This window comes from Mycobacterium lentiflavum (genome assembly GCF_022374895.2).
Classification (GTDB): domain Bacteria; phylum Actinomycetota; class Actinomycetes; order Mycobacteriales; family Mycobacteriaceae; genus Mycobacterium; species Mycobacterium lentiflavum.
Genome location: NZ_CP092423.2, coordinates 1646786 through 1704456 on the forward strand (window position 1 = coordinate 1646786; position 57671 = coordinate 1704456).

At 63.6% G+C, this 57671-nt stretch carries 55 protein-coding genes and 3 pseudogenes (2 of these 58 running past the window's edge); 32 read left to right on the forward strand and 26 right to left on the reverse strand.

The genetic code is table 11. The annotated features are described in order from the left end of the window. A protein-coding gene (locus MJO58_RS08015) for a phytoene desaturase family protein (RefSeq protein WP_239722541.1) crosses the window boundary here: on the reverse strand, positions 1–312 show its 5' end (the start). Its footprint begins 1266 nt before the window's first position; the window shows 312 of its 1578 coding nt (coding positions 1–312); its start codon is at positions 310–312; its stop codon lies off the left edge, out of view. Positions 313–404: 92 nt separating this feature from the next. Here MJO58_RS08015 and MJO58_RS08020 point away from each other — a divergent pair, with 92 nt between their 5' ends. The 5 genes from MJO58_RS08020 (at position 405) to MJO58_RS08040 (ending at position 4757) form a co-directional block, all read left to right on the forward strand. Further along, the gene (locus MJO58_RS08020) at positions 405–1016 is read left to right on the forward strand and encodes a TetR/AcrR family transcriptional regulator (RefSeq protein WP_259608750.1); all 612 of its coding nucleotides are present in this window, start codon (positions 405–407) and stop codon (positions 1014–1016) included. An 84-nt stretch (positions 1017–1100) separates the two neighbouring features. Next, the gene (locus MJO58_RS08025; RefSeq protein ID WP_239722543.1) at positions 1101–2186 is read left to right on the forward strand and encodes a YncE family protein; all 1086 of its coding nucleotides are present in this window, start codon (positions 1101–1103) and stop codon (positions 2184–2186) included. 210 nt (positions 2187–2396) lie between these two features. After that, on the forward strand, positions 2397–3371 hold the full coding sequence (nrdF, locus tag MJO58_RS08030) for a class 1b ribonucleoside-diphosphate reductase subunit beta (RefSeq protein WP_175364380.1): 975 nt from the start codon (positions 2397–2399) through the stop codon (positions 3369–3371). 42 nt (positions 3372–3413) lie between these two features. Next, the gene (locus MJO58_RS08035) at positions 3414–3911 is read left to right on the forward strand and encodes a hypothetical protein (protein ID WP_239722544.1); all 498 of its coding nucleotides are present in this window, start codon (positions 3414–3416) and stop codon (positions 3909–3911) included. A gap of 63 nt (positions 3912–3974) precedes the next feature. Continuing rightward, a complete protein-coding gene (locus tag MJO58_RS08040) occupies positions 3975–4757 on the forward strand; it encodes a pentapeptide repeat-containing protein (protein ID WP_239722545.1) in 783 nt (260 codons plus the stop codon). Positions 4758–4926: 169 nt separating this feature from the next. On the opposite strand, the gene MJO58_RS08045 is transcribed toward MJO58_RS08040, so the two are convergent. Beyond that, entirely contained in the window at positions 4927–5061 is a 135-nt protein-coding gene (locus tag MJO58_RS08045) for a hypothetical protein (RefSeq protein WP_259608751.1), read from the reverse strand. 29 nt (positions 5062–5090) lie between these two features. Here MJO58_RS08045 and MJO58_RS08050 point away from each other — a divergent pair, with 29 nt between their 5' ends. Continuing rightward, a complete protein-coding gene (locus MJO58_RS08050) occupies positions 5091–5507 on the forward strand; it encodes a DUF3349 domain-containing protein (protein WP_239722546.1) in 417 nt (138 codons plus the stop codon). Here MJO58_RS08050 and MJO58_RS08055 read toward each other — a convergent pair. Next, positions 5496–6536, reverse strand: coding sequence for an NAD(P)-dependent alcohol dehydrogenase (locus tag MJO58_RS08055; RefSeq protein WP_239722547.1), 1041 nt, complete (start codon positions 6534–6536; stop codon positions 5496–5498). The genes MJO58_RS08050 and MJO58_RS08055 overlap by 12 nt on opposite strands. Before the next feature lie 116 nt (positions 6537–6652). Further along, a complete protein-coding gene (locus MJO58_RS08060) occupies positions 6653–7765 on the reverse strand; it encodes an iron-siderophore ABC transporter substrate-binding protein (RefSeq protein ID WP_434086362.1) in 1113 nt (370 codons plus the stop codon). A gap of 192 nt (positions 7766–7957) precedes the next feature. On the opposite strand from MJO58_RS08060, the gene ctaD reads away from it, so the two are divergent. The 7 genes and pseudogenes from ctaD (at position 7958) to MJO58_RS08095 (ending at position 16005) form a co-directional block, all read left to right on the forward strand. Next, positions 7958–9700 carry an aa3-type cytochrome oxidase subunit I gene (ctaD, locus tag MJO58_RS08065; RefSeq protein WP_239722548.1) on the forward strand — a complete coding sequence of 581 codons (1743 nt, stop codon included), beginning with the start codon at positions 7958–7960 and terminating at the stop codon, positions 9698–9700. 13 nt (positions 9701–9713) lie between these two features. Continuing rightward, positions 9714–10943, forward strand: a complete 1230-nt coding sequence (gene serB / locus MJO58_RS08070; protein ID WP_239722549.1) for a phosphoserine phosphatase SerB — start codon at positions 9714–9716, stop codon at positions 10941–10943. A 23-nt stretch (positions 10944–10966) separates the two neighbouring features. Then, on the forward strand, positions 10967–11932 hold the full coding sequence (locus MJO58_RS08075) for an ABC transporter ATP-binding protein (protein ID WP_434086363.1): 966 nt from the start codon (positions 10967–10969) through the stop codon (positions 11930–11932). After that, positions 11929–12756 carry an NUDIX hydrolase gene (locus tag MJO58_RS08080; protein WP_239722550.1) on the forward strand — a complete coding sequence of 276 codons (828 nt, stop codon included), beginning with the start codon at positions 11929–11931 and terminating at the stop codon, positions 12754–12756. The genes MJO58_RS08075 and MJO58_RS08080 overlap by 4 nt, the downstream gene beginning before the upstream one ends. Next, positions 12753–13409: pseudogene (locus MJO58_RS08085) on the forward strand (enoyl-CoA hydratase); the annotation flags it as partial. The gene MJO58_RS08080 and the pseudogene MJO58_RS08085, both read left to right, overlap by 4 nt. A 127-nt stretch (positions 13410–13536) precedes the next feature. Continuing rightward, a pseudogene (locus tag MJO58_RS08090) lies at positions 13537–14544 on the forward strand (HNH endonuclease signature motif containing protein); the annotation flags it as partial. Between the two features lie 21 nt (positions 14545–14565). Continuing rightward, a complete protein-coding gene (locus tag MJO58_RS08095) occupies positions 14566–16005 on the forward strand; it encodes a recombinase family protein (protein ID WP_023870415.1) in 1440 nt (479 codons plus the stop codon). A gap of 238 nt (positions 16006–16243) precedes the next feature. Here MJO58_RS08095 and MJO58_RS08100 read toward each other — a convergent pair whose 3' ends face one another. From MJO58_RS08100 to MJO58_RS08115, 4 genes are all read right to left on the reverse strand, one after another. Next, a complete protein-coding gene (locus tag MJO58_RS08100) occupies positions 16244–16738 on the reverse strand; it encodes a PIN domain-containing protein (protein ID WP_023870416.1) in 495 nt (164 codons plus the stop codon). A 19-nt stretch (positions 16739–16757) separates the two neighbouring features. Continuing rightward, a complete protein-coding gene (locus MJO58_RS08105; RefSeq protein WP_023870417.1) occupies positions 16758–17858 on the reverse strand; it encodes a helix-turn-helix domain-containing protein in 1101 nt (366 codons plus the stop codon). Positions 17859–18005: 147 nt separating this feature from the next. Then, complete coding sequence (locus tag MJO58_RS08110; protein ID WP_033720768.1) at positions 18006–19595, reverse strand: SIR2 family protein; 1590 nt, start codon at positions 19593–19595, stop codon at positions 18006–18008. Between the two features lie 145 nt (positions 19596–19740). Then, a complete protein-coding gene (locus MJO58_RS08115) occupies positions 19741–19944 on the reverse strand; it encodes a three-helix bundle dimerization domain-containing protein (RefSeq protein ID WP_082273186.1) in 204 nt (67 codons plus the stop codon). Between the two features lie 131 nt (positions 19945–20075). Between MJO58_RS08115 and MJO58_RS08120 the strand changes: the two genes are divergently transcribed. Then, positions 20076–20438 (forward strand): hypothetical protein, encoded by a 363-nt coding sequence (locus tag MJO58_RS08120; RefSeq protein WP_023870420.1) that lies wholly within the window; start codon positions 20076–20078, stop codon positions 20436–20438. Positions 20439–20988: 550 nt separating this feature from the next. Here MJO58_RS08120 and MJO58_RS08125 read toward each other — a convergent pair. The 3 genes from MJO58_RS08125 to MJO58_RS08135 form a co-directional block, all read right to left on the reverse strand. Further along, complete coding sequence (locus MJO58_RS08125) at positions 20989–22530, reverse strand: replication initiator (RefSeq protein WP_074243904.1); 1542 nt, start codon at positions 22528–22530, stop codon at positions 20989–20991. Then, a complete protein-coding gene (locus tag MJO58_RS08130) occupies positions 22487–23941 on the reverse strand; it encodes an FtsK/SpoIIIE domain-containing protein (protein WP_033720764.1) in 1455 nt (484 codons plus the stop codon). The genes MJO58_RS08125 and MJO58_RS08130 overlap by 44 nt, the downstream gene beginning before the upstream one ends. 94 nt (positions 23942–24035) lie before the next feature. Next, positions 24036–24380, reverse strand: coding sequence for a hypothetical protein (locus MJO58_RS08135; protein WP_023870424.1), 345 nt, complete (start codon positions 24378–24380; stop codon positions 24036–24038). A 255-nt stretch (positions 24381–24635) separates the two neighbouring features. Between MJO58_RS08135 and MJO58_RS08140 the strand changes: the two genes are divergently transcribed. Further along, positions 24636–25436, forward strand: a complete 801-nt coding sequence (locus tag MJO58_RS08140) for an XRE family transcriptional regulator (protein ID WP_033720763.1) — start codon at positions 24636–24638, stop codon at positions 25434–25436. A gap of 8 nt (positions 25437–25444) precedes the next feature. Then, positions 25445–25912 (forward strand): NUDIX hydrolase, encoded by a 468-nt coding sequence (locus tag MJO58_RS08145; RefSeq protein WP_023870426.1) that lies wholly within the window; start codon positions 25445–25447, stop codon positions 25910–25912. Between the two features lie 20 nt (positions 25913–25932). Here MJO58_RS08145 and MJO58_RS08150 read toward each other — a convergent pair whose 3' ends face one another. Next, a complete protein-coding gene (locus MJO58_RS08150) occupies positions 25933–26466 on the reverse strand; it encodes an HD domain-containing protein (protein WP_031354460.1) in 534 nt (177 codons plus the stop codon). A 634-nt stretch (positions 26467–27100) separates the two neighbouring features. On the opposite strand from MJO58_RS08150, the gene MJO58_RS08155 reads away from it, so the two are divergent. The 3 genes from MJO58_RS08155 to MJO58_RS08165 all read left to right on the forward strand — a co-directional run bounded on the left by MJO58_RS08155 (position 27101) and on the right by MJO58_RS08165 (position 29265). Then, a complete protein-coding gene (locus MJO58_RS08155) occupies positions 27101–28174 on the forward strand; it encodes an IS110 family RNA-guided transposase (RefSeq protein WP_033711099.1) in 1074 nt (357 codons plus the stop codon). Between the two features lie 219 nt (positions 28175–28393). Next, the gene (locus tag MJO58_RS08160) at positions 28394–29035 is read left to right on the forward strand and encodes an RNA polymerase sigma factor (RefSeq protein ID WP_031354461.1); all 642 of its coding nucleotides are present in this window, start codon (positions 28394–28396) and stop codon (positions 29033–29035) included. Continuing rightward, positions 29032–29265, forward strand: coding sequence for a zf-HC2 domain-containing protein (locus tag MJO58_RS08165; protein WP_023870429.1), 234 nt, complete (start codon positions 29032–29034; stop codon positions 29263–29265). The genes MJO58_RS08160 and MJO58_RS08165 overlap by 4 nt, the downstream gene beginning before the upstream one ends. Positions 29266–30087: 822 nt before the next feature. Here MJO58_RS08165 and MJO58_RS08170 read toward each other — a convergent pair. Further along, on the reverse strand, positions 30088–31371 hold the full coding sequence (locus tag MJO58_RS08170; protein ID WP_043079263.1) for a bifunctional alpha/beta hydrolase/OsmC family protein: 1284 nt from the start codon (positions 31369–31371) through the stop codon (positions 30088–30090). Between the two features lie 317 nt (positions 31372–31688). On the opposite strand from MJO58_RS08170, the gene MJO58_RS08175 reads away from it, so the two are divergent. Together MJO58_RS08175 and MJO58_RS08180 are read left to right on the forward strand one after the other, a co-directional pair. Next, the gene (locus MJO58_RS08175; protein ID WP_023870431.1) at positions 31689–32435 is read left to right on the forward strand and encodes an SDR family NAD(P)-dependent oxidoreductase; all 747 of its coding nucleotides are present in this window, start codon (positions 31689–31691) and stop codon (positions 32433–32435) included. Between the two features lie 103 nt (positions 32436–32538). After that, positions 32539–33381 carry an LLM class F420-dependent oxidoreductase gene (locus tag MJO58_RS08180; RefSeq protein WP_225341763.1) on the forward strand — a complete coding sequence of 281 codons (843 nt, stop codon included), beginning with the start codon at positions 32539–32541 and terminating at the stop codon, positions 33379–33381. 1475 nt (positions 33382–34856) lie between these two features. On the opposite strand, the gene MJO58_RS08185 is transcribed toward MJO58_RS08180, so the two are convergent. The 5 genes from MJO58_RS08185 to MJO58_RS08205 form a co-directional block, all read right to left on the reverse strand. Then, positions 34857–35645, reverse strand: a complete 789-nt coding sequence (locus MJO58_RS08185) for an HAD-IIA family hydrolase (RefSeq protein ID WP_031354504.1) — start codon at positions 35643–35645, stop codon at positions 34857–34859. Between the two features lie 313 nt (positions 35646–35958). Then, on the reverse strand, positions 35959–36306 hold the full coding sequence (locus tag MJO58_RS08190; RefSeq protein WP_196760141.1) for an ArsR/SmtB family transcription factor: 348 nt from the start codon (positions 36304–36306) through the stop codon (positions 35959–35961). 389 nt (positions 36307–36695) lie between these two features. Further along, entirely contained in the window at positions 36696–37820 is a 1125-nt protein-coding gene (locus MJO58_RS08195) for an alkene reductase (RefSeq protein ID WP_016343720.1), read from the reverse strand. 61 nt (positions 37821–37881) lie between these two features. Next, complete coding sequence (locus MJO58_RS08200) at positions 37882–39366, reverse strand: aldehyde dehydrogenase family protein (protein ID WP_016343721.1); 1485 nt, start codon at positions 39364–39366, stop codon at positions 37882–37884. A gap of 600 nt (positions 39367–39966) precedes the next feature. After that, entirely contained in the window at positions 39967–41220 is a 1254-nt protein-coding gene (locus MJO58_RS08205) for an IS30 family transposase (RefSeq protein WP_210742995.1), read from the reverse strand. Between the two features lie 693 nt (positions 41221–41913). Here MJO58_RS08205 and MJO58_RS08210 point away from each other — a divergent pair. Beyond that, the gene (locus MJO58_RS08210; RefSeq protein WP_031354506.1) at positions 41914–42396 is read left to right on the forward strand and encodes a YkgB family protein; all 483 of its coding nucleotides are present in this window, start codon (positions 41914–41916) and stop codon (positions 42394–42396) included. Positions 42397–42762: 366 nt separating this feature from the next. Next, on the forward strand, positions 42763–42990 hold the full coding sequence (locus tag MJO58_RS08215; protein WP_033710422.1) for an anti-sigma factor family protein: 228 nt from the start codon (positions 42763–42765) through the stop codon (positions 42988–42990). Positions 42991–43065: 75 nt separating this feature from the next. Here MJO58_RS08215 and MJO58_RS08220 read toward each other — a convergent pair whose 3' ends face one another. Further along, positions 43066–43761: a cysteine hydrolase family protein gene (locus tag MJO58_RS08220; RefSeq protein ID WP_225332317.1), complete on the reverse strand. Its 696-nt coding sequence runs from the start codon at positions 43759–43761 to the stop codon at positions 43066–43068. Positions 43762–44023: 262 nt separating this feature from the next. Then, positions 44024–44485: a TetR/AcrR family transcriptional regulator gene (locus MJO58_RS08225; protein WP_239722551.1), complete on the reverse strand. Its 462-nt coding sequence runs from the start codon at positions 44483–44485 to the stop codon at positions 44024–44026. Positions 44486–44667: 182 nt separating this feature from the next. Between MJO58_RS08225 and acuR the strand changes: the two genes are divergently transcribed. The 4 genes and pseudogenes from acuR to MJO58_RS08245 all read left to right on the forward strand — a co-directional run. Next, the gene (gene acuR / locus MJO58_RS08230; protein WP_239722552.1) at positions 44668–45300 is read left to right on the forward strand and encodes an acrylate utilization transcriptional regulator AcuR; all 633 of its coding nucleotides are present in this window, start codon (positions 44668–44670) and stop codon (positions 45298–45300) included. A 14-nt stretch (positions 45301–45314) separates the two neighbouring features. Next, positions 45315–46298, forward strand: coding sequence for an acrylyl-CoA reductase (NADPH) (gene acuI / locus MJO58_RS08235; protein WP_031354507.1), 984 nt, complete (start codon positions 45315–45317; stop codon positions 46296–46298). A gap of 206 nt (positions 46299–46504) precedes the next feature. After that, positions 46505–47146: an SDR family oxidoreductase gene (locus tag MJO58_RS08240; protein WP_036391071.1), complete on the forward strand. Its 642-nt coding sequence runs from the start codon at positions 46505–46507 to the stop codon at positions 47144–47146. A 298-nt stretch (positions 47147–47444) separates the two neighbouring features. Next, a pseudogene (locus MJO58_RS08245) lies at positions 47445–47738 on the forward strand (hypothetical protein); the annotation flags it as partial. Between the two features lie 750 nt (positions 47739–48488). On the opposite strand, the gene MJO58_RS08250 reads toward MJO58_RS08245, so the two are convergent. Together MJO58_RS08250 and MJO58_RS08255 are read right to left on the reverse strand one after the other, a co-directional pair. After that, positions 48489–49559 carry a WXG100 family type VII secretion target gene (locus MJO58_RS08250; protein ID WP_239722553.1) on the reverse strand — a complete coding sequence of 357 codons (1071 nt, stop codon included), beginning with the start codon at positions 49557–49559 and terminating at the stop codon, positions 48489–48491. Between the two features lie 21 nt (positions 49560–49580). Beyond that, positions 49581–49880: a hypothetical protein gene (locus MJO58_RS08255; RefSeq protein WP_090601048.1), complete on the reverse strand. Its 300-nt coding sequence runs from the start codon at positions 49878–49880 to the stop codon at positions 49581–49583. 91 nt (positions 49881–49971) lie between these two features. On the opposite strand from MJO58_RS08255, the gene MJO58_RS08260 reads away from it, so the two are divergent. From MJO58_RS08260 to MJO58_RS08270, 3 genes are all read left to right on the forward strand, one after another. Beyond that, positions 49972–50934 (forward strand): class I SAM-dependent methyltransferase, encoded by a 963-nt coding sequence (locus MJO58_RS08260; RefSeq protein ID WP_090601049.1) that lies wholly within the window; start codon positions 49972–49974, stop codon positions 50932–50934. Then, the gene (locus MJO58_RS08265) at positions 50892–52118 is read left to right on the forward strand and encodes a class I SAM-dependent methyltransferase (protein ID WP_239722554.1); all 1227 of its coding nucleotides are present in this window, start codon (positions 50892–50894) and stop codon (positions 52116–52118) included. The genes MJO58_RS08260 and MJO58_RS08265 overlap by 43 nt, the downstream gene beginning before the upstream one ends. 72 nt (positions 52119–52190) lie before the next feature. Beyond that, positions 52191–52874: an esterase gene (locus tag MJO58_RS08270; protein WP_090601050.1), complete on the forward strand. Its 684-nt coding sequence runs from the start codon at positions 52191–52193 to the stop codon at positions 52872–52874. Between the two features lie 19 nt (positions 52875–52893). On the opposite strand, the gene MJO58_RS08275 is transcribed toward MJO58_RS08270, so the two are convergent. Further along, positions 52894–54168, reverse strand: coding sequence for an outer membrane protein assembly factor BamB family protein (locus tag MJO58_RS08275; protein ID WP_239722555.1), 1275 nt, complete (start codon positions 54166–54168; stop codon positions 52894–52896). A gap of 151 nt (positions 54169–54319) precedes the next feature. On the opposite strand from MJO58_RS08275, the gene MJO58_RS08280 reads away from it, so the two are divergent. Together MJO58_RS08280 and MJO58_RS08285 are read left to right on the forward strand one after the other, a co-directional pair. Further along, a complete protein-coding gene (locus MJO58_RS08280; RefSeq protein ID WP_090601052.1) occupies positions 54320–55057 on the forward strand; it encodes an acyltransferase in 738 nt (245 codons plus the stop codon). A gap of 47 nt (positions 55058–55104) precedes the next feature. Continuing rightward, on the forward strand, positions 55105–55413 hold the full coding sequence (locus MJO58_RS08285) for a hypothetical protein (protein WP_239722556.1): 309 nt from the start codon (positions 55105–55107) through the stop codon (positions 55411–55413). A gap of 3 nt (positions 55414–55416) precedes the next feature. Here the strand turns inward: MJO58_RS08285 and MJO58_RS08290 are convergent, their stop codons facing one another. From MJO58_RS08290 to MJO58_RS08300, 3 genes are all read right to left on the reverse strand, one after another. Beyond that, a complete protein-coding gene (locus MJO58_RS08290; RefSeq protein WP_090601054.1) occupies positions 55417–55971 on the reverse strand; it encodes an anti-apoptotic protein in 555 nt (184 codons plus the stop codon). A 136-nt stretch (positions 55972–56107) separates the two neighbouring features. Continuing rightward, positions 56108–57439, reverse strand: coding sequence for a cryptochrome/photolyase family protein (locus tag MJO58_RS08295; protein WP_239722557.1), 1332 nt, complete (start codon positions 57437–57439; stop codon positions 56108–56110). After that, positions 57439–57671, reverse strand: partial view of a TspO/MBR family protein gene (locus MJO58_RS08300; protein WP_239722558.1) — the final stretch only. Its footprint extends 247 nt past the window's final position; 233 of the gene's 480 nt are visible here — the last part of the coding sequence; its start codon lies off the right edge, out of view; its stop codon occupies positions 57439–57441. Before MJO58_RS08300 ends, MJO58_RS08295 begins: the two co-directional genes overlap by 1 nt.

Sequence of the window (57671 nt, forward strand, 5' to 3'; positions counted from 1 at the left end):
CAGGTCGTTGTACATCACGAACGGGGTGTCTGCGGCGTCTCCGAACGTGCACGTCGACGTCCACTGATCCATCAGTTCGAAGCCCCACTTGGTGAGCTCGAGCCGGTCGGTCATCTCCTGGCGCCAAATCAGCACGGCCCAGGCGCCGACGCTGTGCTTGTACCCGTCGAAGAGTTCGCGGGTCGCGGCCATGCCGCCGAGGAAGTGGGCGCGTTCGAGGACCAGCACTTTCGCGCCGTTCTTGGCCAGCACGTTCGCGGCAACTAATCCGTTGTGACCTGCTCCAATGACGATTGCGTCGTAGTCGGCCATGCTGACTCCTCGCTGAGTGATCCCGGGCTCCACGCACAATGTCATATCTGACATAGTTGCGTCAATGCTGACATTTGGTGTCTGCTTGCGTGGTGCAATCTCGTCGTCAGCGGACGCGTCAGGCCTTGATCCAGGCGGCGATGAAGCGCTTTGTCGCCGATGGCGTGCACCAAACCAGCGTGTCCGACATCGTCGCCGACGTCGGGGTGACCGAGCGGACGTTCTATCGGCACTTCCCGTCGAAGCACGCGGTGATCTTCGCCGACTACGACATCGGCTTCGAGTGGTTCGCGCGCGCGCTGGCACTGCGGCCTCATGGCGAACCGATCACCGCGTCGGTGCGAAAAGCCGTGGACGCCTTTCCTTTTGACTTCGCGATGGTTCGCGAGGCCGCCACCATCCGTTCGCGCGACCTCGACCAGGACATCATGACGACGCATATCGGGCGGATGCGCGATCAGGTCGCCGAGGAGATCAGCCGATTCATCCACGCGCGATCAAAGCCGACCGGCCTGGCGGTTGAAGGCGCCATGATCGCCGACATCGCGGCACACAGCCTGGCGACGGCGGTTTTCGCCTCGCTGGAGGCGTGGATGAGCAAAGGCGGCGAGGACATCGACGAGCTGAGCCGCCTGACCGACATCGCGCTGAGCGCACTGGAAGACGGGCTCACGCACACCTTGCGCGAAGCCGGACTGGATTGACCAACGAAACCGCTTGCCGCCCAACAGCCATCGCAACACCGTCGGATTGATGCGGTCCGCTCGGGGTACCCGAAAACCGTGCAGGTGATCCGCAAGCTCCAATCGCAGGCCGTTGTCTGCCTCGCGACTGTGCTGATGGCAGCGTGCGGCAACGATGCCGCCGTGCCGGCGTCCGCCGGATCCACGACTACCGGCATGCTGCCGCCGGGGGTACCGACCGAAGGCATCCGCCCGCCCGCGACCGGGCTACCGCCGGCGGCCGAACCGCTCAAGGGGCCACCCATTCCCCCCGACGGGCTCGTTGGGCGGACCATCCCGGTGGGGCATGAGCCCGAAGGTGTGGTCGTGGACGCGTCAACGCGAACCGTCGCGGTCGCGACGCGCGATCCGAATGAACTGGTGCTGATCGATGCGGACTCGGGCGACATCACCGGGCGGGTTTCGCTGCCGGGGACGGTCCGGCATCTGCAGCTCGCCGCGCCCGGCGGTCCGGTGCTGGTTCCGGTCGAGACCGCCAATGCGTTGGTGCAAGTCGGCTTGCCGCAAGGGAGGCTGTCGCCGCCCATCGTCACCGGCACCGCGCCGCATGATGCGGCCGAGGCGACCAATGGCACTGTCTTCGTCGCCAACGAACTCGGCGGCACGGTGGCGGTGTTGCGCCGTGGCGAGATCGTGAAGGTCTTCACCGACAGTGTGCAGCCGGCCGGCACGGCGGCAGCTGGGACCTCGGTGGGTGTGCTCGACGTGCGGAAGAACGACCTGACCGTGTACGACGCCGAGCGGTTGACCATCGTGGGATCCACGCCGGCCGGCGCGGGTCCGACTCATCTGGTCGTTGACCGCCACGGACGGATGATCGCGACCGACACCCGCGGCAACACGGTGCGGGTGTTCACTGCGCTGCCCGCACCGCGTGAGGTAGCGAGCGTTCCTCAGCCCGGCGGACCGTATGGCCTTACCTATGACGCGGTGCGCGACCGGCTTTGGGTTGCCTCTTCGGGCACCAACGAAGTGATCGGCTACGACATGAACGGACCCACTCCCGTTGAGCGACAACGAATCCGGACTGTACAAGACCCCTACACCGTGGGCGTCGACCCGAAAAGCGGTCGTCTGTTTGTGGCCGGAGTTTCCGGTGGCGTACTGCAAGTCATCGACACCGCGCCTTAATCACGGCGGTGTGGGTTTGGAGGCACCACCCGGATCGGACGGCACAATGGACCTCACAAAGGATTTCGGAGGGGGCGCGAGTACCCCAACGTGGCCCGGGTCGCGACACGCAAACACAACTTCTTGTGTTACGGCGGGTTGTCCGACCCCAGGGGTAGTGTTTGGAGCCTGACGTCCCTCCGACAAAACAGTGTGTGAAGTGGGGTTCTGGTGACCGAAAACATGAAGCTGATCGACCGCGCTTCGGCGATCAACTGGAACCGGGTGCAAGACGAGAAAGACGCCGAGGTCTGGGACCGGCTGACCGGAAACTTCTGGCTGCCCGAAAAGGTGCCGGTGTCCAATGACATCCCGTCGTGGGGGACGCTGACCGCCAACGAGAAACAGCTCACGATGCGCGTCTTCACCGGGCTGACGTTGCTGGACACCATCCAGGGCACCGTCGGGGCGGTCAGCCTGATTCCCGATGCGCTGACGCCCCACGAGCAGGCCGTCTACACCAACATCGCGTTCATGGAGTCTGTGCACGCCAAGAGCTACAGCTCGATCTTCTCCACGTTGTGCTCCACGAACGAGATCGACGACGCCTTCCGCTGGTCGGAGGAGAACCCCAACCTGCAGCGCAAGGCCGAGATCGTGATGGAGTACTACCGGGGCGACGAGCCACTCAAGCGCAAGGTGGCCTCCACGCTGCTGGAAAGCTTCCTTTTCTACTCGGGTTTCTACCTGCCCATGTACTGGTCGAGCCGGGCCAAGCTGACCAACACCGCCGACATGATCCGGCTGATCATCCGCGACGAGGCCGTGCACGGCTACTACATCGGCTACAAGTTCCAGCGCGGCCTGGCGATGGTCGACGAGACCAAGCGCGCGCAGCTCAAGGACTACACCTACGAGCTGCTCTTCGAGCTCTACGACAACGAGGTGGAGTACACCCAGGACCTCTACGACGAGGTCGGGCTGACCGAGGACGTCAAGAAGTTCTTGCGCTACAACGCCAACAAGGCGCTGATGAACCTGGGCTACGAGGCGCTGTTCCCCCGCGACGAGACCGACGTGAACCCGGCGATCCTGTCGGCGCTATCGCCGAACGCCGACGAGAACCACGACTTCTTCTCCGGCTCGGGCTCGTCGTACGTGATCGGCAAGGCCGTCAACACCGAAGACGAGGACTGGGACTTCTAAAGCCGCAGTCGTCTTCTCGCTGCCCCTGCTACTGAGGGCAGGATGAACAGGGTGGACAGTGAGAACTCCGTCGGCGCGGCCGACTTCCGACGCGCGCTGGCGCTGATTCAGCACGGCGAGCGCGGCGACGAAGCCGCCATGCGCGTCGTCGTCGACGATGAGGTCATCCCCGCCGATCGGCTCGCACAGCTGATCCGCGCCACCGTGTCGATCTTCTGGCAGCTGGTGGCTCAGCTGTGCGAACCGAACGAAATCGCCGAGATCGGCCAGACCCTGACCCAGGCGTCCGCGCTCGACGAGGTCGATCTCGATCGTGACAATCGGCTGGTGGCCCGGATGGCGATGGCGCAGCACGGCGGAGAGCCGGGCGCCGAGGATGAGGTGCTGTGGGACGCGGCCGCGACGCCCCACGGACTGGTGCGCCTCGCTCTCACCGCCGCCGGTGTCGTCTCCGCGATGCTGCCTCAATTGCGCACCGATGTCGGGAGGCAATTGCTCAACAACTTGGCGATGCAGGCTTTGCGCGAAGAGAACGGTTGATGCGCAACTAGCTGGATGCCCACATTTTGCGCAGTCGTAGGCGCTCATCGATAACCTGCGCCCATGGCACAGGCCGACGTCGTACCGGATAGGAAATCGCAGGCGCTACCGCTCAATGGCGCATGCCGCGAATGCGGCCAGGCCCGGCGCAAACGACCCGATGTGGCGGGCCGCTCACGATCCCGGCGCGTCCCCGTGGCCGCGCAGCCGTCTTCGCCGAAGCCGAAGCAGAAAACTGCCCGAAAGTGGCACGAAATGCCTTGGTGGTTCAGCGAACTCGTCATTCCGACCGTCGTGGCGCTCGTTACCGGCGCCATCGTGGCGGTGGGGACGATCAAAGGCCAAGCCCTGCTCGACGATGCTCGCGAGGACCGGGCATTGCGGCTGGAAAATCTCCGATTCGTACGCGACCACTCTGCCGTCGACCCCAATCAGCCGCGACCGTTCGGCGGTCTTGATCTGCGAGGCCAACACCTGCGCGGGCTGCAATTGGCGAACGCCAACTTTGAGGACGCCAATCTCGAGGGAGCGATACTGAGTAACTCGAACCTGTACCGCGCAAGTTTCAATTACGCCCGTCTGATCAACGCGTATCTCGTTGCTGCGGATCTATCGGAAACTGACGTGGAAGGCGCCAATTTGAGTGGCGCGGACCTGGACCGCGCTAATCTTGCGGGGGCGATCTTCGATCAGACTGTGCTGTATCGGGCCAACCTGAAAACTGCCAATCTCAGGGGCGCAGTGTTTAGGTGCGTCTACTACGACTCCGCCACGTCGTGGCCACCCGGGTTCGTCCCAGCGGCCCGTGACCAACGCTGTGCGGCCGCGGGAAGGCTCCGCCGCTAGGAGGTTTCAGCTGATGCCGCAGACCCCAAGGCCGTCCGGGCAGTTGATGGTGCACCCGGCGGTCGTGGCGGCGGCAAAGGTGAGGACCAAGGCGACGACAAGTTTGCTCGTGAGACGAGACATGACCACTCCGTTCTTCCGGGCTGGGCCCGGGCCGTTGTCGGCTCGCTCATCTTAATTCGCTGGAGCGGTAAAGAGCGTCGGATTCGCCGGATGGCTCGTCGGTAGCCGGCAGCGGCGATTTCCAGCGCCAGATGTTCAGGTCGTGAACGGCATATGAATTGTCGCCATGGTCGTAGGCCACGGCACCATCCGTACCCCGAGACTGATGGGGTGTCGGAACATCACTCTCACAAGCACGCGAATTTCCTCAAGTCAGTGATCCGCTGGCTCGACGTCGGCTACCCGCAAGGCGTTCCCGGCCCTGACCAGGTGGCGTTGTTCGCCCTGCTGCGGAGCACCCCCCTGACCCAGGAGCAACTCGAAGAGGTTGCTCATAACATCGCCGCGAAGGAATCGCAGCCCGGAGCTGACGGCGTCGTCAGCCGCGCGGAGATCGTCGAGTTCATCGAGAAGACGACTCACACCGACCCCGGCAAAGACGACATTCAGCGCGTGGCCTCGACGCTGGCCGCCGCTGGCTGGCCGCTGGCCGGGATCAGCGTGCACCCGGATGACGAGCATGGCAAAGCGGCCGAAGAGATCGCGTGCCGCCGCGACGACGTAGCCGAGGGCGCCTCACAGGGTTGAGATGTCGATGACGAAGCGGTAGCGCACGTCGCTGGCGAGCACCCGTTCGTAGGCTTCGTTGACGTAATCCGCTTCGATGACCTCGATTTCGGGGGTCACGTCATGCTCGGCGCAGAAGTCGAGCATCTCCTGGGTTTCCGCGATGCCGCCGATGTTGGACCCGGACAGGCTGCGGCGCGCCAGCGCCAACGGGAACGCGCCGATCTCCATGGGGTGCTCGGGGATGCCCAATTCGACGAGCGTGCCGTCGACGTCGAGCAAGCCCACGTAGTCGTCGAGCTTCAGGTTCGCCGAGACGGTGTTGAGGATCAGGTCGAAGCTGCTGCGCAACTGCTTGAAGGTGTCGCGGTCGGAGGTGGCGTAGTAGTTCTTGGCGCCCAGCCGCAGTCCGTCTTCCATTTTCTTCAGCGACTGCGACAGCACGCTCACCTCCGCGCCCATCGCCGCGCCCAGCTTGACCCCCATGTGGCCGAGGCCACCCAGGCCGATGATCGCCAGCCGCGTGCCCGGCCCGGCCTTCCAGTGGCGCAGCGGTGAGAACAGCGTGACGCCCGCGCACAGCAGCGGCGCGGCCTTGTCCAGCGGGAGCGAGTTCGGAATGCGCAGGACGAAGTTCTCGTCGACGACGATGGCCTGGCTGTACCCGCCGTAGGTCGGAGTGCCGTCCTTGTCGGTGGAGTTGTAGGTGAAGGTCGCGCCCCGCTTGCAGTACTGCTCCAGCCCGGCCTTGCAGCTGCTGCACTGGCCGCAGGAGTTCACCATGCAGCCCACGCCGACGTGGTCGCCTACCTGGTGCTTGGTCACCTCGGCGCCGACTGCGGTTACCACGCCGGCGATCTCGTGGCCGACGACGACGGGGTAGTTCGGCACACCCCACTCGGATTTCGCGGTGTGGATGTCGGAGTGGCAGATGCCAGCGAATTTGATGTCGATCGCCACGTCATGCGGCCCCGGGTCGCGTCGGGTGATCGTGATCTTGGTCAATGGTTCCTTGGCCGAAGTGGCGGCATACGCGGAAACAGTGCTCATTAGCAATCTCTCTTCGATTCGATGGCGTCTCAGAAAAGCTTAGCTAAGGTAAAGGTCTCAGGCCAATCGGACGGTCACCCATGAGCTTATGACGATGCGTGCGTACCGGATCAGGGCTAATTAATTGCGGCGTTGAGCAGGCGCAGGTCGTCGACGATGCCCCGGGCCGCGATCACGCCTTCGCCGGTCTGCCACACCTCGTCGTTGACGATGTAGACGCGGTTGTCGCGGTTGGCGGACAGCTTGCGCCATGGGGCGCTGTCCAAGATCGTCGCGGCGCGGTCGGCGGCGGCGCGGGTGGCGCACGACATGTAGATCACGTCGGCGTCCGCGGCCGAGAAATCCGCGCCCTTCGCCAGATCGGCGTCGGTCGCGCCGATCTCGATGTAGGGCTTGTCGGTGAACCGCTGGGCGGCCGGCCGGTCCACCCCGACCGCGCTGAGCACACTGGCCGGGAAGTTGTTGGCGCCGTAGATCCGCAGCTTGTCGGTGGTCAGCTGAACGACCGACGCCTGGAAGTGAGCGGCGTCGTGGGAGGCGCCGATCTGGCTGGCCCGCTGGGTGAAACCGCCGATCAGGCCGTCGACGGCGCCGCTGCGCGCCGTCGCGCCGCCGACAATGCGCAGGTTGTCCTGCCAGGCTCCACCCGGTGCTGCCGTGAACACCGTTGGGGCGATCGCCGCGAGCCTCGGATACGTCCTCGGCGTCAGCGCGACCGAGCCCAGGATCAGATCCGGGTGTAGCGCGGCGATCGCGCGCAGGTCGGGATTGCTCCGGGTGCCGACTCCGGGCAGTGCATGCACCGCGTCGCCCAGATAGGACGGCTGACTCGGCGAATCGTCCGGCAGGGCCGCGGCGACCACGCGCGATTGCAGGCCGAGCGCGCAGACGGCGTCGAGCTGATCGCCGGTGAGCACCACGATGCGCTGCGCCTGCGCGGGCACCTGGACCGAGTCCGGAGTGACCCCCGCGGCATTGTGGGCCTGCCGCGTCGCCGGCCCGGGATCGGCCGGAGCCGCGTCCCGCGGGCACGACTCGTCGGGCTTGCGGTCGTTGCCCAGCACTCCGGCGCCCGCGATTTGCGTGGTGGGTGTGACCAACGGCCGGGTCGACGTCCCCTTGGAGCCGGACTGCCCGGACCCGCACGCGCTGCACGTCACGACCGCTGCCGCCGCGATCGCCGCAACTGCCACCAGCCGACCCTTGACGGGTGTCTTGACGGGCGTCAGGGTGGGTCGCCTACCGCCGGATTGCACACGTTCGACGCTAACATCCGGCCAGTTGGGAACCGGTCTGCCGACGCGGCCCGGCGCCTGTGATGAACCAATTACGACAGTTTGTAGGACCAGCACTGCCATCGGCTTGAACGGGGGCTAAGATTCGAGGGAACCCCTGTCTGGGATGGATGTTTGGAGGAGCTGTTGACAGCCGAAGCGCCCCCGTTGGGAGAACTTGATGCCGTTCGGCCGTACCCGGCCCGCACCGGTCCCAAAGGGAACTTGATCTACAAACTGATCACGACTACCGATCACAAGCTGATCGGCATCATGTACTGCGTCACGTGCTTCGTCTTCTTCTTTATCGGCGGGCTGCTGGCGCTGTTGATGCGTGCCGAGCTGGCCGCACCGGGACTGCAGTTCTTGTCGAATGAGCAGTACAACCAGTTGTTCACCATGCACGGCACGATCATGCTGCTGTTCTATGCGACCCCGATCGTGTTCGGCTTCGCCAACCTGGTGCTGCCGTTGCAGATTGGCGCACCGGACGTGGCGTTCCCGCGTCTGAACGCCTTCTCGTTCTGGCTGTTCCTGTTCGGCGCCACGATCGCGATGGCCGGTTTCATCACGCCGGGCGGGGCCGCCGACTTCGGCTGGACCGCGTACACGCCGTTGACCGATGCGATCCACTCACCGGGCGCCGGCGGCGACCTGTGGATCATGGGTCTGGCCGTCGCGGGTCTGGGCACGATCCTCGGCGCGGTCAACATGATCACCACCGTGGTCTGCATGCGCGCACCCGGCATGACGATGTTCCGGATGCCGATCTTCACTTGGAACATCCTGGTGACCTCGATTCTGGTGCTGATCGCCTTCCCGCTGCTGACCGCGGCCCTGTTCGGGCTGGCCGCCGACCGCCACCTGGGCGCCCACATCTATGACTCGGCCAACGGCGGAGTTCTGTTGTGGCAGCACCTGTTCTGGTTCTTCGGCCACCCCGAGGTGTACATCATCGCGCTGCCGTTCTTCGGCATCGTCTCGGAGATCTTCCCGGTCTTCGCGCGCAAGCCGATCTTCGGCTACACCACGCTGGTCTACGCGACGCTGTCGATCGCTGCGCTGTCGGTCGCGGTGTGGGCGCACCACATGTTCGCCACCGGAGCCGTTCTGCTGCCGTTCTTCTCGTTCATGACCTATCTGATCGCGGTGCCGACCGGGATCAAGTTCTTCAACTGGGTCGGCACAATGTGGAAGGGCCAGTTGACCTTTGAAACGCCGATGCTGTTCTCGGTCGGCTTCATGGTCACCTTCCTGCTGGGCGGCCTGACCGGCGTGCTGCTGGCCAGCCCGCCGCTGGACTTCCACGTCACCGACAGCTATTTCGTGGTCGCGCACTTCCACTACGTGCTGTTCGGCACCATCGTGTTCGCCACCTACGCCGGAATCTACTTCTGGTTCCCGAAGATGACTGGCCGGCTCCTCGACGAACGCTTGGGCAAGCTGCACTTCTGGCTGACGTTCATCGGCTTCCACACCACCTTCCTGGTGCAGCACTGGCTGGGCGATCAGGGTATGCCGCGCCGCTACGCCGACTACCTGGCTACCGACGGCTTCCAGGGCCTCAACATCGTCTCGACGGTGGGGGCCTTCATCCTGGGCGCCTCGATGTTCCCGTTCGTGTGGAACGTGTTCAAGAGCTGGCGCTACGGCGAAGTGGTCACCGTCGACGACCCGTGGGGTTACGGCAACTCGCTGGAGTGGGCAACCAGTTGCCCGCCGCCGCGGCACAACTTCACCGAGCTGCCCCGAATCCGTTCGGAGCGGCCGGCTTTCGAGTTGCACTACCCGCACATGGTGGAGCGGATGCGCGCCGAGTCGCACGTCGGTCGGGCTCATGGCAAAGAAGGCCACGACGTCACCCGGCTCGACGTCGACGTGCGCAGCTAATGGCCCATCTCGGGTGAACACGCCACCTAAGGTGTCGGTGCTGATCACCGTCACCGGAGTGGATCAACCGGGTGTGACGTCCGCGCTCTTTGACGCGCTCTCCGGGCATGGAATCGACCTGCTCAACGTCGAGCAGGTCGTCATCCGGGGCCGCCTGACGCTCGGGGTGTTGCTCTGCTGCCCCCCGGAAGTCGCCGAAAGCATCGTGCTGGGCGACGACGTCGAGGACGCCATCCACGCGGTCGGTCTCGACGTCACGATCGAGCGCAGCGAGGCCGTGCCGATCATCCGCGAGCCGTCGACGCACACCATCTTCGTGCTGGGCCGGCCGATCACCGCCGGGGCGTTCGGCGCGGTGGCCCGCGAGGTCGCGGCGCTCGGTGTCAACATCGACCTGATCCGCGGCGTCTCCGACTATCCGGTGACCGGCCTGGAGCTGCGGGTCTCGGTGCCGCCGGGCGCCGACGGCCCGCTGCGGACCGCGCTTAACAAGGTGTCCTCCACCGAGGGCGTCGACGTCGCGGTCGAGGACTACAGCCTGGAGCGGCGGGCGAAACGGCTCATCGTGTTCGATGTCGACTCGACGCTGGTGCAGGGCGAGGTCATCGAGATGCTGGCCGCCAAGGCCGGCGCCGAGGGTCAGGTCGCCGCGATCACCGAGGCCGCGATGCGCGGCGAGTTGGACTTCGCCGAGTCGCTCCTGCAGCGGGTGGCCACTCTGCAGGGCCTGCCCGCCACCGTGATCGACGAGGTCGCCGACCAGCTCGAGCTGATGCCCGGCGCGCGCACCACCCTGCGCACACTGCGGCGGCTGGGTTATCACTGCGGCGTGGTCTCCGGTGGTTTCCGGCGCATCATCGAACCGCTGGCCGAGGAGCTGATGCTGGACTTCGTCGCGGCCAACGACCTCGAGATCGTCGACGGCAAGCTCACCGGCCGGGTAGTCGGCCCCATCATCGACCGGCCCGGAAAGGCCAAGGCGTTGAGAGACTTTGCGCAGCAGGCCGGGGTGCCGATGGCGCAGACCGTCGCCGTCGGGGATGGCGCCAACGACATCGACATGCTGTCCGCGGCCGGGCTGGGTGTGGCGTTCAACGCGAAGCCGGCGTTGCGGGCGGTCGCCGACGCGTCGTTGAGCAGCCCGTACCTGGATACGGTGCTGTTTCTGCTCGGCGTCACCCGCGGCGAGATCGAGGCCGCCGATGCCGTCGACGGCGAAGTGCGCCGCCCCGACATCCCCTGAGATTCCGCCCGAGTAGGTGCGCACTGCACCGACCCGGCAGCCATCACACTCTCGCGGTACGGCACGATGATCGGGTGCCCGAAACCGGTCCCGAAAGCTCCGAAACCGGCCTCGAAACCGGCCTCGAAACCGGCCTCGAAACCGGCCTCGAAACCGGCACTGCCGAAGCCGACCCCGATCTGCTGATCGACTTCAGAAACGTCTCGCTGCGCCGCGGCGACCACGTGATGGTCGGGCCGCTGGATTGGGCCGTCGAACTCGACGAGCGCTGGGTGATCATCGGTCCCAACGGGGCGGGCAAGACGTCACTGCTGCGCATCGCCGCGGCCGCCGAGCACCCGTCGACCGGCATCGCCTTCGTGCTCGGCGAGCGGTTGGGCCGCGTCGACGTGTCGGAGTTGAAGGCCCGGATCGGGCTCAGCTCTTCGGCTTTGGCGCAGCGCATCCCCTCCGACGAGGTCGTGCGCGACTTGGTCATCTCGGCCGGCTACGCGGTCCTGGGGCGCTGGCGTGAGCGTTACGAGGAAGTCGACCATCAGCGCGCCCTCGACATGCTGGAGAGCCTGGGCGCCGAGCACCTGGCCGACCGCACCTACGGGACGCTGTCCGAAGGGGAGCGCAAGCGGGTACTGATCGCCCGCGCGCTGATGACCGACCCCGAGCTGCTGCTGCTCGACGAACCCGCCGCCGGCCTGGACCTGGGTGGCCGCGAGGAATTGGTATCCCGGCTGACCGACCTGGCCGCCGACCCCGACGCGCCCGCCCTGGTATTGGTCACTCACCACGTCGAGGAGGTGCCGCCGGGCTTCAGCCACGCCATGTTGCTGTCGGAGGGACGGGTCGTGGCCGCGGGGCTGCTGGCCGATGCGTTGACCGCCGAGAACCTCTCGGCTGCGTTCGGTCAATCGATCGCCTTGGACGTCATCGATGGGCGGTACTTCGCGCGGCGTGTTCGTGCCCGCGCGGCCCATCGCAGGAGGCCGGAATGAACACCACCCCCGAGCCGCTACCGACCCGGCCGGCGGCCACCGTGATGCTGATCCGCGACGTGCCCGGCGGCGTGAAGACCTTCCTGATGCGCCGACATTCGAAGATGGAGTTCGCTCCCGGCACGATGGTGTTCCCCGGCGGCGGGGTGGACGACCGCGACCGTAATGCCGACATCGCGTGGGCCGGCCCGGCGCCCGACTGGTGGGCACAGCGGTTCGGCATCGACACCGAGCTGGCCGCGGCCCTGGTGTGCGCGGCGGCACGGGAGACGTTCGAAGAATCCGGGGTGTTGTTCGCGGGCCCGGCCGGCCAATCCCTTTCGTCACCGGACGGAATCGTGCGCGACGCCTCGGTGTACGCCGATGCCCGCCGCGCTCTGGACGACCGAACGTTGTCGTTCGCGGACTTCCTGCGGAGCGAAAACCTGGTGCTGCGTTCCGACCTGCTGCGGCCGTGGGCCAACTGGGTCACCCCGGAAGCCGAGCGCACCCGCCGCTACGACACCTACTTCTTCGTCGGCGCTCTACCGGAGGGCCAGCGGGCCGACGGGGAGAACACCGAATCGGACAGTGCCGGCTGGTCGACGCCGCAAGCCGCGATCGACGACTTCGAAGCCGGGCGCTGCTTCTTGCTGCCGCCGACCTGGACCCAGCTGGACTCGCTGGCCGGGCACACCGTCGCCGAAGTGCTGGCCGTCGAACGCCAAATCGTGCCGGTGCAACCGCATTTGGAGATCCAGGGGGACAACTGGATCTTCGAGTTCTTCGACTCCGACCGCTACCACCAGGCCCGGGAAAAGGGCGGCATGGGGTGGCGGTATTGAGCGAGTTCGTCCACGTCGTAGTCAGTGACGGCTCGCGGGACGCCGGCCTGGCCGTACTGCTGGTGTCGCGGCCGCCCACCAACACGATGACCCGGCAGGTCTACCGCGAGATCGCGGCGGCGGCCGCCGAGGTGGGGCGGCGCGATGACGTCGCCGCGGTGATCCTTTTCGGTGGGCACGAGATCTTTTCCGCCGGTGATGACATGCCGGAGCTGGCGACGCTGAGCGCCGCCGAGGCGGACAGTGCGGCTCGGGTGCGTGCCGACGCCGTCGAGGCCGTCGCGGTGATCCCGAAGCCGACCGTTGCGGCGGTCACCGGCTACGCGTTGGGCGCGGGTCTGACGTTGGCGCTGGCCGCCGACTGGCGGATCAGCGGCGACAACGTGAAGTTCGGCGCGACCGAAATTCTGTCGGACCGGGTGCCCGGGGGATTAGACCGACTGACGCGGGCCGCCGGGGCGAGTCATGCCAAGGAGATGGTGTTCAGCGGGCGCTTCGTTGACGCCGAGGAGGCCCTGCAGCTGGGCCTGGTCGACGAGCTGGTGGCGCCCGACGACGTGTACGACGCGGCGGCGAACTGGGCGCGGCGGTTTCTCGACGGTCCGCGGGAGGCGTTGGCCGCCGCCAAGGCGGGCATCAACGCCGCTTTCGACGGCGGCGCTTAGGCGGCTGTCGCGTGTTGGTTGATAGATCTTCGCCCTATCCAGGGCCACCCCGACTGCAACGGTAACCGCCAGTGGGGTGCCGAGATTTGTCGTACACCGCTGCGATGATGGGGGTATGTCTTCGAGCGCATCTCGGTCCGCGGAGCTGAGGCCTGCGGATCGGTTGGGGGTGTTGTTCGAGGAGTTGGCGGAGTTGGCCGGTCAGCGCAATGCGATTGACGGGCGCATCGTGGACATTGTCGCCGAGATTGATCGCGAGGGGCTGTGTGGAGCGACCGGTGCGCGGTCGGTCGCGGCGTTGATGGCTTGGAAGTTGGGGTGGTCTGCGGGTAACGCCCGTACGGTGACCGCGGTGGCGGATCGTGTTGAGGAGTTTCCGCGCTGTGTGCAGGGGCTGCGGGCGGGGCGACTGTCGTTGGATCAGGTCGGGGTGATCGCCGCGCGTGCCGGGGCGGGTTCTGATGAGCATTATGCGCAGCTGGCGCAGGTGGCCACGGTCACTCAGTTGCGTACCGCGGTCGCGCTGGAACCGCGCCCTGAACCCGATGCTGGGCCGCAACAGGGGCCGGCGATCACCAAGAGCTCCGATGAGCACTTCGCCTGTTGGCGGGTTCGGCTTGCCCACCCGGACGCGGCCAAGTTCGAAGCGGCACTGCAATCTCATCGCGACGCGCTGGTCGCCGAGTGGAAGCAGGATCGTGGCGACGGGGAGCGGGTGTCAGAGACGGCGCCGCCGGTGCCGGGCACCTTGGAGGCGTTTATGCGGCTGGTGGAGACGGGCTGGGATGTTGACGCGGCCCGTCGACCCCACGGGATGCAGACCACGGTGGTGGTGCATGTCGACGTCACCCAGCCGGCGGCGGCGTTGCATCTGGGTCCGCTGCTGACCGACGCCGAGCGTGGGTATCTGACGTGTGATGCCACCGGTGAGGTGTGGTTTGAACGCGCCGGGGAGGTGATCGGGGCTGGGCGCACTACGCGGTTGATCAGCCGCCGGCTGCGCCGCGCCCTGGAACACCGCGACCGCGCCTGCGTGGTGCCCGGGTGTGGGGCCACCCGGGGCCTGCAGGCACACCACGTGCGGCATTGGCAGGACGGCGGCCCGACCGAGTTGTCCAAGCTCAAATGTCGCTAAACTACCCTCATGGCGAAACCGAGAACTCCCGGTCAACGCGTCGGGGTGCGGTCGGCGGCGATCTACGCCCGGATCTCCGCCGATGTGGAGGGCACCGGGCTGGGAGTGGCACGTCAGTTGGAGGACTGCCGCAAGCTCGCCGCTGATCGGGGCTGGCAGGTCGGCGATGAGTACGTCGACAACGATGTATCGGCCTACTCGGGCAAGCCGCGTCGCGAGTACGCCCGGATGTTGGATGACCTGAAATCCGGTGCGCGTGATGCGGTGATCGTCTACAACCTCGACCGTCTGCATCGTCGCCCGGTCGAGTTGGAAGACTTCGTCACCCTGTGTGAAGTGGCGGGCGTGCGCGATGTCGCCACCGTGACCGCCGACATCGATCTCGGCAACGATGACGGGTTGTTCATGGCCCGGATTTTCGCCGCGTTCGCCGCCAAAGAATCCGGCCGCAAATCCGCGCGTATCCGCCGCAAAATGCTGCAGAACGCCGAACAAGGATTGCCGCACGGCCCAGCGCGGCCGTTCGGCTACGAACCCGACAAAATCACCCTCCGCCCCGACGAAGCGAAAGTCGTTCGGGAGATGGTGGACCGCTACCTGGCCGGGGCATCGATCCGATCGTTGACGATTTGGCTCAACGACACCGGGATCGCCCCGCCCGCGTCCACGTCGTGGCAGACCACCACCGTCCGCCACATCCTGGCCTCAGGACGGATTGCCGGGTTGCGCGAGCATCACGGGGAGGTGATCGGTCCCGCGGCGTGGCCGGCGATCATCACCCCCGCCGAGCGGGACCGCATCCTCGCCCGGATGACTGCCCGCTCAGTGACCAAGACCCGCGCCCCACGCACCTACCTACTGTCTGGGATGCTGCGCTGCGGACGCTGCGGGAACCGCTTGTTTTCCCAAGCCCGCCACAACAATCCAACCAACCGAGTCCGCCGCTACGTCTGCCTCAAAGGCCCCGACCACGGCGGCTGCGGCCGACTCACCGTGGTCGCGCAACCAGTCGAAGAACTGTTGACTGACGCGGTACTGACCCGACTGGACTCCCCGCAGCTCGCCGACGCCCTGAACGGGAAAGCCAGAGTCGACGCTGATGTCGCCGCGCTCGCTGCGCAGCTAGAAGCCGACCAGGCCCGCCTCGACGAGCTCGCCGCACTCTATGCCGAGGGCGCGGTGACCGCACGGGAATGGATCGCTGCCCGCGACCCCATCACCAACCGCATCACCCAAACCCGCCGCGACATCGCAAAAGCCACCGACACCAGCTCAATAGTGGACCTCGTGGGCACCGGCAACGCGCTACGCGGCCAATGGGACGGCCTCGACATCGACCGCCAACAAGCCATCATCAAATCAGTACTCGACCACGCCGTCATCGCACCCGGCACCCCCGGCTCCCGCGGCCTCGACATCAACCGCGTCCAGCCAGTTTGGCGTGTGTAGATCGCGCTTCTGTCGCGCAGGCACGACTGTCGCAAACTGTTCCAGATTGGACCCGTGTGACAATCCGGCTGGTGTCCGACTTGCTATTTCGTCGTTCATGCCAGGCGTCCTGGTCAACGGCGACAGGCGCTGCCGACTTAGCATCGGATCACAGAGGGCGCACTGTGCAGATCAGTCCTGGCGACCGGTGCGCCATGATCAGCCATGAGTGACACCTGACCGGCAGTGTGAAACCGGGTCACCTGAACAGCTCAGCGCCGGATCTCACGGGCAGGCGCATATCTGTGGCGAGTAGGGCATCGATCAGAGCGATAGTCTGGTTTTGGTCTCGGTCGAAGATCTCGGTGTGAGCTTGCGCGACCAGCCGCATCGTATCGATGAACGGTATGTGGCGCAGTTTCGCTTGTTCCACTGCCGCGCGTTCATCGAGAACTGCAACCAGTCCACGATGTTTGGCACAGGCGATGACGGCGCACTCGCCCATGTGCTCACCAGTGCCGCCCCCAAGCACCACTTTGACGTGCAGTGCTGTCCATTGTTCGTCGTCATTCATGAATATCCGCTCTGCCCACGCTGCCGAATCCACAGAAGGCACACCAGGATGGAGGTTTCTTGCCTTGTCGATCTCCACTTCGACCTCGCGCGGCACCAGCACGATGCCCTGAGGAGCCAAGCGCTCAAGGACACCGCTGTGACCGGCGCGGCAGAAATGGGTGAATGTGCTGGTGTCCATCACCCATTGCGCGGCGGGGTCAGTCCCCACCGACCGCGAACAGCGTTCGTAGGCTGGCGAGAGATTCCGTTTCCCGCTCTGGAAGATCGTCGCGGGTCATCGTTGCGCGAAGCAGTTCGATTGTCCTGGCGGCGGTCAATCGACCGGATGTGTAGCCCTCTACACATGCGGCGGCGAACCCTGGTGAAAGATAAGGGCATTTCGGTTCGTCGTCCCAGGATAGTTCCAGCCGAACGTAATCCCCGTGGCGGGGTTCATGGTCCAGTAGAGACTGAAACACCTCATATGAAATGAGGTCCAGGTTCTTTAACTGACCGACCGCCGCCTTCCAGCTCAGCCGAAACTGTGCTCCGACAGCGAGTGCACGGTCACGGGTGCTCCATTCGCTGTGTTCGTTCCAGACCTTTACCACTCCTGCACGAGGAGCGAGGAAGTGGATGGCGAATGACATGATCATCTTCTCGTGATCATCACCTGGTGACCCGTCATAGGCGTCGCCACACAGCCAGTGCCCGAGTTCATGCGCGAGGGTCATACGCCGTCGACCAGAGCGAACGTGCCCGTTGACAACGGCAACCGCCACGCCGTGGCTGACCTCAACGCACCCACCGTCAGGTCCGTTCTCGCCCAGCGACGCCGCATAGGTGTACAGCCCCAATCGTTCGCACACGTGCGCGAGGTGGTGTACGGGCTCATTGCCGATATCGAGCTGGTCTCGGACGTGCCTCGCCAATTGCTCGGCATCCTGGTGAGTGTGCGGGGTACGTGCCTCCTGGTCCCGCTTGACGGGATGAAGCAGGCCCATGTCGAGCAGCGTCCGCGTATCGCTGGCGAACAACTCGATCTCGTCGTCGAGGGCCCGCGAGGTCTCATCGGGTCGGGCGCTGTCTGACCGGCGGCTGACCACTGCTGGCAGCGGCTCGTTGACGAAGAAGGCGAGCGGACGCCTCAGCGCCTCTGCGATGGCGACCATCTCGGTCATGGCGAGTTTGCGTTCGCCCTTCTCGGCACGAACCAGCGCCGTGCGCTCCATGTCGACCAGCTCAGCGAGTTTGCTCTGAGGGATGCCCGCGTCTTCTCGCGCTCGGGCAACACGGTGTCCAAGCGTTACGTGGTCCATGTGTGCGATTTTCACACATGAAGGTCGGAGTGTCGATACCGGGCCCTCTACCTGCGGAATTACGCGGCTGTAGTTCCCAGCCCAACGACACCACTGCCGCAGAACCATGGGAGATGGTCACGGTCTCCGGAGCCGGCGAGATCGGACTCACGCAGCGGTCCAGTCCGCCTTGGGACCGTACTTGAGTAGGTCGTAGATGCACACCGCCTTCGTGAACTGTGAGGTCATTTTGCCGTCCTCGTCGGTGTATTCATTCTCACATTCGATTAGGAAGTTCTTGAGCACCCGAGGCTCTATTGCGGTGTGCGCGAACGCCCCGAAGTGTGCCAGCACCTCATCGGTCGTGCAGTACTGGATCATCCCCTTGAGCGACTTATGTGTCTGCGCAAGAGTTTTCGCCTTGCGCATAATGCTGGTGCTGGGCCGCAGGTTGCTGGTGTCCTGAATGCGTTTCAGCAACTTTGGTGAGATGTCCTGGTCGTCCTTGATGTGCCCGCTGGTGTCGAGATACCCCGCCGCCCTCAGATACTTGTACATCGGGAAATTGCCGGCACGACTCATCATCTCGGGCAGCGTCATCTTCACCACGAAGTCAGAATCGAATTCCGCTGTCTCGTGCAGCACGTCGTGGCAGAGATCCTGGCGGGCGACCATCTTGTATCCACGCTTCTGAACCGCGGCAATAACTCCCACTCCGACGACGAACTCTGCATCGTCGTCAACAACTGCGTCGAGGTCGGTCACGTGCAGGAGCCTGTCCTGAGCCTCACTGTCGAGTACGAGCTTGTACAGTTTCTCCTTGATCTGGCGCAGGGTCCGCCTCGGAATCTTCTGATCGAGAGCGGCTAGGACATCGAAGATCGCCTGGAAGTCGGGCACGGTGATCGCGCGAACGGGCACGTTGTGGGCATTGGCACCAATAACCGTCGGCACCATCGAATGCTGGCTACCTTCCTGCCAGTTCACGAACAGCAACCGATCCTGCAACCGCGACATGTGCTCGTCGGTGAGACAACTGGCAAGACTTCCAAGGATCGACTGGACGTTGCTGTCGGTCATGCTGTAGCCGATGAAGATCACCGGATGCTCGGCGAAGAACGTCAGGAGCTTCGCCGCGAGGTAGGCGTTGCGGTCGCGAAACACTGCGTAGTCGGACTCTGTGATGACTAAACTGTTCGGGTCGTCCAGACTGCCGTGGATCTTGTAAATCTCGGCGATTCCAGTCGGATCGGAGAAGACAAGCTCATCCTGCCCGACGAACACACGATAGTCGGGGAAGACCGTCTCAAGGAACGGGTCGTAGTTCGTCGTGATGATCGCGTCGACCTTGGCGTTACGCAGTGCATCGACCTCTGACCTCAGCGCTCTGGGAATCGAACTCTTTAAACCTATGTCCTTCAGAACCTCGGCGACATAGATCTTGAGCGCGCTGTCGGGTCGAATCAGCTTGTCGGAGTGCTTATTCCGCAGCGGCTTCTCCTTGGCAGTCCACAGCCTGTCCTTGAGCGGCTCCACGAGTAGCTCGGCAATCTTCGGCAGGTCTTCGCTGGCGGTCGACCTGTAGTAACTGAACTCACGGTCGGTCATGCCTGCCAGCATTTCCAGCAGTGACTGCCAGTCCGGCATGTTGAGATATCGCCGCGAAACCCCCGACCCAGCGAACAGGATCGGCGCAGCGGCGAAGCGCGCGAGATGCGCAGCAAGGTCGCTGCGGAACTTGTCATCGAACCCTGCCACTGATCACCTTCCGATTGACGGCAACGTCAACCGGCAGAGTATCGCGGCCGTTGCTGTTAACTGGGCTAAATAGGTGTAAGCGATCAGAGTCCGCATGGCTCCGCCCCCGGTCTTGACGGCAGGGGGCGACTCGACCCAAGCGGAATTAGGCGCTGGTTGCCATGTGATGCTGTGCAAGATGGCTGCGCGCGTGCTTCTCGACGAACAGCGGAACGAAATCTCGAATCGGACTCGCATCAAACCGAGCGTGAGCCTTACGGACCGCAGCATCAACATCCGCCAACGTGACCCCGGGAAACTCCTGGATCAGTCTGCGCTCAACCTCGGCCAACACCGTCTGCTCGCCAATCTCGATCATCGGCCACCAGGATCCATGTCCAGTCCGATCGCCGTCAACCAACAGAACTATGAACCTCAGACGGCCGGCGAAGGTAGTCCGCTGGCACACCAGGTCACCGCAGAAGTGACACGATAATCCTCATGACCGATCCGAATGTCGCTCAGGCCGCGCTGCTGATCACCGCCATCAACGAGCAGCTTCGCGACATGACACGGAGGCTGGCGGTCGCCGAGCGTGAAGGGGCCTGCGGGCACCACCCGGCACGGGCACAAGAGATGCGCTCGGTCACCGCCGAGCTTCGCCGCGACATCGACCGGGCCCAGTTCCTCATCACGCGGCTACGCCACCGCTTCCCCGAAGTCGACGTCTACGCGCCGACTACGGCGGCGGACGGGACGGAAGGTGAGGTGCCGATCACCGAAGCCGCTCGCAGTGACAATGCCCGGAATCGGGCACCAAACAGCTCGACGAGCAGCGACGTGCGCCGAGTCATCGCAGGCTGAACCGCAGCACTTACTGCCCTCAATAGTGCGGCCGGCAGGTCGTCTCCCAGGGATATACCGCCCTCAGATTCGCGGCGAGAACAGCTGACGCCCAGCGTCACAGATCGACGTCGGTTTCCACTCTCCCCGACGACTCCTGATGTCGCCGCCGGACCGAGACCATCGATAAAGCACTACATCGACGACAACAACAACCGTCCCCTCGTCTTCTCTGGTCGCAGGCGACGGTGCGGGTCGTGACGGGTGATGTCAAGGCTCGAACCGTGGTTCGCCCGCACGCGGCGCTGGCGTTGACATCACCCGTCACAACTCAGCTTGGAGTTCTTGCATCCAGGAGAAGAACAGTGCCATATAGGCGCTTCGTCATGCTCGGCGGGATCGACTACTCGTGGTTTACCGCAGCAACATCGCGATGTCAGCCAGCACGGTGGGGTTGGTGACGGCAACCGATACCTGTTGGCGTTCGCACGATTCCGTGAGCCATTCGGTGAACTCTTCACGGCTGTACGATCTTTCGTCTCGGACATTCTTGGCGGTGTGGGGTTGTGGGCTAACCATCGAGCACCTCGACAGGAGCGCCACGGCGGGGCTGTCTTGCCTCGCGCGCGGTATGACGCTGCTGGATGCGGCGTAGTGAGGCGCTGATGATCAGTGTGCGTTCGCCGAGGCTCGCGTGCCCCGCGCGGTCGAATTCCCACGCGACCAGATCGTCATCGTCAACAGCGCCGCTGGAACCCCTATACGGTCTCTGATCAGGGTGTTGTGCAGTGCTCTTCGATTGTTGTTTGCGGGTCCAGGTGGCGCGCCGTTGCCGTAGGGCGGTCATGGTGGTGGAGTAGCGGCGGGACTTGGAGGTGATGTGACCGCGGAACCCGAGAGTGTGCAGCCACCGTCTGATCCCGCTGAGTCCTTTGTCGGCGAGCGCGCTGATGGTGGTCAGGATGGCACGCACATGCTCGGACACGTCCAGGTCGCCGATCGCTTCGGTGGAGAGGCGTCGTGCGCTGATTCCGAGGTCGGCCAGGGACTTGGTGACGTACTTGGCGAGATAGCGCGCCACCCGCCTCCCTGACAGTGACCCGGCGATACCTGAATTCTGCTCAGCCGAACCCGTTTTCTCGGGAGCCGAGGATGCGGTGAGGGGTTGGGTGTCGATCTGCGTACCGAACCTGATCCTCCGCACGGCGCTGTCGGTGGTGGGATCGGTCAGGGCGAGCGTCACGGTGCGGGCCGCGTGCTCGATGATGGCGGCAAGTTTGGTTGCACTGGTGGGTGATTCCCAATCGGTCTGATCCGGGTCGTCACCGTTCTCGTGCGGATCGAGGCGGATCAGGGCGTGGATGTGCGGGATGGCGCGGACTTGCAGTTCAATGATTTTGATGAAGCTGACCCGCACCCCGTCCGGATCCACACCTGTGGCTTTCAGTTCTTTGTGTAGGGCGCGTCGCAGGGTGATGGTGAAGCGGCGCCACAGTTCAGGTAGGTGCCAGGTGAACAGCACATGCCCGACGTAGTCGTAGCACTCGCTACAGAGCGGCTGACCGACACGGCCTTCGCCATGATCATGGACGGTGCTGCACCACAACGGTTTTCCATGAGGGCAGCGGCGATAGCCACCGATGCGGTGATGATCCCGACACACGCCGCGCTTGCCGTCGCCACCGCGTGTGGCCGCATGAACGGCCCCGTAGCTGGGGGCGGTAAGGGTGAGGAACACTTGCGGCCGGTCGGCCACCGTGATGGGCATGCCGTGATGCCCGCCCGCGGCGCCGGCATGGACGAGTTGCCAGGTGTCGCGAGCGTAGAGGTCCGAGCAGGAGGGGCAGATGTGGGCGCGGCGATTATTGCACCGCGTCCACACCACCCGATCCCGCCTGTATTCATCGGCACCGACGAGTTGGATGGGGTGGGCGCAGAATCCAACTGATTCGGCTCGCCGCCACCATGATTCGAACCCCATCGAAGATGCTCGGCGCACCATCTGCTCGACCACCTTCGCCGTGTCGACCGTGTCCGGCACCCCGGGCAGGGCGAGCTGGCCCAGGTAATCAACGCTGTTCACTGTTGCCCTCACCCGAAGTGTGGCCGGCATCGGTGGCGCGTGGCCGGCGGGTGCTGCTTGCTCGGCTGGTGGGGCGGCGGAAGCGGCGCGCGAGGGTGGTGATGTCGTGGTCGGTGACGTGGAAGGCCCGCACCCGCTGCGGCTGAGCGGTGCCGTCGATCAGCATGTACCCGACACCCGGGGCGGTGTCGGGGATCCGGTCGCATTCCGCCCCGGCGTCACGGGCTCCTTGCCCGAGGACCATGGTGGTTTGGGTGGCTTCGGTCAGCCGCAACCCGATCCGCACGGTGAACAGCTGCCGCACCGGCAGGGTGTCTTTGGCCGGGTCTTGCACCGCGGCCACCACACTGATCCCCACTGCGCGGCCTTGGGAGAGCAGCAGGCCGAGGAGTTGTTCAATTTCGGTGCGGACCTTGCGGTCGGTCACATACGCAGTCAACGCGGCGATCTCATCGATCACCACTACAAACAACGGCTCAGCCGATGTCGGGGTGTGTAGCCGGGTGTGGCCACGCAGCCGGTTGGCCCGTGCGTGCATCACCGTCACGAGTTGGCGGAGGAGTTCCAGGGTGGTGTCGGTGGCGTCGTGGGTGAACACCGTGAACATCGGTGCCCCGGCGCCCAGTTCCATGCCGCCTTTGGGATCGATGACACACAACCGCACCAGCCCGGTTTTCACCGCTGGGGCGATCCCGGCAATCAGCGACCACAACACCGAGCCTTTCCCGGCGCCGGTGGCTCCCGCGATCAGCACATGATGGCCGAGCAGCGGTAGCTGCCAGCTGTGGCGGGTTTCGGTGATCCCCACCGGCACGGCCCCCAGATCCACCGGGGTCACCGCGGTGGGTATCGGCAGACCAATGGGTTCGGCGAGCACATCCCCGCGCATCAACGTGATCTTCAGTTCGCCGGGGGCGGTCGCGCGGATGGTGATCCGGTCGGCGCGCCACGCGGCGGCCAACGCATCGGATTGCTTGTGCCAGTCGGCCGTCGATTGGCCGGTGACGATCCGCACCGCCAACACATCGGTGGTTCTGCCGATGCGCACGTAGCGCAGTGTGGGTGTGAGGGTGCGTTCGCCGAGGCGGGCGGCCAGGCCGTGCAGGGTGCATGTCGATTCCCAGCTGCGGGTGTAGCGCGACCAGGTCAGCCACCGTCGGCGTACCGGTTCGGTCACCCAGCCGCGAAACGAGCCTCGATCGAGCCACGCCCAGCCTGCATACGCGACGCTCGGTGCGAGCGCGCAGACTAGGCCCGCACGCGGGCCATGGGTGATGCCGAGTGCGAGGCTGGCGATGATGGGGAGGCTGATGGCCGGGAACAGCGCCGCCCACCACAGCAGATATCCGGCCGCGGTGAACAGAGACATGACCAGATCCCCGAACCAGTCATCATCATTATTCTGCTCAGTGTTGTTGGTGTTCCTATTGTTTAATGCCATGTCAGGTGCCCTTCGTGAGCGAAATGGTCGGCAGGAGTTCCCCGGGGGTGGGGCGCGACGATCTGCTCAACGCGCGCCCCAACCCGCTCAGCGGTTATTTCTGCGGACGGGCCTGCTCACTCGACCCAGCACCGTTCGGGGTGGTGGGGCTGATCGCGTCGGCTCGGAACGCCACACCACTGCGATCGCCTTGTGCCCATGGGATGGCCACCAACCCCGACACTGAGACTGGTTGCGTGACTGTCACTTTCGGGTCACCTGCGACGGTGACGTTGAGGACTTCACCGCCGGTGTCATCCAACGCCAGCACCTGGGTGGCAAACAGCGGCACCCCGGTGGCGGTGTCGACTTTCGGGCTGCCGGTCTCGAAGTTCAGCCTTGGCTCAGCCGCACGGGTGACGATGAACCGGGTTCCTGACGTATCGATTCTCAAACGCATTGTCCTACTGGTCCTTTCATGATCTGCTTGCACCCGTTTCGAATGCTGGGCACAGTTCACGTGGACACCGGGGACGTAGCGAGGGACATTTACAGGCATTGCCGACACGGCCTCGGACGTTTCAGACACGACCGAGACACACCAGCGGACGTCGCACGGGCATTACCGTCACGGAGTGGCGACGGACCCATGGCAAACTAGGAACCACGCGTAGAGGATGGACAGAATCGACACGGGAAGATGTGCGCTGACACGATGGACGATCACGACGATGCTGAGGCCGTGACGATCCCCAACGAGCGCCTCGCACAGCGGCTACGGGCCAAGGGCCTATCCCACGCACGGTTCGCCACTGCCGTGGGTGTGGATATCAAGACAGTGCGACGCTGGCTGGCCGACAGTGACTACAAGGTCCGAGAACACAACGCCCACCGGGCCGCCGATGTGCTCGACTGCACCCCGTACGACCTGTGGCCCAACCAATACCCGCCCTCCACTGCGCACCCACTGGCGACAACGTCATCGGGTGGGCCGTTCACCGCGACGCTGTATGCCAGCCGCACCCAGCTACCGATCACCGCATGGCAGCAGCATTTCGCCGACGCCACCACCAGCATCGACATCCTCGTCCTGGCCGCCACGTTCCTCTTCGACACCCTCGACGGATTCCTCGACACCCTCCTCGGCGCCGCCGCCCGCGGCGTTGCAGTGCGATTTCTCGTTGGTAACCCCGACACCGCCACCACGATCCTGCGCGGTCAAGACGAGGGGATCGGTGAAGCCGTCATCGCCCGATGCCGCACCTCCGTCGAACTGCTCACCCCCCACGCCGGCACCCCAGGACTGAACATCCGCACCCACGACACCACGCTCTACACGTCGATCTTCCGCGTCGACGATGCGATGATCGTCAACTTCCACATCTACGGCTCACCCGGACGCAACAACCCCGTCCTCGTGCTATCGCGCCACCACGAACCCCGCCTCTGGGCCACCCTCGAACAGGCCTTCACCCAGGTATGGGACAACGCCACACCCCTGACCGCGAAAGGCTGAACCCATCGATGCGCACCGACTACTACAACGACCCCAACGCCCCGCAGCCCAACAGTGTCGTCCCCTCGGCTTCGGCCATCGTCACTGACGAACAGGGACGCATCCTGCTCATCAAACGCCGCGACAACACCCTGTGGGCGCTACCCGGCGGTGGACACGACATCGGCGAAACCATCGCCGATACCGCGGTACGCGAGGTCAAAGAAGAAACCGGGCTTGACGTCGAAGTCACCGGACTGGTCGGTGTCTACACCAACCCGCAGCACGTGGTCGCGTTCTCCGATGGTGAAGTCCGCCAACAGTTCTCGCTGTCCTTCACCACCAAGGTGCTCGGCGGAACCCTGGCGATCGACGATGAAAGCACCGAAATCGCCTGGACCCATCCCGACGACATGACCGGCCTGGACATGCACCCATCGATGCGGCTGCGCATCGACCACTACCTGCAACACCGCGACGCTCCCTACCTCGGCTGATCCGCGAGCAGTAAGGGCGGCTACTTCCAGGCGCGTACCCGTCCTACTGTCGCCAGCAACTCGTCGCGACCTGCGTCGACCGCCCGGTGCACCGGATCCTCGGGCCCGTAGCGCGCTAACACGTCGCTCAGGCGATCCTGCGGAGGTATCGGTAACCCGTCAGGTCCGGTCGTGAGATCGCAAAAGGTCAACGCATCCAGAACATCGCTGGGTGGATCGCCGAACGCCGATAAACCCGACACGCCTCGCTCAGCAGCCTCCGCGAGCGCACCGGTGTGAAACGCCACCAACGACGCGACCAATTCCCCAAAACCCGCCCACCGGGCAAACTTCGCGCCGTCGAGAGGATGAAACTCGGTTTGGCGCACCGACGGTGCGTAGCCGATATCGTGCAGCCACGCCGCCGCCACCAAGCAGTCCGCTGTGTCCGCATCGAAACGTCGACTCAACCGCTCGGCAGCCGCCGCGACACCCCGCACATGCGCCAACCGCGGCAACCCAGCCAGCCGTGCCTCCGCCTCTCGCCGTGCACGCTGCGTCAGAACCCCGCTCACAACCGCCAGCCTACGAGTCCCACCGCCACTGTGCAGGCCCATAGCTGATGGCCGTTGCAGCATTCGTCTCCGAAGCCCGTAGAAATCCGGCGGCTACCTGCGGGCTTCGCTACGCTCGCTCTGCTCCCGTCCGCTGGCGCTCCCGTCCGCGCCGCTCCCTACGCTTCGCCCTCCGTCCGCCGCCAACACCAGCCCGCGCAGACATCCAGTGCCCGCATCTCAATGCCCACCACACCCTGGCAGCACGACCAGCCTCACTGTCCTCGCCCCCGCCGCATCGAGACGCCGCGCGCAGCAGGCGCGACCGATGCCCGCCTGACCGCCTTGACCTGCGGTGTGATAACTTTCCTTACTGCTATTAAAGAACTACCGGCGTTTCCGCGGCCTCGCGAAGCGGGGCGTCGGTAGGGTCCGCGTCCGAACCGGTGCGGTCTGACTCATTTCTTTACCGGCCGCGAGCAGTGTGGCGTGCCTGCAATCGTCAGATCCGTCGACCGTGCCTGGTTCGGCGCGGAACCGCCGGACGGAATGACCTGATAGGAGCGCGACCAAGCATCCCGTAGCAGTATCGTCCCCGCCCGACGGCTTCGCCCTTTCACCCCATCCAGGAAATCCCGGTCACAGGAAGGCCGCAATGCAATCCACCATCGCCGCATCCACCCAACCACAGGTCACCGTCGGTGTCGACACGCACAAGCAGTTCCACGTCGCCCACGCCGCCGATCAGCTGGGCCGTCCGCTGGGCAGCCACCGCATGGCAGCCAGCACCGCCGGGTACCGCCAATTCGTGTCCTGGGCTCACGGGCTGGGCCAGCTTGTCATCGTCGGTATCGAAGGCCCCGGCCACTACGGCGCGGGCCTGGCCCGGTATCTGCGCGCCGAGGGCATCCCGGTCACCGAGGTCGGCCGCCCCAAACGGCAGCGCCGGGCACGCTACGGCAAATCCGACGATGCTGATGCGGCCGGAGCCGCCGCGATCGTGTTGGCCGGCGAAGCCCTCGGCGACCCCAAGTCCGCCGACGGTGCTGCCGAAATGGTGCGGGTGCTGCGGGTGGCCCGTACCAGTGCGGTGCGCGCCCGCGCCAAGGCCTACACCGCCCTGCAGGACCTTTTGGTCACCGCTCCCGCAGCGCTGCGTGAACAGCTGGCCGGCCTCTACAAAAAGCGTCTCATCCAGGCCTGCAAACAGTTGTCTGAGTCCGAAACGCCAAGCAGTCCAACCGATGCCATCACGATGGCGATCAAATCACTGGCGGCGCGCTGCGAGCAACTCGACGTCGAAGCCGCCCGGCTCAAACACCACATCGACACCATCACCGCCACCGCCGCACCGCAGTTGCGCGCCGTCTACGGTGTTGGCCCCGACACCGCCGCCACGCTGCTGGCAGCGATCGGCGACAACCACGATCGGATCAACGGCGATGGCGCCTTCGCTAAACTCTGCGGAGTCAGCCCGCTGCAGGCCTCCAGCGGCAAAACCGTCCGACACCGACTCAACCGCGGCGGCAACCGTGATGCCAACCGGGCGCTGCATGTCATCCTGGTCGTGCGGCTGCGCCGCCACCAACCCACCCGTGACTACATGGCGCGCCGCCTCGCCGAAGGCAAAACCAAAAACGAGGTCATGCGCTGTCTCAAGCGCTACCTCGCCCGCGAAATCTTCCACGCCATTCAGCCGTCAAGAAAGGCAACAAAAATCGTTGCCTGAATATAGGAGCATCTGCTATCAAGGACGAGACCACGCGGCGCATCGTCCGGCCGAACTGTACATGTATTTCACCAAATCGTTCGAGAGCGCAGGCCTGCCGAAATGTAGGCAATTCGGCTCGCACCCGATTGGGAATCCCGGTCAATAGAGGTATGACGGGTATGGCTGAGCCGTCGGTAGCGCCATCGCTATACCGGTAGGTACAGTCGCTGAGTGACCATGACCGCAGCCACGGTTTCGGAAGACGAGGGCGCTTTGGTCGCTGCACTTCGCGCCGGCGACCATCGAGCTTTTGCTCGGTTGGTCGATCGTCACACTCCGGCGATGCTGCGGGTGGCACGTGGCTACGTGCCGAGTGAGCAGCATGCCGAGGACGTCGTGCAGGAGACGTGGATCGCGCTCCTCAAGGGCTTGGACAGATTCGAGGGACGGTCGTCCCTACGTACTTGGCTTTTTACGGTTCTTGTCAATATCGCCAAGACTAGAGGGCTCAAGGAACGCAGGCACGTCGACACTCAGATCAAAGCGTTCACCGGCGGCACAGTTGACCCCGAGCGGTTCCGTGCTGCTGGCGACGAGCTACCCGGGCACTGGAAGGCGGAGGAGACACCGACTCCTTTCCCGGACACCCCTGAGGGCTCGGCTCTCAGCAGAGAACTCACCGACGTCGCCAAGCGCAATCTCGATACCTTGCCTGAGCGTCAGCGCATTGTCGTGACGATGCGCGACATGCTCGGTCTCGATTCCGATGAGGTCTGTGCACTACTCGAGATCAGCGCTGCGAACCAGCGGGTATTGCTTCATCGTGGCCGTGCGGTCATTCGAGAGGCTCTCGAAAATTACCTGAAAGATGCGTCGTGAACCCACTCGATTGCAACGAGCTCGTCGAAATTGTCACTGCCTATCTGGACGGCTCACTCGACCTCGAAACGCGGGCGCGCTTCGACGAGCACCTGCTCGAATGCGACGGATGCGATAACTACCTGCAGCAGTTTCGGGTCACTATCAGCACGGTCGGCCGGATCCGTGAAAGCGAGTTGGCACCGGAATTCCGCGCGCAACTACTTGAGGCTTTCAAGGATTGGCGGTGACGCCCTTTTACAACCACAGAGTGCCACCTGCGGGCCAAATGAAGCAGTCCCGGCGCCTGGCAAGCACGCGCGATCGTGCGGGGATGGCGCCACAGTTGTTGGTAGGCGCTATTTGACTCGGGCATCGGCTTGCGAAGGTCGCAGCGGGCTTCGTCCCGAGTAACTTGACCAAACCTATTCGTGCGCAACTATTTGCATGCTTACGCTCTTGGTCAGCGGCATTGGTGTATGGTGAGCCTCCCCGGTTTCAGTGGACACCCGAGATAGCGGGGCACGGGGTTCCGCTGGGAGGATGTGGGTATGTCCAGGACTCGTCGGTCGTTCACGGCGGAGTTCAAGGCTCAGGCCGCTCGGCGGGCGATTGATGGTGGCCCAGCCGGTCGCCGAGATCGGCCGGGAGCTCAATGTTCACGAGCACCTGTTACGTAAATGGGTGGCGGCCGAAAGGCTCCGGGACGGCGCTGCCACCGATGCGCACAGGGTTCCACCGGATGGTGGCTGACCGCGATCGAGCGTGCCGAGTTGGCACCCGGTTCCGTACGGGGATCGCCGAGAAGGAACGCGATATCGCGTTCGTGAGAAAAGTATCGGCGTACTTTGCGGCACAGCAACGCAGTCGTTTCGAGCTCATCGCCGCGGGGTTCGGGCTACCTGTGGGCGGTTCCGGCGCACCACGGTGCCCGGTCGGATGCGCATTCGCGCAAACTATCCTGTCACCACTTCTGTACCGGACATTAATCCGCACGACGCCAACGGGACGCAATGGGCTCATGCGATGAAGCGTTCGCGGCCCATGATCCGCGCTTCGGGCTCGTGGGTGACTCAGCGGTCGCCGATGATCGAGGATGCTGGTGAAAGCTGGGAATGATTACTGTCACGGAGTCGCCCGGTGGTGCGAATGTCCACTTCGGAGCGGAGAGTGCGGTGCACTGGACACCTGCTGGCGATCTCCATGAGCCTGTCGCGTTGGATGGCGCTCAGTGGTCCCTGCAACATAATGTGGCGTTCAATGCGATCGATGAACCCTTTCGTTTTGTCGAGCTCGGCACAGTCCTGCGCGTGGACACGGGAATGGCGGGCATCGACAACCACGCTTTCCAGTGGCCATCGTTTGCGTTCGGCGTACATCCTGATCGTCATCGACGTACAGGCTCCCAACGCGGCGAGCAATAGGTCGTACGGGGTGGGGCCCATGTCGTCGCTGATCGGACGAGGTTCATCCGCAACAAGGCGGTGCGAGCCGACCGTGATGTCCTGGGTGAGACTTCCCGCATCACCCCGCTCTGCGACCCGTACGACACCGTCGTCACTAGGCGGAGGGCCGCTGCGAGTCAGAGCTGTGCTCGCATGGTGCTTCAGGTAACGGCCAGCCCAGGCAGCTATCACAGTAGCGGCGTACTCGGCGTCGTCGCGGCAGCTGAGCAGATGATCAGCGCCGTCAAGTGCGACAAAGGATTTAGGGTGCCGCGCGATGTCGAAGATCTCTCGGGCATTGTCGACTGAGACCACCTGGTCGGTCGGCGAGTGCAACACTAGGAGTGCAGCGTCGGCCGCTCGGATACGTTCCCGCTGGGGCTGTGCTGCGATGTCGTCGAGGAACTGCCGCTGCAGACGGAACTCGCGACCGGCGATAGATATAGTCGCCTCACCTGCCGCGATGTCGTCGCGTGACTGGCGCAGCAGGCCCGCTACGTGACCGGGATCTGCCGGTGTACCAATAACGGCAATGGCATTGACATCATTGATTCGCGACGCCGCCGCAAGCACCGCAGCCCCACCGAGGGAGTGCCCAATCAGCATCGTTGGCGCACCGTGGCTCGCTCGCATGAAGTCGGCTGCACACACCAAGTCATCGACATTGGAACTGAATCCTGTCGCGGCGAAGTCGCCCTCGGAGTCCCCCAACCCCGTGAAGTCGAAGCGTAGGACGCCGATACCACTGCCGGTGAGGGCACGAGAGATTCGCGCCGCAGCCGAGTTGTCTTTTCCACAGGTAAAGCAGTGCGCGAATACCGCCCACGTCGTGGGCGGCTGTTCTGGAGTCTCCAGCCGCCCAGACAGCGAACCGCTACTGCCAGCGAACGTCACGCGTTCTGAATTGCTCATCGGGACGACCTCCTCATCGCTAGAACTGGCCGGATGTGTCAGTCCGCCCGCGGTGTCCAGTTCGCGGTGGGCGGGGTCGTAAGCCCGACGAACGCAATACTTGTCCTTCCACTCGGGATCGGCTTGCCAGCAGACCCTGCACACACGGGTGCTCCAGCGCGAGCATCGCCACGCTGAACCCTATAGCACTCTGCGGGACGGCCGAGACTTGTAACGCTTGACCGTCGTCCGCACACTCATTAGTCGCACGTGATAGTACGAAGAAAACCTTGGCCGCGGCACACAATCCGGTCGACCATAAGAAAGCAGGATGAACGATGGCTGTCCAACTGTCCGAGGCACGCGTTCTCATCACCGGCGGAACTAGCGGAATCGGGCGGGCTGTTGCCGTCTCTCTGGCTAGTCACGGTGCCGTAGTGGCAGTGTCAGGCCGGAACGCGGAGCGTGGGCAACAGGTAGTAGGAGAGATCGAGTCCACGGGCGGCAAGGCCGAGTTTCTCAGCAGTGACCTGCACGACGCCGAATCCGCGAGGCTGCTCGCTGCTGAGGCTGTTACACGGCTCGGCCATATCGACGTGCTGGTGAACAACGCCGGCGTCTATCCGTTCGGACCAACCGAATCGATGACCGAAGAAGATTTCACCGCGGTGTTCAATCTCAACGTTCGCGTTCCGTTCTTCTTGGTAGCCGAACTAGCCCCCAAGATGGCCGAACGCGGCAATGGCGTGATCGTCAATGTCACTACGATGGTCGCCGAGTACGGAAACGTCGGAACCAGTCTGTACGGCGCCAGCAAAGCTGCGGTCGTATCCCTCACCAAAACGTGGGCAGCCGAGTACGGACCGCGGGGCATACGGGTCAACGCGGTCAGTCCAGGACCGACATTCACCGAAGGCACCGCAGCTATGGGTGAGGGGCTTCGCAGGCTGGTTGGCCCTGCTCCCGCGGGCCGTCCCGCGCAGGCTGAAGAAATCGCCAACTCGATTGTGTTCTTGGCGAGCGACCAAGCCAGCTACATCCACGGGGTCACCCTCGCTGTAGATGGCGGCCGCACCGCCGTCTGAACACCGGCTAACCGCACAGTCCATGCTGCCATCAATTCCGATCACACGGGAGCCGAATGCAGCGTGCATCGATTAATAAGTGTCCTGCTCATCCCATTGAAATATGAGGTATATCAATATGTCTAGCCGTCGGAACCTGCCTATTCGCGTCGGTGTGCAGCTGTGGCCAGGAGACACCCCTGACTACCGCACCTGGCGCGACGCAGTGATCACCGCTGAACAACTCGGCGTAGACGCAATCTTCGGCTACGACCATTTCCATAAACCCGCAACCGCCCCGACCTCCGACGGGTTGCCCGAGCTCCTACCCGTGCAGCCCGACGTCAATAATTTCGAAGGCTGGACGTCGCTGGCCTCATGGGGCGAGATCACCTCACGCGCCGAGATCGGCTTGCTCGTAACTGGTGTCGGTTACCGCAATCCGGATCTTCTCGCTGACATGGCCCGCACAGTCGATCACATCAGCGATGGCCGCCTGATTCTGGGGATTGGATCCGGTTGGTATGAAAAGGATTACGTCGTTTACGGTTATGAGTACGGTACCGTCAAGTCACGGATGGACCTATTCGAGCGCAGCCTGAAACGCATAAGCGAGCGGCTCGACAAACTGATACCGGCTCCGACACGCAGCATCCCGATTCTCATCGGCGGCATGGGGGTGCGCCGCACGCTGCCTTTGGTGGCACGGTACGCCGACATCTGGCATACGTTCGCCAGCCCCGCCGAGTACCGGCGTAAGAATGCACTGCTTGGCGAGTTGGCACAGGTAGTAGGGCGCGATGAGTCGGCGATTGAACGCGCAGTGCACTGGACAGGCCGCGCCGACGCCGACGCATTTGCGAGTATGGGGGTAACGTTCTTTACCACTGAAATCCACCCGGATGCAGACGGATTCGACTTTCGCGAACTCAAAGATATGATCCACTGGCGCGATACATACAGCTAGACTGGGTCAGCTCACCGCGACCCTCGCGGGCCGCCCGTGTCCGCGCTACCCAGCGTGCCCTCATACGCGCTCAGGTCACGAGCAACCTGGGCGATCCGGCTTACCCGTTTCTTCGACGATCTGGACCGCACCCTCACGGAACTCCTAGTCGTACTTCTTCCGTTTCTCTGGCATCTCGACCCCTATTGTCGATGCCTCCACGCTCTCGGGGAACTTCACCGAGCTAGTCCGCCGGCAATCTGGGCATCTACCCGGTCACCCTTCTCAGTGGACCAAGCAAAACGACATCGAACACCAAGTGCGCCAAGGTGTCCCGACGAGGGAGCCCCCGCACCAAGTCGGTCCCTGATACGGCTGACCGGCATCTACACTTGCCCGGACCAGAGTGGCTCCAACGTCCACTGCGGTGCGGTCACAGTCGATTATCTGGTCAGCCCCTGCTACAGCATCTCGTTCCAAATAAGTTGCAGGTCAATGCTATATGTCCAACACCGCAGCATCGAAGGCTGTTGCACTGCTGCGCTGTCATCGACAGGGTCAGTCGCAGCATCGTCGGCTGACCGATAGCCTCGAAGGCGATTGCCACCTTGGTGGTCAAATCATTAGACATGGCCATCAGCGACGGCCGCCCAGCCTCAGGCATGTCCTTGCTGATCACGAAACACCCTCCACTTCACGGGTTTCGGATGAAAGATCCGGGTGGCTAGACTGGGTCTGTCGTTTGGATCGATTGGGATGACCTTGGCAGTCTCTTGGGCACGCTCAGCAGCCGAATGTGAATCCGCAGGGCACCATTGCCTTGACGGCTGGCTCAGCGAACGGAGTGCGAGGTTCAGAAGGAGCCGTCGTCTTGGTCGTCGTCTCGCCGAGTGTCATTCTGATGCTGGGCGATTCAGCTCCAGCATCGCTAGCAGAATCCTCAGCTGTCGCCGTTGCGGCGAATACTATCGCAGCGACGCACGCCGACCCGGCAAGTAGCAGCTGGGCGACTTTCGCTGGGCGCCGCGTCAGTTGCGGCCCTCGCAGATTAATTGCCGATCGGAGCGTCACTCCTACGATTCTAATCCAGATATCGCGATATCGCTATATCTAGGAAGGTGGTATTAGGGCGTCTTAGTCTCGATTTCCGTCCAAGGCGATGGTCGCCGGACTCCGGGTCGCAGTTGACGGGGTCAGGCTTGTGGGCGGGTCGCGGTTGCTGGTCTCGTGGCGCCGGGTGGGACGGGCTTCCCAGTGCCAGAGGGCCTTTCGGTTGATCGGTCATAGGCGGTCCAGTGTGGGCCGAAGGCGCCGCGGGGCGCTCTCAGCCGAACTGACGGTGGGCCAGCGGTTTGCTCATCGCTGACCAGGCCCGCTTGGATGGCGTGGCGGTGCGCGGGGTGGATGAGCACGTCTGGCGGCACGGGCCGTAAAGCCGCGTACACCGGTTACTGCCACACTCACAGCGCAGGCACCGTCGTACGGCTAGATGGCTATCAGTGCTGGTGCTCGTTGCGCGTTAGCCAAGCGGGCATGTCAACGATGGAGTCCAGAGTGGTTTCTGCGGGATGTGTCTGGGTAAGGTCGATTTGGTCGGCATACATGCCGGTGCGTACCTGGATTGTGTGTGCGCCTACCGCGTTTCCCATGGCAATATCGTTGGCGGGTTGGTCGCCGATCAGCCAGAGTGCGTTCGGCTTGACGGGCACGCTCGCTGCGGCGGATCGCAGAAATTCTGGTGATGGTTTGCCGAGGAGTTTGCTGGTGACGCCGGTGGCGTGCTCAAGCGCTGCCGTGATCGCACCGGTGTCGATATGGTTGCCGTCGGGGCGTTTTCGATACTTCCCTCTTTGGAGTGCTATAAGGGTCGCACCGCGCTCGAGAGCGCGAAACGCCAAGTCGAGTAGCTGATGCGTTAGCGTGTCGTGAGTGTTGCCGACGACGACATGGGTGATCGCACCGCCGGCGTGGCGGTAGGGGGCAAATGTCGGAAGCAAGGCGCTTGACACCACCGGCAATACGTTGATCCGGCCGCGCGTTGCTTCAAAGAGTTGCAGGGCAGCGGATACGGGGGTGAAAACTTCGCCGACACGAACGTCGAATCCGCGCTCGCGCAGTGTTTCTTGGAGGGTCTGTGGTGGCACAGTATCGGTGTTGGTGAGAAAACGGAGCGTGCAACCCATGTTTCGGAGTCTTGTCACAGCCTCAGGCGCGCCGGGAACGAGCTCGTCACCAACGTATAGCGTACCGTCCAGGTCGCTGAATACGACAGGCGTTGGCGTCATCGATACTCCGCGAAATGACTGACCTGCCGCATGTGCCGGATGTATCGAGAACGTTCGGGAAGAGCGATTGGGGCGGCGCCGATCTGTTTGTCAGAACTTGGTGACATAGTGGAGTTGCCTCTGTAACGGTATGGCGTTGACGTGGATGCCGGGCTGGGCTGCGCGAAGCAATATCAAGCCGTCTCAGTTAATGATGGTAGCCCCGCGTCCTTGCGTGTTCAGTTAAAAGTGAAATGACGGCTGTAGCTTTTACCGCAGGCTATTACCTGGCTGGCTCGTGCTCAGTTGGTCAGCGAAGGAGAGCGCGCAGCGGTTAAATCAGCGCATTCAAGGCTTCCAGCAGCGACTCAATATTCTTTTCGTGCCTTTTGTAGTACGTCCAGGGCCCGATCCGTCGGGAGGTTACCAATTGCGCGCGTTGCAGAACTGCCATATATGACGACACTGTCGACTGTGATAAGCCGACATGCTTTTGAATGATACTCACGCACACGCCGACTTCTTGTGGATCGATATCCTGTTCGGGAAAATTTTTTCGCGGATCCTTGAGCCAACTGAGTATCGTTAATCGGGTAGGGTTATCGAGGGCTTTCAATGCCTCGTTGACATCAATACTTATTGAATTCTGGGAATTAGTACGTTCAGGTGAAGTGCTCAGCATTTTATGATCCCTTTCGTGGTCATGCTACGCGGGTGGGCCGCCGATCTGACGGATGTTGCACAGTAGTTAGTAAACGTGGGCCTACATCCAGTGGCGGCGTTGCTAGTTCGACACACCGGGAGCTGGAGAACGGACATGTTGCGGATCCTGTCGTGTATAGGGACTAGCGTACCTGCGAGTTTGTGCCGATGCGCTGGGTAGTTGGCCAGAACGCTGCGCGGCCCATCGGTGATCGTCGTCGGCGCATGTCGTACCTCGTTGGCGGCTTCGCGGTTGGGTCCGCATGAAACGTTTCTCGTAGGCGGTTCGGCTGGGCCGCGGAGCGTCCGAGGTGCGACTCGTCTTGCCGTGCAGCCTGATCGACTGCACGGCAAGACGTGGTTCGGTTACTAGCTACGGTAGGTGGGGTAATCGGTGTAGCCTTTCTCGGTGCCGCCGTACATGGTGCTCGGGTCCGGGGTGTTGAGCGGCCAGTCGTTGGCGATCCGTTCGGGCAGGTCTGGGTTGGCGATGAACGGTCGGCCGAAGGCGATCAAGTCGGCCCAGCCAGCCTCAATGGCACGGACTGCGCGTTCGGCGGTGTACTTGCCCGCCAGTAGGATGGTTCCGCTGAAGTTTTCGCGCACTGCGACACGGAAGCTTTCCGGCATTTCGGGAGCGTTGTCCCAGTCGGCCTCAGCCAACGACACATATGCGATGCCAACCTCTTCGAGGATCTTTACCGCCTCGATGTAGGTCTCATGGGGGTCATCTTCAACCAGGCCAAGGTAGACACGGTCTTCGCCAGTAGTGGTGAACAATGGCGAAAACCGCACACCCAGACGGTCTTTACCGACGACGCCGGCAACTGCCTCGACCACCTCGCGCAGGAACCGGAGGCGATTCTGCAGGGAACCGCCGTATTCGTCGTTGCGGTGGTTGGTATGGGTGGACATGAACTGGTTGACCAAGTACCCGTTGGCTGAGTGGATTTCCACCCCGTCGAATCCGGCGTCGAGAGCATTGCGCGCGGCGTCGGCGTAGAGCTGCACGACGTCTTTGACCTCGCCGGTCGTCAGAGCCCGCGGCGGCGACGGCGGCGCCAGCGCTCCGGCTCCCGGGCCCGTTTCCACGAAAACCTTCACGGCGTCCGCGGTGATGGCCGACGGGGCGACCGGTGCGCCGGCGTCGGGCTGCAACGAGGTGTGCGACACCCGTCCCACATGCCAGAGCTGGTTGAAGATCACCCCACCGGCGGTGTGAACCGCATCGGTGACTTTGCGCCAACCCGCAACCTGTTCAAGGTTGTGGATCCCGGGTGTCCAGGCGTAGCCCTGCCCGCGCGGTTCGATCTGCGTACCTTCGGTCACCATGAACCCGGCGCCACTGCGCTGCGTGTAGTAATCCGCCATGAGTTCGTTGGGTACGTTGCCGGGCTGCGAACTGCGCGAACGGGTCAACGGGGGAAGAACGATGCGATTCTTGACCTCATAGGGGCCGAGCTTGGTAGCGGTGAACAGCACTGAGTCTTTCATTTCTTTTCTTTCCGGTGTTGGTGTGATGGTTTAAATCTTGTGCAGCGATGGGATACGCGATTTAGAACAGTCCGCGCGGAGCTTCGTTCATGCTCACGTAGATGTTCTTCTTGTGGGTGTACGCGTCAAGCATGGATTTGTAGGCTTCGCGGCCCAGGCCGGATTTCTTGTAGCCCCCGAAAGGTGCATGCGCAGGGATCTCATGGGCGGTGTTCACCCACATCCGACCGGTCTCCACCGCGCGTGCCACGCGAAGTGCACGGTTGATGTCTTGGGTCCACACTGTGCCGGCGAGTCCGTATTCTGAGTCGTTGGCCAAGGCGATAACTTCATCCTCGTCCTTGAATGGGATAACAACGAGAACGGGGCCGAAGATCTCTTCCGATGCAACGCGCATATCGTTGCGCACATCGACCAATATTGTCGGCTCGACAAAGAATCCGGAATCGTAGTCCCCGCCAGTGAGCCGGCGACCACCCGTCAAAACCGTGGCACCTTCAGCACGACCGGTTTCTACATAGCCCAACACGCGCTCCAGCTGGGCTTTGCTGATCAACGAGCCCACCTGGGTGTCTGGTGAGAGGGGATCCCCCACGCGGGCCGTGGTGAACTTGGCTTTTAGTTCGTCGATAAAACGGTCGTAGATCGACTCGTGAATGAAGAGGCGAGCTCCGGATTCGCAGGCTTGGCCTTGATTCCATAGAATCGCCAGGGCTGCCCCCTCGACGGCCTTGTCCCAATTCGCGTCGGGGAAAACGATATTCGCCGATTTGCCGCCCAGCTCCAGCGTTGCTGGTACCAGTCTTTTGGCTGCGGCTTCGGCGACGGTGTAGCCGACTCGGGTGGAACCGGTGAATGCCAGCTTCTGTACCGTCGGGTGATCCAGCACGGCCTGGCCGGCAACCGGCCCTGTGCCGGTGACGATGTTGACGACACCGGGGGGAAGAACTTGCGCGAAAATCTTTGCCAGTTCGGAAATGCTGACCGGCGTCATCTCCGATGGCTTGATCACCACGGTGTTCCCTGTGGCGATTGCCGGGGCAATCTTCCAGGCTGCCATCAACAACGGAAAGTTCCAGGGGATCACCTGACCAACCACACCAAGCGGTTCGCTCAGCACGAGGCTGAGGGTCTGTTCATCAAGCACGGCCGCCTCGTCTGAGTGACTGCGAATCACTCCGGCGAAGTACCTGAAGTGATCAATGGCGATGGGCACGTCGAGAACGCGCGACTCGCGAATCGGCTTGCCCACATCCAGCGACTCCAGGACCGCGAAACGCTCGGCGTCAGCCTCCAGCAGGTCGGCGATCCTGTTCAACGCGTTCGCACGTTCCGTCACCGTGGTCGCCCTCCAGCCCGCAAACGCACGCTGCGCCGCCTGGACCGCGCGATCGACATCAGCGGCTGTTCCACTAGGAATACGAGTCAGCACCTCACCCGTCGCGGGATTGATACTCTCGATCGTCTCCCCGGACTCCGCGTCCACCCATTGGTTGTCGATGAACATTCCGTAGCTGCGGTCCGGAGCATACTGGGACGTGGACATGGCGCGCTTCTCCTTCTGATTGGCGGGCGGGCCGGAAGTACAACCGGCTCAACCTCTTCCGTGATTTCGTTGTTCACCACCCCTGACGACGTGGTGCCACCAACCCTAACCTAGATATCGAGATACGTCAATATCCCAATAGCGCGATATTCAGATGGGCGTAAAGGGGGTGTCTTCCTGCGCTAACACCGCCGGGTCGGCTGGTTGGTGGCCGTCGGTGCGTGACCGTGCTTGAGGTGCGCTCTGCTGCGCGGCTTAACTCGGACGATCCCCACTCAATAGGGACTCGCCGAACTGCGCAGGTTCGACCGTGCCATCCGGCCAGGAACCCGCAGTCGAATGAAATCGGCAACGATACGAAAACCGTGAACCACCCCAGGTTTGACGCGGATCAAACCCGGGGTGGTTCAAAGTGCTTGGGAGGCGGTGCCAAGCCGGCGGTGCGGTGGCCACTTGATCGATTCTCGCGCAGCGTCTACTTCCTGGGCCGAGGTCTGCTGCAACGCCGCAAGCTTGCCGAGCATCGTCGACCTCGTCATGTGCACCATGCCTGTCAGCTCCGGTCGAAAAGTGAGCAGGTAGTTCCGGGGTGGGTTCTAGTCAACGTCGCAACACCGACGGACCCAGTGAGGCTAGCAGGACGGCGAATAGATCGGCGGGACAACGGTCTTGCAGGACCATGCGGGGACGGTTGTTGAGTTCCTCCTCGACCGCCATGAGATGCCCCGGTGAATAGTTGGCGAGGGTGACGCCCTTGGGGAAGTAGTCGCGCAGCAGTCCGTTGGTGTTCTCGTTGCTGCCGCGTTGCCAGGGTGATCGGGAGTCACAGAAGTAGACGGGCGCGTGGAGCTTGTCAGCGGTGGCGAGGTGGCGCGCCATCTCGGTGCCCTGGTCCCAGGTGATCGATCGCATCAGCTCCGGCGGCAGATCCTGCATCCGGGCCACCAGAGCGGCGTGCAACGAGTCGGAGTCAGCGCGGGGCAGATGGACCAGGCGCAGCATCCGGGTTTGGCGCTCGACCAGCGTGCCGATCGCTGAAAGGTGGTTGTCACCGATGATGAGATCGCCCTCCCAATGCCCGGCCTCTGACCGGTCCACGGGCGGGAATGGCCGATCGTGGATGGTCAGCATCGGCTGCTGAAACCGTGGCCGCCGACGCTGCTGACACTGGTGGGCTCGGCGGTGGTCCCGGCCGGTGCGCAGCGGTGAGCGCCGGTGCGGCGCCAATCGCGACGGTCGTATGAATCGCGAATTCGGTTGATAGACAGCCTGATAGATGCTCTCGTGGCATAGCCGCATCGATGGATCATCAGGAAAGCGCAGACGCAGGTGGCGACTGATCTGTTGCGGGCTCCACCGCTGAGCGAGCATCTCGGTGACCAAACCGCTGAGGTGATCGTTGGTGTCGACCCGGCGTTGATGGTGACGCGCTCGACGTGCGATAGCTCGACGGTGCGCATCGAAGGGCTGATAGCCGCGGCCGGCTGGCGCATTGCGCCGCAGTTCCCGCGAAATCGTCGACGGTGCTCGGCCGAGCCGGTCGGCGATCGCGCGCATGTTCAACCCAGAACGGCGCAGATCGGCGATCTCGATTCGTTCCTCCTGGGAGAGGTAACGCGGGCTGATCTGACGGACCGCTAGTCGATCCAGGGGAGGGACGAATCCGACCTCGACGCCGTTGCGGTAGGTCTTGTAACCGCGAGTCCAGTTCGTCGCCGCGGACCGAGATACACCGACTTCTCGGGCCGCGGCGCGCACGCTCCAACCGCGAGCCCGCAACTCCATGAACCGCTGGCGCTTGGCCGACAGCGGACGGCGCCCCGGCCCCTTCTTCACCCGACGCGACGATGTCAACACAACCTCCAGAATTTAGAGAAGTGTTGCGACGACGCCTCGAAACCACCCGGTTGAAAAGTGAGCACTTCACCTTTCGATTGGAGAGTGATCACTGTGGAGGATTGGGCGGAGATTCGCCGGCTGTATCGGTCGGAGAAGCTGTCGCAGGCTGCGATTGCGCAACATGGTCGGACCATCGCTCCTAGCCGTCGATAGCCTCTCAAGGTCGCCCAAAACTGGAGAGACCCAGCACTGTCTGGTGGCGGTCAGTGCGTTTAGGGTTGCGTTCATCGCCTTGCTCAAAGCAGATTGGTCGCCAAATCTGTTCGGCCGTTAGTTAGTCGCGACACAGCAAATCGGCACTACGAGGGCCGACAGACCACGCCGGCGTTTTCCCTGACAGCGCTGCGCTGCTAAATGGTCCGTGCTTTGCTGGTCGATTGCGCCGACACGGGGCGGATAAGCCGACTTCTGGGGTTACCGCGACTAAAGGAACTTGGCGTCGACGACCGCAGCGCCGCGCGGAAGGGCGTGGGCACCCAAATGGTCGAGGGCGAGACCTCGCAATCCGCGTCGTCGGTCTCGACCCACAAGATCCCCGCAGGAACTATGACGTACGGCACACCCACCTAAACGGAAGCGCTGTAACGCTTTCCGAAGTGCATAGCACTCAGTGGTGTAGTCAACCCAACTAGCAAGGGAGTCATCATGATCGCTACCATCCGCGAGCAGATTCAAGCCGGCGTGCGCCCAGAGTCGCCAGTAGCACGTGGCGGCGCGGGCCTGGCACGGTACGGGCTGGCCGTCGTCATCGCCTGGATCGGCATGCTGAAGTTCACAGAGTACGAAGCCAACGGCATCGCGCCATTCGTGTCGAACAGCCCTTTCATGTCTTGGCTGTACGACATTTTCTCGATCACCACCTTTTCGTCGCTACTCGGTGTAGTCGAGATCGCAATCGCGGTCTTGCTCGCCGTCAAACCGTGGTTCCCTCGACTCTCAGCGATCGGTAGCCTCATGGCCATCGGCATGTTCGCCACAACACTGACATTCGTGCTCAGTACGCCTGGTGCATTCGAAGCATCAGCAGGAGGTTTCCCGGTGTTGTCGTCGACTGGTCAGTTCCTGATCAAGGACGTCGCACTGCTCGGAATCTCTGCCTGGACGCTGGTCGATGCACTCACACGCCGCTGAGGCCGAAGCCGCCCTCGTCACCTCGCTTCGTGCGGGTGACGAGGGCGGCTTCGTGCAAGTTGTCGACTTGCAAGCCCCACGACGCCACGCCTCGCACGCGACTACGTCAGGACACCAGATCGCCGAAGGCCCCCTACAGGAAGGCCTCTTACACAAAGGAATCGGCTCTTCCCAGGATCAGTCACCTCGGTTCACAGAGCTGTCTGCGAACTTTCATAGGAGGAAAGGTCGCAGTCCCTTGACGACGAGAAACTGGACGAGGAGTCGGAGCAACGAAGCCATCCTCGGGAATTTTTCCTCAAGCACCGGGGAGCATGGTCGCCGGCGAGCCGGTCGCTCATGCACTACATGAAAGGATGCAGACAGATGAGATGCAACGAACTCGCCGAACTACTCACCGAATACCTGGACGACTCGCTCGGTTCGAGCGACCACGTGAGGCTCGAAACGCACCTGTCCGAGTGCGCCGGATGCGCAAACTATCGCACTCAATACATATCGACGATCGCAATCTTGAATCAGATCCCCGTGGCCGGCTTCAAGCGCACGCTGCGCGATACGTTATCGGCGCACTTACACCAACGGCGCCGCTGAGCTTCGCAGGGCAACCGAGTTCAGCTCAGCAACAATGGATACACCAACTTTGCTGCCGTCAGCGCCCATCGGTCTTTAGGTGGCTTGCGCCAACTCAGCCACCGCTTGATCGGTGGTCCAGATAGCTGAGGCGAGGAATCGGAAATTAATCAGGGCAGCCAAGTATCCGTCGCCTTCGGGCAACCGTGCACCCGCAGTCGCGTCACGGATGACGACAACCTCGAAACCCTGTTCGATCAGCTCGCGCAAATGGCTTTCGGTGCACAGATTCGCGGCCATTCCAGCCAGAAGAACCTGGGTCACACCGCGTTTGCGAAGCTGAAGTACGAGATCGTTGGACTGCGGACCCACGATTTTATGGGGAGAAGCGACCACCGTCTTTCCGTCCAGGATGCGGTTCTTGTACCGCTCGAGATAGTCCGCGCCCGAACCGTCGAACCCTTCCAGCTGCAGCGGATGCGTCCGCGCGAACATGCCGACACTGTGCATGAAGCGCTCAAGCGGTCCGGCGAATTGCCAGTCCTGATCGGATGGATAGTAATAGTGCGGAGAGATCGCAACCGTGATCCCCGCGCTCTTGGCAGCTGACAGTAGTTGGTCGATGTGCTCGACAGTGCCGTTGTCTTCGACGCTGGCGCCGAACACCGACCATGTTGCACCATCGGGGCTGAGAAAGTCGTTCTGCGGGTCAGTCACGACGAGCGCAGCGTGCGTCACGTCAAGCTGGAAGCCAGATGGCGGAAGTCCGGGCTCTGCGGGCTCGTCGTACACGGATGAAGTCGACATTGGATGGGAGTCCCTTTCCTATCGGGCGCTAGTGCGCGACACACGGCAGCGCCCGGAAAGTATAAATAGACGACCGGTCGGATATCAACAAGTCCGGCCTTTCGGACCTCGATGATGGAGGCGGGACTTCAGGACGTGCCGACCAAACCCACCAACTGCGGCAAGGTTATTCGTGAGAAACGGTCGTATGGAGCGCGGGTGCGATCGATCCTGGCGCGAAGCACTGCCCCTTCCCACGCTTCGATAATCAAACCTGCGACTTCGCGACGCCGTTGAGGCGTTCCCTCTGTGAAAACAGCGGCCAGTTCGTGCTCCCAAGCACAAACAATGCCGCGTAGCTTTTCGTGGACCGACGCATGGTGGCTGAGACTTCGAGCGCGAGATTGCCAATTAGGCAGCCGCGCATAAAGGTATGGCGCTCGTGCTCGTCGGCAATCACCGCGAAGTAGCGTTGCAGGCGGCGAACCGGTCTCCCGCGACCTAGCAGCAAGGATCCGGACCGGTCCTGAAGTTCGAGCCAGTACTGTTCTAGCACTGCGACAACAAAGGCTTCTTTGCTCTCGTAGTACGTGTAGAACGCCGCCTTCGGTACGTGGGCACGATCGGCAATTTCCTTGACACCTGTCGCGTTGACGCCACGGGCATAGAAGAGCTCGAGTCCACTAGCGAGTAACCGTCTGCGGATATCCGGGTTCCCCGGGCGAGGCACAGGAGCAGAGTAACTGACCGAACAAGGACCTTGGCCGTGCACGGCACCAACTCGACCACGCGCGTCCAGACGCACATATCCGGTCAAGTGAGCATTTTTGGTGCGCCATTGCGTAGCGCGAACTCACCGGGCGCTGAACGCGCCCGTGGACATTTAGAGACAGTCGGTCTAATCTCATCACCATGAGCGCTCCCATTGTCCGGCCTCGTCGTGGACGGCCGCCAAAAGTCAGCCGTGACCACGAAGACACGCGGGGAGCATTGCTTCGCTGCGGGATGGAAATCCTGACTGCGCAGGGCCTCACTGCGACAGGTATTGAATCGGTGCTCAAGCCCGTCGATGTACCGAAGGGCTCGTTTTATCACTACTTCGACAGCAAAGACGCATTCGGTCTGGAGGTGCTGCAGAGCTACGCGGAGTATTTCGCGCGCAAACTTGATCGCTGGCTGTTGGACGACAGTCTGCCACCACTGCAACGTCTGACCCTTTTCGTCGAGGACGCGAAAGCCGGAATGGCCAGACACAGGTTTGATCGTGGATGCCTTGTTGGCAATCTTGGGCAAGAAGTTCGGACACTTCCCGAGAGCTATCGCACGAAACTCGAAGAAACACTTGAGGACTGGGAGCAGCGCTTACAGGATTGCCTGCGACTGGCCGTTGACGTAGGAGATCTTCCGGCCGACACCGACTGCGCCGCGCTATCACGGTTCTTCTGGATCGGTTGGGAGGGAGCGGTATTGCGCACCAAACTCGCTCGGACAGTCGAACCGCTCGACGTGTTTTTCAGTGGATTCCTCGCATGTGCCCGCGCGTAGGAGAAGGGAATACGATGTTCAGCGCGATTGTGGTTGAGAAGACCAACACGGACTACCGTGCGGAAATGCGGCGGCTCGGCAGCGACGACCTACCTGAGGGGCAAGTGACCGTCCGGGTCGCATACAGCAGCCTCAATTACAAAGACGCCCTGGCCATCACCGGTAGGGGCCCCGTCGTCCGTCGCTTCCCGATGGTCCCGGGAATCGACTTAGCCGGCGTCGTTGAGGCCAGCAATGACGCGCGCTACAAACCCGGTGATCACGTTCTGGTGAACGGTTGGGGACTGGGCGAGACCCACTGGGGAGGGCTTGCACAGATCGCTCGGCTCCAGGCGGACTGGCTAGTGCCACTCCCCCCCTCGTTCACCGAGGCGCAGGCCACTGCCATCGGCACTGCGGGCTATACAGCGATGCTTTGCCTGATGGCACTCGAACAACACGGGGTCACCCCTAGCGACGGCGAAGTACTCGTCACCGGTGCCAGTGGCGGCGTCGGAAGCATCGCGGTCACGCTGCTCGCGAGCAACGGCTACACGGTCGTCGCGGCAACCGGCCGCCTCGCTGAGGCAGACTATCTGCGGAGGTTGGGTGCGGCTACGGTGATCGACCGAGCCGAACTCGCCGAACCGGGCCGCCCCTTGGGCAGCGAGCGCTGGGCCGGCGCTATCGACTCCGTGGGCAGCCACACACTGGCCAATGTGTGTGCCACTACCAGTGCCGAGGGAGCCGTCGCCGCGTGTGGCATGGCTCAAGGCATGGAATTCCCAAGCACTGTTGCGCCATTCATCCTGCGCGGAGTGAGCCTGTTGGGTATCAACAGTGTCACGCAGTCCCACGCCAAACGCGTCACAGCGTGGGGCCGGCTGAGCAGCGACCTCGACACCGGACACCTAGGCGAGATCAGCCACGAGATCGGCCTCACTGACGCTATCTCCACTTCAACAGATCTTCTTGAGGGCCGAGTGAGGGGCCGCATCATCGTTGACGTGAATCGCTAACTCCCCTTTGCTGGAGCAGTGCGGGATAGTCGCTAGCTGACGGGTTATCTGCACGATAGGCACGTGCTCTCCCGCAGCATGCGATCAGCACAACCGAGGGGCCGCCAGCTCGCCAGTAACTGTCGTGCCGGACTCGGCCGAGTAGGAAATACCTTGATCGCCGCTTATAACGCCCACCACACACGACGACAGAAGGAGCAGCATTCATGACACGAGTTCTTGTACTTGGTGCCGGAGGCAGAATCGCGCAAATCGTAGTACGCGAACTGCTCCACGACGAGAGCGTGAATCTCACCCTCTACCTACGGAACGACCAACGCTTGCACGACTTGCCCGACCTCCGCGCAACGGCAGTAGAAGGTGATGTCCTTAACGGAAGTCTCCTGAAACAAGCGGTCGCGGGACAAGACATCGTCTATGCCAACCTTGGCGGTAAAGATATCGTGGACCAAGCGCGTGGGGTCGTCACTGCACTTGAGGGCGCTCGCGTGCGAAGGCTCATTTGGATCTCGACGCTAGGGATCTACGACGAAGTCCCCGGCGAGTTTGGCCGTTGGAACCATCGGATGCTCGACGGCGGCTATCTCGAAACCTACGCCGCAGCGGCGAAAGTGATCGAGTCTTCGCGCCTTGACTACACAATCATCAGACCCGCATGGCTTACAGACAAAGACGAAGTGGACTACGAGATCACCCAAAAAGGAGAACCTTTCAAAGGCACCGAGGTATCCCGAAAAAGCATCGCGGCACTCGTCGTACGATTGATTACCGATCCCTCACAAGAACTCCACGGCTCACTGGGAGTAAACAAGCCAGGCACCGACGCCGACAAGCCTGCATGGCAGTAATTCCGGACGCGATCGGGAAGAGCCGTTGGATAGTGGATAGTCCAGGCGCAATGCGAACTCTGGGCATGAGGTCGCAGCCTGCGTCGGGCGGCGTAAGTTCACCCTCGCGGGAGCACTAGACCGCCTAGGTCGAGTACGAGCAGGCCAAGCGGATCGTCATTGGCTGCATGCTCCACAGGCGATGACAACATCTGAAGAGACTTCACTCAGAGGGAGGCGGCACAACCCCATAGATCGTGTACGGGCTTCAGTACGTACGTTGACGCTCACCCAGCTTTGCTCACGCTCACCAGCGCCACACTGGGAGAATGCAGGCAAGAAGCAGGTAGATCAACGACTTGTAACCAACCTGGTGCTGGTCTGCCCCTATCACCACCGGCTGCATCACCAGGGCGGCATCACCCTGACCGGTTCCGCGACCGCTCTGGTGGTCACCGACAGCAGCGGGCAACCGCTGGGCACCGGATCGCTGGCGCGCCCACCGACCCTGCCCCCACCCGATGTTCCACCCTGCCCCGGACCCACCGGCGAACGCGCCCAATGGTGGTGGTACCAACCCTTCCAACCACACCCACCACCCACACCCAACTAAAACCGGCCACACCCGCGCCAATTTTGAAGCTCGAACGACTGGGAATGGGTGCGCGAGCAGGCGTCTCAAGAGCTTTATTGGTCATGTTGTCGAGATCTCGCATGAAGTCATCAAAAGCGGCATGATTGCGGCCGAACCAGGGTGGAAAATCCCAGAACTTTGCGAACGCCTCGAAGGGCAGATCTCATTCCCAATACACGGACGACGTTAAGAAAAGTCCCCACAGGAATGACGCTCCATAGCGGTCTCCCTTCCATGAGAACTCATACCCTTCATATGCTGGAAGAGTGTCGTCGAATAGCGGCCTCTTCTCAACTTGGACAGCAGGGCCGAAACGCTCATCAAATTCATGAATGTCGCAACTCCACGCTGCCAACTGTGCCGGAGACTCGACATCGAGCGGCGTGTGGTCTGTGTGCATGTAACTCGCCGACGCAAGTGATCCGTGTTGGTCTGCGTGTGCGTTGAAGTCAAACCCTGGCCACAACACACTGTTGTACCTCAGCGACGTGGCGTCATTATCAACAATACCCAGTAGCGTCTTCACGTCTCGAAATCGCGAGTTCTGGTCGGACAGTGCAGCGGCTATTCGTTCGTGAGTACGTGCGGCGTTGTCCAAAGTTACGCCTACCCTGCTGAGCCGAGCATCTAGCAAGCCCCGGGTATCTGCTAGAGACAGCCGCGGCTTCATCGTCATCAGAAGATAGACTTCGAAGTTGATTACCGCGGTTACTTCCATCGCTCACTCCACTACTTCGGCAGGAATTGAAAGAGGTCGCCGCGAAATACAGAAAGCGTTCCGTCCGGGGCCACCATGATGGCTTCCCGGACGCTCGGGACGACAGGTAGCACTAGCTTTGATCCGTTAGGTCCATCGACAATCCCGGCGGTCTTACCCCATGCAGCTGCCGCCGCGACGTCCGCCGCTTCCGCGGCCTGTTGCTGACTGGCGATGTGTAATTGATTAAGCCTATCGATCAAGGTATTCAACCTTGAGCCCTTAGACACATTCTTTCCGACATCTTCCCCGATCTTCTTGGCTTGATCGGCGACGCTCGGACCTGGTGATTGTTCTGTCGGGCCTCCCTTGGGTGGCTCAGCGCCTCCGCTGCCTCCTTTCCCGCCTGTGCCAGATCCGCCTTTTCCAACGGGACCGCCGCCACCCTGCACCGTTCCCGTTTTTGGATCGAACGGTGTCGGACCCGGCTGGACCGGCTCGAATGGGCCGTGTGCGGGCTGGTCGGTGTAGGGATCCCACTCGTGGTCCAGCTTGAAGCCGGCACCGAGCGCGCGGGCCACGGGCGACGCTGGCGGTTCGGCGAAAGCGACACCGTTCAGAGGTGCGCTGGCGGTGGTGATCTTGGCGGCGATGGCTTGGTCGTGGGCAACGAGCTGTGCGGCGCGTTGTTGGATGTCGGCGGCGTATACCTGCGCTTGCGCCTGAGCTGCCACACTTGCTCGCGGTGGTGTTACCGAAAGGTCTTCGCCGACAAGGTATCCGGCGCTGCTGGCTTCCTCGACCGCATCCAGCACGCTGCGCTTAGCGGAATCGAGTGTGTCGGCTCCGCGCCGCGCGATCGCGGCGGATTCGTGCAGGACGTCAGCCAGTCCTCGCACCTTCACCAGGTCGGCGAATGCTCTTTCCTGTGCGGCCTCGGCAGCGACGCCCTCCCACACCGTCCCGCCCGGGGACACCGAAGCGCGATGAATCGAACTGAATGAGGACTCCCAGTGCTCGGCGGTAGCCGACCAGTCCCTGGCTGCACCTTCTAGATGAGCGACATCCCAGGCCTGGATCTCCGAGAGAGACGGAACCCCCACGCCGCCGACCCCCGCCACCGTTTACACCCGGGGTATCGAGGCAGCGATGGCGGCGGCTTGTTGCGCACCCGCAGTGTCGTTCGCGGCAAACTCGGCGCCCGCCATGGCGGATTTGACTGCACTGGTTTGCGCTCGTTGGGCTAAGACGGTGATGACTTCTCCCACGGCCGCATGGGTAGCGCCGACGGCACCCGATGTCGCCTGGATCGGTAGCCCAACTCTGGGCAGCGGAGTCGCCGCCACCAGCTCCGCCGACACCGTCTCGCAGTGCGCTGCCAGCACCTGCAGCCCCTCATCACTGACCCGAAGAACGTCGGCCACATCGTCGATTTTAAGTCGCATCTGCCGATTGACACTTCACTTCGTGCCGGGGCGGATCGGGCCGTTGCCACGGGCTATTAGGCTGCCCTGCATGACCGAAGTAACTCCGGCCGGCCATGTGACGGCCGATCAGGTCGAAGCCGCGCGGCACGACACCAAACTCGCCCAGGTGCTTTACCACGACTGGGAGGCCGAGACCTACGACGAGAAATGGTCGATCTCTTATGACCAGCGCTGCGTCGACTACGCCCGCGGACGCTTTGACGCTGCGGTGCCCGATGAGGTGCTGCGCGAACTACCGTACGACAACGCCCTCGAATTGGGCTGTGGCACTGGGTTTTTCCTACTCAATCTGATCCAGGCCGGCGTCGCGCGGCGTGGCTCGGTCACCGATCTGTCACCCGGCATGGTCAAGGTCGCCACCCGCAACGGGCAATCGCTGGGCCTGGACATCGACGGCCGGGTCGCCGACGCGGAGGGCATCCCGTACGACGACAACACCTTCGACCTGGTGGTCGGGCATGCCGTGCTGCACCACATTCCCGATGTCGAGCTGTCGCTGCGCGAGGTGATCCGGGTGCTCAAGCCCGGCGGGCGCTTCGTCTTCGCCGGCGAGCCGACCAATATCGGCGAGGTCTACGCCCGCCGGCTGTCCACGCTGACCTGGCGGGTGGCCACCAACGTCACCAAGTTGCCCGGTCTCGGCGGCTGGCGGCGCCCGCAGGTCGAGCTCGACGAGTCGTCCCGCGTCGCGGCGCTGGAGGCCATCGTCGATCTGCACACCTTCGCGCCCGAGGACCTAGAGCGGATGGCGACCAACGCCGGCGCGGTGGAAGTCGGGACTGCCAGCGAGGAGTTCACCGCCGCGATGTTCGGCTGGCCGGTGCGCACCTTCGAGGCATCGGTGCCGCCGGGACGCCTCGGCTGGGGCTGGGCGAAATTCGCCTTCAACGGCTGGAAGACGCTGAGCTGGGTCGACGCCAACATCTGGCGGCGCTTGGCGCCCAAGGGGTGGTTCTACAACGTGATGGTCACCGGGGTCAAACCCTCCTGAGTGCTGGCCTGCGCTTCACCGCCGACGACGTCGGTTACCTGCGCTCGGATGCGGGTGTCGCGGCGCTGGCGGTGGTCGCCGAATCCGCGCTGACCGACGTCACCCGGATCGCCGACGTCGCCGCGGCGCGCGCCCGCTTCGGCGACCGGGCGCCGGTGCTGGTGGAGACGACGCTGTTGCGCCGCCGTGCGGCCGACAAGCTCGGTCAGCTGGGTGACGTGGCGAACTGGCTCTTCACCGACGAGGCGTTGCAGCAAGCCACCGCGGCACCGGTGGCCCAGCATCGGGCCCGGCGATTGAGTGCGTCCGGCGTGGTTATCCACGATGCGACCTGTTCGATCGGCACCGAGGTGGCCGCGCTGCGCACGGCCGGCGCTCACGCGGTGGGCAGCGATATCGACCCGGTGCGGTTGGCGATGGCCGCCCACAACGTCGGCGCCGGTTTGTGCCGCGCGGACGCACTGCATCCGGTGACCCGCGACGCGGTGGTGATCGTCGACCCGGCGCGCCGCAGCGCCGGGCAGCGCCGGTTCAACCCGGCCGACTACCAACCGGGCCTGGGGGAGTTGATCGACTGCTACCGGGATCGTGATCTCGTCGTAAAGTGTTCTCCCGGAATCGATTTCGATCAACTGCACCGTCTGGGTTTCGACGGTGAAATCGAGGTGACGTCGTATCATGGCTCGGTGCGCGAAGCGTGCCTGTGGTCGCGCGGGCTGGCCGAGCCGGCCGTTCGCCGACGGGCCAGCGTCCTGGATCGCGGCGAACAGGTCACCGACGCCGAGTCCGACGACTGCGGAGTACGCCCGGCAGGCCGATGGATCGTCGACCCCGATGGTGCCGTGGTCCGGGCCGGCCTGGTGCGCCACTACGGCGCGCGGCACGGGCTGTGGCAACTCGACCCCGACATCGCCTACCTTTCCGGCGACCGGTTGCCGCCGGACGTGCGCGGCTTCGAGGTGCTCGAGCAGCTGGAGTTCGACGAGCGTCGGCTGCGCCACGCCCTGTCGGCGCGCGATTGCGGGGTGCTGGAGATCCTGGTGCGCGGCGTGCAGGTCGACCCCGATGCGTTGCGGCGCCGGCTGCGCCCGCGCGGCCGCCAATCGCTGTCGGTGCTCATCACCCGCCTGGGCTCCGGGGCCGCCGCGCGCGCGACGGCGTATCTGTGCCGCCCGTCGCGGTGACGCCAGGTACGCTGTCGGCGGTCACTTTCCGGGGGACCTCGCCATTTGAAGTCGACGAGGACAATTCGAGTTATGCGCTATCTGATCGCGGCCGCGGTGCTGGTCACTACGGTTCTCCTGGGCTGGCCGGCCGCCGCTGACCCGCCGTCGTGTGCCAGCGTGGGCGGCACCGTCGGGGACGGCCAGATGTGCCACATCCACGCGACCAGTCCGACCTACACGCTGAACATGACGTTTCCGGCCGACTATCCGGACCCACAGCCGCTGATCGACTACATCACGCAGAACCGGGATGGGTTCCTGTCCGTCGCGCAGACGTCCGGGCCACGCGACCAGCCCTACCAACTCGAGATGACCACCGAGCAACACTTCGCCGGTCAGCCGCCGCACAACACCCGCAGCGTGGTGCTCAAGTTCTTCCAGGACGTCGGCGGATCGCACACGTCCACCTGGTACAAGGCGTTCAACTACAACGTCGGGACCAAGCAGCCCATCACCTTCGACAACCTGTTCGCCCCCAACACGTCGGCGCTGGAAACCATCTTCCCGCTGGTCAAGGCCGACCTGGAACGGCAGAACGCGCTGGGTGCGGCCGTCTTGCCGTCGTCGGGGCGCGACCCGTCTCACTACCAGAACTTCGCCATCACCGACGACCAGCTGATCTTCTACTTCGCGCCGGGGGAGATGCTGCCCGCGTTCGCCGGCGCCTGCCAAGCCCAGGTGCCGCGCAACGCGATCCCGCCGCTGGCGGTCTAAAGGCTGTTAGGCCGGGGCTTCAGGCTGGCCTGAAACAGAAGACCTGACCGTCGCTGGTGGCGGCCACCACCCGGCGGTCGGTGCCGATCGCGATGCCGACGGGGTAGCCGGTGGCCGCGGGCAGCGGATAGCTGTTGACCGTGTGGCCGTTGCCCGGATCGAACACCAGCAGCGACATGCCGGGAGCATCGTCGTGCGGGGGGCCGCTCACCACCGCGTAGCCGACGCCGGACCCGGCCAGGCCCGCGGACGACAACGGGGTGACGTCGTCGCGGCGCCAGACCTGATCGCCGTGATCGCCGGCGTCCTTGAAGGCCACCAGCTTGGTGTCGGGTCCACCGCCGGCGACGATCAGGCCCTGCGGGGTGACCGCGGGCGGCGTCTGGGCCAGGAAGCCCAGCGGCACCGACCACTTCGGTTTCCCGTCGGCGGTGGATAGGGCCCACAACCGTTGGTCGCGGCCATTGACGTAGACGGTTGAGCCGTTGGCCGACAGCACCGGGCTGGCGATCACACCGGCGGCGACGGCGTCGGTGGTCCACTCCCGGGTCAGCAGGGGAGTCTGGCCGCGGTGGTACTTGAGCCCGACCAGCCCCGCCGCCGCAGCGCCCGGCTGCCAGACACCGAGCACCGCCATCCCGCTGGCCGCCGAGAAGGCGGGGGCGGCCGCGACCGGGCAGCCCTGCCGCGCCGGAGCGCAGTCGGCGAGCCCGCGCGTCGCGTCCGTCGGGTCAATCCCGTCGACCAGGTCCAGCGGGCTGCCGACCACCATGCCGCGGTGTGCGTCGAACACCAGGACCTGTCCCAGGTGTGTGCTGACCAGCAGTTGGCCATCGGCGAGAAACCTTGGGGTGGAAGGCATTCCAATCACCGGCTGGCGCCACCGCGTCCACTGCGTCACCGGGAACGATAGGAAAGCTCCCGGCTGGCCGACGTAGAGGTTGTCGAAGCCGTCGAACAGCGGACCGCCGACCCCGCCGCCCTGGACCAGCCGCACACACCAGCGTTGCCGACCGTTGTCGTTGTTCTCCCATTCCATCAGCGAACATCCCGCCGCCGTCTGCGCGTTCAGGGCGAGGTAGTTGCTCGAGCCCAGCGCGGGTCCGGCGCCCAGGCTGCCCTTGACCGATCGCGTCCATTGCAAGGACAGCTTGTCGGCGCCGCCGGTCGTCGTGTAGCTGCTGTTGGCCGCGTCGGCGTACTGCGCCGACCAGCCCGGTGCGGGCGCGGCCTGCACCCACGAGTCGGTATTGCCGCAACCGCCGAGCCCGATCGCGAGTACAGCTGCCAGCACTACGGATGAGCAACGCCGAAGCCCACTGACGGGTTGTCGGACCAGCACCTCGATTTTTCAAATCCTTTCGGCACGCGGGTCGCTCGGTACAGGTGAGGGTAACCCGTGGCGGTTCGCGCACTCACGATTGACCGCGTTAGGCTTTCCGGCTGTGACGAGCATGTGGGGAGCCCCGGTACACCGCCGGTGGCGGGGCCACCGGCTGCGAGACCCACGTCAGGCCAGGTTCTTGACGATGGCCTCGCTGAAGTGGGTGCTGCGCAATCGCGCCTACACGCCGTGGTACCTGGTGCGCTATTGGCGGCTGCTGAAGTTCAAGCTGGCCAATCCGCACATCATCACCCGCGGCATGGTGTTCATCGGTAAGGGCGTCGAGATCCATGCGACACCGGAGTTGGCGCAGCTGGAGATCGGCCGCTGGGTGCACATCGGCGACAAGAACACGATCCGCGCGCACGAGGGCTCGCTGCGCTTCGGCGACAAGGTCGTGCTGGGCCGCGACAACGTGATCAACTGCTACCTCGACATCGAGCTCGGCGATTCGGTGCTGATGGCCGACTGGTGCTACGTCTGCGATTTCGACCACCGGATGGACGACATCAACCTGCCGATCAAGGACCAGGGCATCATCAAGTCCCCGGTGCGGATCGGCCCGGACACCTGGGTCGGGGTGAAGGTGACGGTGCTGCGTGGCACCTCGATCGGGCGGGGCTGCGTGCTTGGTTCGCACGCGGTGGTGCGCGGCGTGGTTCCCGACTATTCGATCGCGGTCGGTGCGCCGGCCAAGGTGGTCAAGAACCGGCAGCTGTCCTGGGAGAGTTCCGCCGCGCAGCGGGCCGAATTGGCGGCCGCTCTCGCCGATATCGAGCGCAAGAAGGCCGCACACTGAATTCGCCGGGGCAATACGGTCCCGCGCCGACGCGTCCCGGCTGGGATGTGGCGCTGTCCATCGTGCTGATGGTCGTTGCGGTCGTGGGCTGGGGGGCGGCCGCCGGCATGGAATTCATGTTTCTGGCCTTCACCGACTACTGTCCGCCCGAACACTGCAGCGCCGACCGGGCCGCCACCTCGTTCCTGCTGTCGGTCTCGGTGGCGGCGGCGCTGACCCTCGGCGGGTGTATCTGGACGGTCATCCGGCTGGTGCGCCGACGGTCGGGCTGGCCCTTTGCCGTCGCGACGCTGGCCATCTCCGCGCTGGCCGAATTGCTGGGCGTGGTGGGGTACTTCGCCGCGGTCGGCTACTGACCCTTAAGGCGAGGACGGCGCGTCGTCGACGACGAAGTGATAGTCGACGGTGCCGGCGTCGACGCCCGTGACGGACACGTTTACTCCGTAGTTCTGGCCGCCCGTGACGAGGCGGCACCGCAGCGTCGCGCCCTGCACGCCCTTGAGGTTGTCGGGGCAGGTCACCGAATCGGGCTTGGTCCCGACCTGCTGGGTGATGTTGTCGCTGATCGCTTTCTCGACCTGGTTTTTGTCGACGGTCTCCACCATGTCGAACTTGACGTTGCTGCCCTCGACGCTGGTCACCGTGACGTTGACGCCATAGGTGACATCCTTGACCTTCATCGAGCAGTTCAGCTGCGCACCGACCTTCGCGGGCAGGTCACCCGGGCAGTCGACCGAATCCGGCTTGTTGCCCTGCGCATCGGTCAACTTCTGGGTGATCTGGCTGGCGACGTCCTTCTTGTCCACCGCGTGCGGCCCCGAGGAGCCGATCGAGCACGAACAGGCGCCGGCGCTGGCCATCAGCCCTGCGGCAGCACCTGAAATCAGCAACGTTCGAACGATCGAGTGGGCCATATCGCCTCCCTGGCGCTTTGACTTGACGACTGTGAATCGGCTGATGATTACATGCCGAATAGGTATGGGAAGGTGATTTCGGCAAAAGATTGTTTCGGTGTGGCGTAGAGTTTCGGCGCCAGTCACGCGGGGACGACTAGGAACCGATGGCCTGATAGCGGCGCAGCGCCTCGGCCCGTTCGGTGCCATGGTCGACGATCGGTTCCGGATACCCCTGTGGCCGTTCACCTTTGCGCAAATGTAAGTCGTCTGCGGCGGCTAACTCTGGGATCCAGCGCTTAATGTAATCGCCTGCGGGATCGAACTTTTCACCCTGGGTGGTCGGGTTGAACACCCGGAAGTACGGCGCGGCGTCGGTACCGCATCCCGCGCACCACTGCCAGCCGTGCTGGTTGTTGGCCATGTCGCCGTCGGTGAGTTGATCCAGGAACCATTCGGCGCCCCACTGCCATGGTAGATGCAGGTCCTTGACCAGAAACGATGCGACGATCATCCGCACCCGGTTGTGCATGAAGCCGGTCTCGCGCAGTTGCCGCATGCCGGCATCGACGATCGGAAACCCGGTTTCGCCGGCCTTCCACGCTTCGAGCCGACCCTTGGCCTCCGCGCCCGTATCGGTCTGGATGCCGTCGAAGTCGCTGTGCCAATTGCGCCAGACGCTGGACGGCCAGTAGTGCAGCACCGCGGCGTAGAAGTCACGAAAGGCTAACTCCCGCAAGTATGCCTGCGCTCCTGCCGCGCGCAGGTTCATCCCCGCGACCAGGGTGCGGGGGTGAATGGTGCCGAACTTCAGATGCGCCGACATCCGGCTGGTGCCCGGCAGGTCCGGCCGGTTCCGGTCCTCGGCGTAGCGATCCAGCCCGTCGTCGGCGAACCGCTCCCACTGCGAAAGTGCCGCTGCCTCACCGGTTTCGAGACTCAGGTCGACGCCGGGGTCGGGGATCTCGCAGTGGTTGGCCACGTGGGCCGGGTCGAGCCAGCGGGCCGAATCGGCATTCGACTGTGCGGGTTTGCGCCAGCCTTCCGCTCGCCACTTGCGCAGAAACGGGGTGAATACTTTGTAGGGCTCGCCGTCGTCTTTGGTGATGCGGCCGGGCGACACCAGATACGGTGATCCGGTCGCGACGAGGGGCACCGAACCCAGTGCCGCGCGGACCTTTTGGTCACGATGTTTTCCGTATGGCGCGAAGTCCTCCGAAATGTGCACCGCCGTGGCGTCGATCGCGTTGGCAATGCGGGGAATCTGCTCTTCGGCGCGCCCCCGGGTCACGAGTAGCCGGCCATCCAGGTCGTCGCGCAGTTGCCGCAGCGAGTCGCCCAAGAACTGCAGGCGGCGCTGGCCCGACGATTTCACCAGCTGCGGGTCGAGCACGAAGCAGGCGAGCACGTCCTTGGATTCGGCCGCGGCGAGCAGCGCTGGATGATCGCGCAATCTCAGATCGCGGCGAAACCACAAGAGCGCTGGCATTATCGGTTGAGCCGCCAGATGTGGGTAGCCAGCACAGTGGCGAACGCGCACCATAGCGGGTAGGGCGCCAGCGCCGCGCCGGCGCGGGGGTCGGCCGCGGCGGCGCGTCGGGCGAGGTCGGCGCTGCTGGCCGTCAGCGCGGCCGCACCGAGAACGGCCGCCCCAAGTTTGTGAAAGCGGAAGAAGAGCCAACTCCATCCGGCGTTGAGCAACAGGTTGACGGTGAGGGCGG

Bases quoted from the DNA above. Each gene is read 5' to 3' on its own strand.
- MJO58_RS08185 (WP_031354504.1), bottom strand. From the start codon at position 35,645: ATGACGCCAACGCCTGTCGTATTCAGCGACCTGGACGGTACGCTATAC.
- MJO58_RS08125 (WP_074243904.1), bottom strand. From the start codon at position 22,530: ATGCCGGCCACACTTCGGGTGAGGGCAACAGTGAACAGCGTTGATTAC.
- acuR (WP_239722552.1), top strand. From the start codon at position 44,668: ATGAGCGCTCCCATTGTCCGGCCTCGTCGTGGACGGCCGCCAAAAGTC.
- MJO58_RS08140 (WP_033720763.1), top strand. From the start codon at position 24,636: ATGGACGATCACGACGATGCTGAGGCCGTGACGATCCCCAACGAGCGC.
- MJO58_RS08130 (WP_033720764.1), bottom strand. From the start codon at position 23,941: ATGGCATTAAACAATAGGAACACCAACAACACTGAGCAGAATAATGAT.
- MJO58_RS08080 (WP_239722550.1), top strand. From the start codon at position 11,929: ATGAACACCACCCCCGAGCCGCTACCGACCCGGCCGGCGGCCACCGTG.
- MJO58_RS08055 (WP_239722547.1), bottom strand. From the start codon at position 6,536: ATGAGCACTGTTTCCGCGTATGCCGCCACTTCGGCCAAGGAACCATTG.
- MJO58_RS08040 (WP_239722545.1), top strand. From the start codon at position 3,975: ATGGCACAGGCCGACGTCGTACCGGATAGGAAATCGCAGGCGCTACCG.
- MJO58_RS08095 (WP_023870415.1), top strand. From the start codon at position 14,566: ATGGCGAAACCGAGAACTCCCGGTCAACGCGTCGGGGTGCGGTCGGCG.
- MJO58_RS08295 (WP_239722557.1), bottom strand. From the start codon at position 57,439: ATGCCAGCGCTCTTGTGGTTTCGCCGCGATCTGAGATTGCGCGATCAT.
- MJO58_RS08215 (WP_033710422.1), top strand. From the start codon at position 42,763: ATGAGATGCAACGAACTCGCCGAACTACTCACCGAATACCTGGACGAC.
- MJO58_RS08260 (WP_090601049.1), top strand. From the start codon at position 49,972: ATGACCGAAGTAACTCCGGCCGGCCATGTGACGGCCGATCAGGTCGAA.
- acuI (WP_031354507.1), top strand. From the start codon at position 45,315: ATGTTCAGCGCGATTGTGGTTGAGAAGACCAACACGGACTACCGTGCG.
- MJO58_RS08100 (WP_023870416.1), bottom strand. From the start codon at position 16,738: ATGGACACCAGCACATTCACCCATTTCTGCCGCGCCGGTCACAGCGGT.
- MJO58_RS08155 (WP_033711099.1), top strand. From the start codon at position 27,101: ATGCAATCCACCATCGCCGCATCCACCCAACCACAGGTCACCGTCGGT.
- MJO58_RS08135 (WP_023870424.1), bottom strand. From the start codon at position 24,380: ATGCGTTTGAGAATCGATACGTCAGGAACCCGGTTCATCGTCACCCGT.
- MJO58_RS08120 (WP_023870420.1), top strand. From the start codon at position 20,076: ATGACCGATCCGAATGTCGCTCAGGCCGCGCTGCTGATCACCGCCATC.
- MJO58_RS08035 (WP_239722544.1), top strand. From the start codon at position 3,414: ATGAACAGGGTGGACAGTGAGAACTCCGTCGGCGCGGCCGACTTCCGA.
- MJO58_RS08270 (WP_090601050.1), top strand. From the start codon at position 52,191: ATGCGCTATCTGATCGCGGCCGCGGTGCTGGTCACTACGGTTCTCCTG.
- MJO58_RS08145 (WP_023870426.1), top strand. From the start codon at position 25,445: ATGCGCACCGACTACTACAACGACCCCAACGCCCCGCAGCCCAACAGT.
- MJO58_RS08240 (WP_036391071.1), top strand. From the start codon at position 46,505: ATGACACGAGTTCTTGTACTTGGTGCCGGAGGCAGAATCGCGCAAATC.
- MJO58_RS08180 (WP_225341763.1), top strand. From the start codon at position 32,539: ATGAGGTATATCAATATGTCTAGCCGTCGGAACCTGCCTATTCGCGTC.
- MJO58_RS08195 (WP_016343720.1), bottom strand. From the start codon at position 37,820: ATGAAAGACTCAGTGCTGTTCACCGCTACCAAGCTCGGCCCCTATGAG.
- MJO58_RS08170 (WP_043079263.1), bottom strand. From the start codon at position 31,371: ATGAGCAATTCAGAACGCGTGACGTTCGCTGGCAGTAGCGGTTCGCTG.
- MJO58_RS08290 (WP_090601054.1), bottom strand. From the start codon at position 55,971: ATGGCCCACTCGATCGTTCGAACGTTGCTGATTTCAGGTGCTGCCGCA.
- MJO58_RS08190 (WP_196760141.1), bottom strand. From the start codon at position 36,306: ATGCTGAGCACTTCACCTGAACGTACTAATTCCCAGAATTCAATAAGT.
- MJO58_RS08160 (WP_031354461.1), top strand. From the start codon at position 28,394: ATGACCGCAGCCACGGTTTCGGAAGACGAGGGCGCTTTGGTCGCTGCA.
- MJO58_RS08200 (WP_016343721.1), bottom strand. From the start codon at position 39,366: ATGTCCACGTCCCAGTATGCTCCGGACCGCAGCTACGGAATGTTCATC.
- MJO58_RS08105 (WP_023870417.1), bottom strand. From the start codon at position 17,858: ATGGACCACGTAACGCTTGGACACCGTGTTGCCCGAGCGCGAGAAGAC.
- MJO58_RS08175 (WP_023870431.1), top strand. From the start codon at position 31,689: ATGGCTGTCCAACTGTCCGAGGCACGCGTTCTCATCACCGGCGGAACT.